Below are 57,671 nucleotides of genomic sequence, written 5' to 3' on the forward strand. Positions count from 1 at the left end.
AACAGTGAAGAGTTTTTTAATCAATGAGTTCTTCTAAGCTAACTCTTTTAAATTTTATGTTAAAAGCTTCTTCTTCTATGGGATTAAAAGGGTCTTCATAAATATCATCGAAATTATAATTATAGTTTAATCCCATATTCATATTTGAACAAGGTCTCCTCATCATAGGACAAAGAAATGATGGGTTAAATATACAGTGATTATCATACATATTATTCCTCCTAAAAATAAATAGTTAGCAAATTAACCACTACTAGTATATGAAGTTAGGAGGAATAAGTTTACTAAATTAAAGATAAAGTTTTATAAATCAGAAGCGGCAGTAGATAATGGTGGAATAATTTGTTTTTTTCTAGACATAACATTAGGTAAGTAAACAGAATTATCCTTTAATTCTACTCCAAAGGCTTTATTAACTAAATATTTTTCTTTTCCTACTGCAAGGATTTTAGAACCGTCTTTTAATAGGTCAGTAACCATTAAAATAAGTAAATTAAACTTTTCTTTAGAAGTTTTATCTTCCATATAAGATATCATATCATCTTTTATGGAATTAAAACCTTCTATATCCATAGTATTTATTTGACCTACTCCTACTTTTATAGAACTTATATTAAAGATTTTAAAATCTTGATTAAATATTTCATCTATACTTTTACCTTTTAAGGAAGAGCCTTCTTTAAACATTTGTTCAGCAAAATCTTCTACATCTAATGCTGCAATTTCTGCAAGTCTTTTTAATATATATTTATCTGTATTTGTAGATGTAGGTGATTTAAGTAAAAGGGTATCTGATATTATAGCAGCACATAGTATTCCAGCTATTTGTTTTGAAGGTACTATACCATTTTCAAAATACATAGATGCTATTATAGTAGCAGTACAACCAACAGGTTCATTTCTAAAATATATAGGAGAGCCTGTTTGAATATCTGCAATTCTGTGATGGTCTATAATTGCTATTAATTCTGCATCTTCAAGTCCTGGTACAGATTGACTTCGTTCATTATGATCTACTAAAATAACTTTCTTTTTATTTTTAGATATTAAATGATATCTGGATATACTTCCTAAAACTTTTTTATCGTTATCTACTACAGGATAACTTCTGTATCTTGTTTCTAACATTATGTCTCTAATTTCATCTACTAAATCATCATGATGAAATACAACTAAATCATCTTTGGTCATTATGTAATCAACAGGTACACTTTGAGGAAGCAATCTAGAAGTTGTATATGTATCATAAGGTGTAGTTATTATAGCGCAATTAGCCTTTTTAGCTTTATCTATTATTTTTTTAGATACTTCATGTTTACCAGTTATAATCATTAAAGATGCCTTTAAATTTATGATAAGTTCTTGAGTATCTTCTCTATCACCACATATTACAATGTCACCTTCTTCTATTAGGTCACAAGCACTTTCAGGTTGCATAGCAGCAACTACTATTTTACCTTTAAAATTGCTTGATGTAATATCACCATGAATACATTTAGCTGAAAGGGTTTCTAATATGTTATTTAAAGTAGTTTTACTTTTAGATAATATGTTATTATTCCATATATCCATATATGTAGAAGTAATATTTGATAGTGAAGCAAGACCTACTAATTGATCATTATTCCCTACAACAGGTAGAGTTTTTAAATTGTTTTTTTGCATAATGGACCATGCCATTTTTAATGAAATGTCTGGAGATATAGGTGCTACATTATCTATATTTAAATCTTGTATTTGAGCCTTTATAGTTTCCATAAATTCAGGCTCTTCTACTTTAAAATAATCTAGTACAAATTTTGTTTCCCTGCTTATTTCTCCAAGTCTTATGGGGATTGCAGGAGTTTCTCCTGTTTTGTTTTTTAATTCTGCGTATGCTATAGCAGAACATATAGAATCCGTATCTGGGTTTCTGTGTCCAGAAATATAAATTATGTCTTTCAAAATAAATCCTCCTTGAAATAATTAAAGTCTTTATAATTTTTATATGCTTATTAATCATAGCAAAAAAAACAAAAAAGTTAAAGTGATAATTATTCCTTGTTCATTAAATGAAAGTTTGTGCATATATTTTAACAGTGAATAAAGTTTAGGGGGTGTTAATTTGTCTATTGAAAAAGAAATATTAGAAATAGGATTAAGTACGAGAGAGGCCAATAGTAGGCTTAAGAAATATGGCTTAAATACCTTGAAGGAAAAAGAAAAAATATCTCCTGTTAAAATTTTTTTAGAACAATTTAATGATGTGATAATTTGGGTCCTCATAGTAGCAACTATACTATCAGGGCTCATGGGAGAAAAGGCAGATGCAATAACTATTTTTGTCATAATAGTTATAAATGGAAGCTTAGGCTTTATACAGGAGTATAAAACTGAAAAATCATTAGAATCTTTAAAGAATATGGCTGCACCTACAGCTAAAGTAATGAGAGATGGAAAAATAAAAGTTATAAATGCTATGGAACTGGTTATTGGAGATGTAATCTTAATAGAAAGTGGAGATAGGGTTCCAGCAGATTCTATTATATTAGATAATTATTCTCTTATGCTAGATGAATCTTTACTAACTGGAGAATCTGTAGGTGTTAATAAAAATGGAAAGGGCAAAAATAAAGATATTTACATGGGAACCATAGTTTTAAAAGGAAAAGCTATGGCAAAAATTATGGCAACAGGTATGAATACTGAAATGGGTAAAATAGCAGGTATGTTAGATAACATAGAAAAGGATAAATCTCCACTTAAAGAAAAACTAAATTCTCTTGGGAAGGTACTAGTTGTAATATGCCTAATTATTTGTATAGTAGTAACTGTAGTTGGCATAATGAGAGGGAATAATAAATATGAAATGTTACTTTTAGGAGTAAGTTTAGCAGTGGCAGCAATTCCAGAAGGACTACCTGCTATTGTTACAGTGTCTTTAGCACTAGGAGTATTTAGAATGCTAAAGAAGAATGCATTGGTTAGAAGATTGCCAGCCGTAGAGACCTTAGGATGTACTTCTATAATATGTAGCGATAAAACTGGAACATTAACAGAAAATAAAATGAAGGTAAAGGAAGTTTTTTATAATAATAGCTTAAAAGCTTTAGAGGAAGACAAGACTATTGAAGATAAGCTTTTTAAAAAGATTGTTACATATTGTAATGATTGTAATTTAGATTTTACTCAAAAGGATATAAATAAAGGTATTTTTGGAGACCCAACAGAAGTAGCTTTAATAAAAGCCTGCTTTAAAAATACAAAGGATGTAAAATCTATATTAGATATAGGGAAGAAAGTGTATGAGGAACCCTTTGATTCTAATAGGAAGATTATGTCCGTAGTGGTAAGAGAACAAGGAAATAATACATTATATATAAAAGGGGCTCCAGAGAGAATAATAGAAAGATGCAAATACATTCACATTAATGGAAGAATAGAGCCTTTAAAAGAAACTTACAAAAAAAATATATTAAAGGCAGTAGAAGATATGTCATTAAAAGCTTTAAGATGTATAGCAGTAGGTTATAAACTTATTGAAGGATCTAATTTTAAGGGGTCTAATTTAGAAAAAGATATTGTTTTTGTAGGAATTGGTGGAATGATAGACCCACCTAGAAAAGAAGTAGAGGACGCAGTTTATAAATGTAGAATGGCTGGAATAATGCCTGTTATGATAACTGGAGACCATAAAAATACAGCCTATGCTATAGGTAAGGAACTGGGCATAGCCAATTCTTATAAACAAGTAATAACAGGAGAAGAATTAGATAAGCTTAGTGATAAAAAACTTGAAGATATAATTGATAATATAAAAATATTTGCAAGAGTTAGTCCAAATCATAAGCTGAGAATAGTTGAAACCTTCAAAAGGGGAAATAGAGTAGTAGCAATGACTGGAGACGGCGTAAATGATGCTCCAGCAGTTAAGGAAGCAGATATTGGTATATCCATGGGAATGACTGGCACAGATGTTACAAAGGAAGCATCTTCTATGATACTTTTGGATGATAATTTTAAAACTATTGTAGACGCAGTAGAAGAGGGAAGAGTTATATATGATAATATAAGAAAGTTTATAAGATATTTACTATCCTGCAATTTGGGTGAAGTTCTAACAGTATTTTTAGCTTCTATAATGAATCTTCCAACACCGCTACTTCCTATACAAATTTTATTTGTAAATTTAGCCACAGATGGTTTACCTGCTATGGCTTTAGGAGTAGATCCTGCAGATATAGATATTATGAAACAAAAACCAAGAGGAAAGGATGAGAGTATATTTTCCAGAGGGTTAAAGGAAAAGATATTAATAAGGGGAAGTTTAATAGGTATATGTACGGTTCTTTCCTTTTACATGGCATATGCTTATAATATGGATTTAAGAACATGTAGAACCATTGCCCTAAGTACCTTAATACTATCTCAATTAATACATGTATTTGAATGTAGATCGGAAAGACATTCTATATTTGAAATAAAGTATTTAACCAATATTTATTTAATAATGGCAGTAGCTGTATCCATAGTGATGCTATTTTGCGTTATATATATTCCATTTTTTCAAAAAACCTTTCATACTTCAAGTATAAGTTTAAGTCAGTGGTTTATAGTAATATTTTTCTCAGGAATCATATCACTTATAAACAGTATATATCTTTTAATTAGAAATAGAAAAAGATAAAATAAAAAGTGCGTACATTTTTTATTGATGTACGCACTTTTTATAATGAACAAGGAACAATGAATAATTATGGTTGATTTTCTTACTTAGGTCAGAAAATCTTTACGTTTAGCTATGGCTAAACTCTTAACTCTTCACTAAAACAAGTGATGTTAACGAGTCTACAAAATAAAATTAAAGTTCTTCCGATGATAGGAGGAAGAACCTCATTAATTATTCATTTGTAACTACTTGTATCTAGTTTGTTTAACCCTTTGAACTTTTGGTTCTTCTTCAAGAGGAATTAAATCTCTTTTAGTTGTAAGATTTCTTATGTTCATTATTTCTATTTCTTCTCTATTTTCTTTTCCTTTTTTCCCTTTAAGTCCTTGTACTAACACAAAATTTCCTTGAGATAGTGGTATAAAATCTATTTTTTTAAACCATCTTTTCTTTTTATACACGCATCTTACAATATTTTTACTTCTTTCTGGTTTAACTAATAAAACCGCTGTTATTTTATGAAAAATCCAGAGAATAGTTTTTTCTTCAACTTTTACGGAAACGATGTTTCCTTGTACTTGAGATAATCTATCTCCATATTTCTTAATATAGTTTTCAGCATAGTATTTATTTAACTTATCAGTAAATCCCATATAAATAACTCCTTTGCAATATATTTATTTATGATTCCACATTGAATAAAAATTATTATATAAATTAATACATATTAATACTATGGTAATATTTAGTTTTATTATACCATAGTATCTTTATTTTTAAAATATATGAACATTAAACATTATAAGATAAAAGATTATAAAAAAGCAATAAAATTTCATAAACTTCATAAATCCGTTCCTAAAAACATATACAAAGAATATTAATATATTAATGGCTATAAAGGAGGGATCAATATGGAAGGATTTAGATTAAATAAGATTAAGTATGAGATAGATTTTAATGATGTAGATTTTCAAGAAGAAGATTGTATAGCAGAATACTACGAAACATATAAAGAAATTAAGAAAGCCTTGTCCATAGATAAAGAAGGATATAATTTGTATTTAATAGATGATTTTTCTAAGGATAAATTGAAAAATATTATCTATTTTATAAATAAAGAATTCAAAAATGTAAATCTTGAAGATATTTGTTATGTTATAAAAGAGAATATAAAAAAGCCCACACCCATAATATTATCATGGGGTAATGGAATTATTTTAAAAAAGGCTCTAAAAGATATTCAAGATAAGTATTGGAATCTAGCTAGTGAGTTTTATAATTCTTCTAAAAATGAAAAAAAAGAACAGTTTCTAGAAGAAATAGAGGATATGAAAAGTGATTTATTAGAAAAAATTATTGAAACATCTAAGGATAAAGGATTCGATATAAAGCTTTCAAAATCAGGAATTGTATTTGAGCCTTTAAAAGAAGATGGGGAGCCAATGACAGAAAAAGAATTTGAGCTTCTATCTAGAGAAAAGAGAGGGAAGATATTAGTTAAAATATCTGAATTGAAAAAAGAAGCAGAGCATTTGTTAGAGGTTCTACATGATAAAGAGGAAAAACTTTTAGAGGGCATAAAAAAGATATTTAAAGAATATTTAAATGAAAACATGAAAGATATAAAAGCTTATTATGATAACTTACTAAAAGAAGAAAGACAGGCTACTGAGTATTTGAATTATGTTTATAGCAAAATAGAAATGGATTTGGTAGAAAGTTATTCCGAAGATTATGATTTTGAAGAAGAGGATACAGCAGAAATTATATATAAATATGGAGTAAGCATAATATTAGATAATAAAGATACTGAATGTATGCCTTGCATTTATGAAGAAGATCCAAATTTAGAAAATCTTTTAGGCGCTATTGAATATGAAAACAAGAATGGAAACTATGTAACAGATATAAATATGATTAAACCAGGATCTATGCTAAGAGCAAATGGAGGATGTCTTATATTAAGAGCTAATAAACTACTAACCAATGCAGCATCCTATTATTATTTTAAAAAGACCATTATGAGTGGAAAAATAGATATGAATTACAGCAAAGGATATTTAGAAGTATTGGCTTTAAGTGGAATGCAACCAGAACCTATAAAAATTAAAGAAAAAGTAATTTTAATTGGAGACTTTGAAACCTATGATATATTATATAATCACGATGAAGATTTTAGGAAAATATTCAAAATAAGAGGACAATATGACCCTATTGTAAATATCAACAAAAAAAGTAAGTCTTCTTTAATAAGTAGTATAGATGATATCTGCAAAAAAAATAATTTAAAGCCTGTAAAAGAGGGTGGTATTTTTGAAATAGCTAAAGCTCTTTCTAGAAAGGCTGAAGATAGAAGAAAGTTTTATTTTAAATTAGAAGAGTTAGAGAAGATCTTAGTAATGGCAAATAATAGAGCTGTAGAAGAAAATAAGGATTTTATAGATGGAGAAGAAGTTGTATCAGGATTTTATAAGGAAGATATGTTAGAAGATAAAATAATTGAAGAATTTAAGGATGGGAAAATTTATATGAATCTAAAAGGGAATGCCATAGGAGAGATAAATGGACTTACAGTTTTAGATGCAGGATATTTAAGTTTTGGCAAGCCTGTTAAAATAACCTGTAATTGCTATAATGGTAGCGGTAATATTATAGATGTACAAAAGGATAGTAATTTGAGTGGGAAAATTCATAATAAAGCTATTAATATATTAAAAGGATATATTAATGATACTTTTGGAAGATATTCAAGATTACCTGTAGATTTTCATATAAGCTTTGAACAGGTTTACGGAAAAATAGATGGAGATAGTGCATCCGTTGCCGAGGTAATATCCATAATTTCTGCTATAAGTAGAATAGGCATAAAAAGAAATATTGCAGTAACAGGCTCTATAAATCAAAAGGGAGAAGTTCAGCCCATAGGTGGAGTTAATGAAAAAATAGAAGGTTTTTTTAATGTTTGCAAAAATCTAGATACTGTAAAAAATAAAGGAGTGGCAATTCCCTATTCCAATAGAGACAATTTAGTATTAAATAGAGAAGTAGAAGAAGAAGTGGAAAATGGTAATTTTAGGATATATCTTATGAAAACAGTAGAAGATGCAGTGGAAATTTTTATGTGTAATGAAAAAGTTACTTGTAAAGATGTATTTGAAGAAGCGAATAGAGAACTTAAAAAATATTATAGAAGAAAGTAGTTCTTGATTAAAAATTTAAAAAGGAATGCTTTTGGCATTCCTTTTGTACTATCTAAAAAAAGGATTACTCCTTTTTCATTGAAAAAAAATTAGGAGTAGAGTATAATTTTAGAAGGAATTAACTAAAGTTTATGAAAGGATTGTGTACATATATGAAACTAGGAATTGTTGGACTACCTAATGTAGGTAAAAGTACTCTATTTAATGCAATTACAAGTGCAGGAGCTGAAGCGGCAAACTATCCATTTTGTACCATAGAACCTAATGTAGGTGTGGTTACTGTGCCAGATAAAAGGTTAGATGTTTTAGAAAAAATGTATAATACGAAAAGAAAGCTTTATGCAACTATAGAGTTTTATGATATAGCAGGTCTTGTAAAAGGGGCGAGTAAAGGTGAAGGACTAGGAAATAAGTTTCTTTCTCATATAAGAGAAGTTGAATCCATAGTTCATGTGGTTAGATGTTTTGATGATGGAAATGTAGTTCATGTAGAAGGTAATGTAGACCCTGTTAGGGATATAGAAACTATAAATCTTGAACTTATACTATCCGATATTGAGGCACTACAAAGAAGAATGGAAAGAACAACTAAAGCTTTTAGAAGTGGAGATAAAAATGCTAAATTAGAAATGGAGCTAATGGAAAAATTAAAAGCCCATTTAGAAGCAGAAAAGCCAGTTAGAACTTTTGATGCTACAGAAGACGAAAAAGAGATAATAAAAGGACTATTTCTTATTACTTCTAAACCAGTTTTATATGTTTGTAATTTATCAGAAGAAGACTTAATTTCTGGTAATTTAGAAAATGAATATGTAAAAAAGGTAAAGGAATATGCTAAGGGCGAAGAAGCTGAAGTAGTAGCTATAAGTGCAAAAATTGAAGAAGAACTATCTACTTTAGAAGAAGAAGAAAAGCTTGAAATGCTTAAAGAATACGGCATAGAAGAACCAGGGCTTTATAAATTAATACAAGCAAGTTATAAATTATTGGGTTTAATAAGCTATTTAACAGCAGGAGTTCAAGAAGTAAGAGCTTGGACGATAAAAGAAGGAACTAAAGCACCAGGAGCAGCAGGGAAAATCCATACAGATTTTGAAAGAGGATTTATAAGAGCAGAAGTAGTTTCTTATGATGAATTAGTAGAGTGTGGTTCAGAAGCTGCAGCAAAGGAAAAAGGATGCTATAGATTAGAAGGAAAAGAATATGTAGTAAAAGATGGAGACGTTATATTATTTAGATTCAACGTTTAGAATAAAAGTGCTCTGCACTTTTATTCAGTGAATAACTAAGGAGGTTCTTCCTCCTAACGTCAGAAGAACTTTAATTTTATTAGATAAGATAGATAGTTGTTCATTGTTTACTTAAGATGACTCTCGGGGGTCATAAATAAATTGTAAATAGAAATCAGGTGTTAAAATGATTAATACCTGATTTTATTTAGTTAATTTAAAAATGTTTAGCCTTGGCTAAACATAAAGATTTTCTGACTTAAGGAAGAAAAACAACCATAATTGCTCATTATTCATTATTAATTATTCATTAACCTATTGCCCATTACCTTGCGTCATGGTATATAATCAAAATAGAGGTGGAAAATATGGGGAAAGGAAAAGATTTTTTTACCATAGGAGAATTTGCAAAGAAGGCAGGAGTCACTCTTAGAACTTTAAGATACTACGATAAAATAGATCTTTTAAAACCTACTGCTTACAATGAATTAGGTCATAGGCTTTATACAAAAGAGGATTTTGGTAATTTACAAAAAATACTTACTTTAAAATTTATCGGTTTATCCTTAGAGGAAATTGGAGATATTATGAAATATGATTTAATTTCCAATGGGTTTAAGAAATCTTTAGAAATTCAAAAGGAAATCATAGAAGAAAAAGCTAAACAAATGAAAAATATAGTAAAGGCAATAGATGAAACATTAAACATGGTAGAGGAAGAGGAAAAGGTCAATTGGGATAAATTTATAAATATTATAAGTTTAATAAATGAAGATAAAAAGTGGATTGAACAATATAAAAATTCATCAAACCTAAGAGCTAGAATAAATTTACACCAAAGGTTTAGCACTAATACAGAGGGATGGATGCCTTGGTTTTTTAAAAATCTACCACTAAATGAAGAGTGTAAAGTTTTAGAGTTAGGTTGCGGTGATGGAAGCCTTTGGAGAATCAATTACAATTATATACCTAAAAGTTGGGATATTTATCTTACAGATTTTTCAAAGGGGATGTTGGAGGATGCTAAAAAGAATTTAGTTAAACAAAAAGAAAGATTTAAATTCCAAATTGTGGATGTAGAGAAAATTCCCTATGAAGATGAAAGCTTTGATTTGGTAATTGCAAATCACATGCTATATCATGTAGAAAACATAGATAGGGCTATGAGTGAAATTAAGAGGGTTCTTAAAAAAGATGGAGTATTTTACGCCTCTACAGTGGGAAAAGAGCATATGAAAGAAATGAGAGAAATTATATCCAAAGTAGATAAAAACATACTTCAAGTGGAAAGCTTTAATTTAACTGAAAAATTCCAATTGGAAAATGGAAAAAAAATCTTGAATAATTGGTTTCCCTATGTGGATATAAAAAAATATGAGGATAGTCTAACCATAAAAGAAGAAGATGCTCTTTTGGATTATATATTTTCTATGCCAGGAAATATAAGAGAAAAGTTTGATGGAGAAAGATTAAAAAAAATTCAAACTATATTAAAAAAGGAAAAAGTGCAAAAAGGATATATCTATATAACTAAAGATACAGGCTTTTTTAAAAGTAAAAAATATAGAGGAGTGTAATAAAATGAATAAAAAGATACCATTTTCACCACCAGATATAACTAGAGAGGAAATAGATGAAGTAGTTAAAGTTCTAGAGTCAGGATGGATTACTTCAGGGCCAAAGGTTACAGAATTTGAAAATATTATGGCAAATTACTGCAATACAAACCATTCTGTAGCTATAGCTAGTGCTACTTCAGGAATGGAACTTATATTAAAAGTTTTTGATATAAAAAAAGGAGATGAAGTAATAACAACACCGTATACCTATACTTCAACATCTAATATAATTTTACACAGAGGAATTAAACCTACCTTTGTAGATGTTAAAAAGGATAGTTTTTTAATTGATATAGATAAATTAGAAAAAGCAATTAACTCTAAAACTAAGGCTATAATAACTGTAGATTTTGCAGGAGTACCTGTAGATTATGATAAAGTTCGTGAAGTTTTGAAAAAATTAGGAAGAGAGGATATAATATTAATATCTGATTCAGCTCATTCCTATGGAGCATCTTATAAAGGAAAGAAAGTAGGAGGTCAATTTGATTTTCATGTATTCTCTTTCCATGCTGTTAAAAATCTAACTACGGCAGAGGGTGGAGGAATAACATATAATAATAACAATTTCAAAGGTAGAGAAGATTTAACAAAGGAATTTAAATATACTTCTCTTAATGGTCAATCTAAAGATGCTCTTTCAAAAATGAAAGCAGGAGCTTGGAGATATGATGTATTAACAGATGGACTTAAATGTAATATGACAGATATGCAAGCAGCCATTGGAGTAGTCCAAATGAAAAGATATGAGAGTCTTTTAGAAAAAAGAAAAGCTATATTTAATGTATATTCAAATAAATTAAAGGATAAGGATTGGGCAATAACTCCTTTTGATAAAAATGAAGAAATGGAAACTTCTTATCACTTATATCCTTTAAGAATAAAAGGTTTTGAAGAAGAAGATAGAGGTGCTGTTATTGAGGAGTTAGCAAATAAGAATATAGCAACCAATGTTCACTTTATACCTTTACCTATGCTTACAGTTTATAAAAACTTAGGATATAAAATAGAGGACTATCCTAATGCTTATAATCAATATAAAAATGAAATAAGTGTACCAGTATATTCCACCTTAACCCTAGAGGATGCAGAATACGTTATAGATGAGCTTATTAAATCAGTAGAAAAAAGATTATAAAATATTATCTTTTAAAGGAGAGATTAATATGAAAGTTGGCTTTTACACATCACAAAGAGAATATAATGAAAAGAAGGAAGAATTTCAACAGGCTATAAATAGTGTTGTAGAAAATGGTATTAGCACCCTAGGGCCAGAAGTTAAAAAATTTGAAGGAGAAGTGGCAAATTATACAGGAGCGAAGCATGCTATAGGGGTAGCTTCTGGAACAGATGCTTTAGTTATAGGCTCTGATATATTAGGATATAAAAAAGGAAAAGAAATTATAACTTCCCCATTTACATTCCTTGCTTCAACTTCTTGTATAGCTAAGCATGAAGGGAAACCTGTATTTGTAGACATTGACGAAGAAACTTTCAATATGGATACTACTAAAATAGAAGAAAAAATAACTAAGAATACAGCAGGAATACTTCCTATACATTTATTTTGTCAAATGGTAAATATGGACGATGTGATGGATATATCAAAAAGGCATAACCTAACAGTATTTGAAGATGCTGCAGAAGCTTTTGGTATGAAATGGAAAGGTAAAGGAGAGACTTATAGACATGCTGGAACTATAGGAGATATGGGTATATTTTCTTTCTTCCCAACTAAAACATTAGGTGGTTATGGAGACGGAGGAATGGTTATAACTAATGATGATAAACTAGCTGAACTTATGAGAATTTATAGAGTTCATGGTGCTGGAGTCAAATATCATTATGATTATATAGGATATAATTCAAGACTTGATACTATGCAAGCAGCTATTTTATCAGTAAAATTAAAATATATAGATGAGTCCATAGCGAAAAGAGAAACTATAAATGGTTGGTATAGAGAAAGGTTAAAGGGTGTTGAGCAAATTAAATTTACAAAGATAAAAGGGGAACAAAAACCAGTATACTATGTATTTAACATTCTTTGCGAAAAGAGAGATGAATTAAATCAATACTTAAGAGAAAATGAAATAGGAACTAGTATATATTATCCAATTCCATTACATTTACAAAAATGTTTTAGTTATTTAGGACACAAAGAAGGAGACTTCCCAGTAGCGGAAAGGGTAAGTAAAGAAATATTAGCCCTTCCAATATATCCAGAAATAACTGAAGATGAAGTAGATTACGTATGTGAAAAAATAAAAGAGTTTTATAAGAAATAGTAAAAAATGTGGTTCGAACTTTTCGAACCACATTTTTATTTGAGAATTTTTTAGTTAATTAAAAGGCTTTCTAGGAGTAAATGTTTACTACTCTAAGCATTTCTTCTTCATGTTCGTGCATACCTGCAAGAATTAATATATCTCCTTCTAGTAAAATAGTATTGCCGCTTGGAACTATTTCTAATTCATCCCTAATTAGCAAAAACACTATACAATTCTTTGGAAAGGGTATTTCTTTTAAAGGCTTATTAAATACTTCTTCATTTGTTACCACAGTTTCTCTTATACATACTTTATCTATCAAAGGTTTTTTCTTTCTTTCTATATCATCATAGTTAAAGCTTCTATCAAAGATTACTGGGAACAATAAGCAAGATATTATAGTGGTTATTATAAATAGAGAATAGGTAGATGAATCTATTAAATCCAGACTATAGGCTATTTGAGAACCAACTATAATAAGGCTTAACTGTGTAGATAATATAAAAGAAGAAGATATGGCTTTTTTTATTCCAAAATACTTACTTAATAATAAAGAGGGGATAAGTTTTACTAAGTAAAATATCAAAAGTAAAACTGGTATCATAAATAATGTTTTAGGATTTTGAAACATAGAGGATATATCTAAATTTACGCCTACTCCAATAAAAAATATAGGTATTAAAAATCCATATCCTATTATATCTAATTTATATTTTAAGTCCTCTCTTTCTCTTTGGAAAAGAAAAGAGAATATAAGGCCTGCCAAAAACGAACCTAAAACTATTTCAGAATGTACTACTTGAGATAAAGTAACAAGAAGTAATATCAAGGCAAAAGCAGCTCTTACTTCTATGTGTAAATTTCTAAAAGCAGCTATAGAAAAATCAAAATGTTTAAATAGTTTTCTAGTTATTATATAAAGTAAAAAAGAAACTAATATTACTATTATAAATAGGAAATTCTTATAGCTAAAACCTCGAGTTGCAGTGGAAGATATTATAGTAATTCCTATTAAACATATAAATTCTGCTATAAGGTTAAAAATTAATATTATTTGACCGTATTCTGTATTTAATAGATCTCGTTCCTTTAGGAAAGGAACAATAAATCCTGGTGCAGAGGATGCAAATAGGAAAGTAAAGAAAGTTACATTTCTTATTAAATTTATAGATACTAAAAATTTAGAAATTAAAAAAGAAATAACTAAAGAAATTAAAAACATAGAAAAACATAGTATTAAATTTTTAAAACCTTTATTATTTCCATCACTTATTTTTAGATCCTCCACTTCTACCTCTAAACCACTTAAAAACATTAGATAGGCTAAACCTAAATTGGATAAAAATATTATCCAAATATCATCTTGAACTATATTAAAAAGACTTTTTCCTACTACAATTCCAACCAGAATCTCCCCTACTACATAGGGAATTTTTACCCTTTTAAAGCTGCTGACTATTATTGGAGTTACAAAAGCTAAAAGAGAAATTATAAGGATGGATTGAAAACTTATAGCTTGTTCCATTTATCACACTCCCTTGTATTTTTTTATTATGTCAATAAAGTGATTATATTATAAGTTTCATGTATAAATCAATGAATAGTTGTAACTGTATAAAAGATTTATAAATACAAAAGATATTATGGTGAAAATGAATAATTATTTTAAACAAAAAAAAGGAATTGTTCAATTAATATAGAACTTAACTTTAGGTGGGTTGAAGTGGATTAAAGTGGAGTAAAATAGATTTTAGAGGTGGGAAAATGTTTATTGGGGAGTATAACCACGGAGTAGATAGTAAAAATAGAATAATAATCCCTTCAAAATTTAGAGAAGAGTTAGGTGAAAGCTTCATACTTACCAAAGGATTAGATAATTGTTTGTATATATATCCTATGGAAGAATGGAGAATACTAGAAGAAAAGTTAAAAAAATTACCACTAACTAACAAAGATGCTAGAGCCTTTGTAAGATTCTTTTTTTCCGGGGCTAATGAGATTTCCATAGATAAACAGGGAAGAGCTTTAATACCTCAAAATCTAATGAAATATGCCAATATAAATAAAGATATAGTAAGTATAGGTGTGGCTACTAGAATAGAAATTTGGAGTAGGGAAAAATGGGAAGAATATAATGATGCTAATATAGACTACGAACAGATAGCAGAAAAAATGAGCGAACTAGGAATCTAAGCAAATAAAATATGTAGTAAAGGAATGATAGAATATGGAATTTAAACACATATCTGTTCTTTTAGATGAATGTATAGAAGGACTTAATATTAAAGAAAATGGAATATATGTAGATTGCACATTAGGTGGAGCAGGTCATTCATCAGAAATATTAAAAAATTTATCAAAAGAAGGGAAGCTTATAGGAATTGATCAAGATGAGGAGGCATTAAAGGCTGCTTCTGAAAAATTAAAAGAATATGAAAACGTACTATATAAACATAGTAATTTTTATCATATAAAAGATATTTTAGAAGAACTTGAAGTAGGAAAAGTAGATGGTATTCTGATGGATTTAGGGGTGTCTTCTTATCAATTAGATGAAAAAAGTAGGGGGTTTAGCTATATGCAAAATGCTCCTTTAGATATGAGAATGAATAAGAAAAGCTCCCTAGATGCTTATGAAGTAGTAAATTTTTATGATGAAAGTAAACTAGCAAGGATAATAAAGGATTATGGGGAAGAAAGGTTTGCTAAAAGAATATCAAATTTTATAGTGGAAAGTAGAGAAAACAAAAAAATAGAAACTACTGGAGAATTAGTAGATATAATAAAAAGAGCAATCCCAGCTAAATTTAGAAGGGAAGGTCCTCACCCAGCAAAGAGAACCTTTCAGGCTATTAGAATAGAAGTAAATGGAGAACTTGAAATATTAAATAAAGCTATTGAAGATTCCGTAAAAAGTTTAAAAAGTGGAGGAAGAATAGCCATAATTACTTTCCATTCACTAGAAGATAGAATAGTAAAAAATAAATTTAAAGAATTAGAAGATCCTTGTATATGTCCCAAAGATTTTCCCATTTGTACCTGTGGAAAAGAACCACTGGTAAAAATAATAACTAGAAAGCCTATAGATCCTTCCAAAGAAGAGGTTGAAATAAACCCAAGAAGTAGAAGTGCAAAGCTTAGAATAGCTGAGAAACTTTAAGGCTTGTTCTAAAAATAAGGGAGAGTGAATAAAATTGATAATAACAGATAAGAAAGATTACTATGTTGACGGAAATACTGTTATTGCTCCTGAGGTTCATATAGAAGAAAAAAGCTATAAGAAAAAAGAAAGAAAAGTATTTAGGAAGAAAAATCCTAATAATTCTAGAAAAAAGTTAAGTATAATGCGGAAAATATTAATGGTGTTTATAGTTGGAACTATTATAATTGGAAGGTACAGTAAAATATATAATATGCAAAAACAGCTTAACAATATAAATAATAGCATTGTGAAGTTAAGTAAAGAAAATGAAAATTTAAAAGTAGAACTAGTGAAAATGAATAATATAAAATCTATTGAAGATACTGCTATAGGAAAACTTAAAATGTCAACACCTACAAAAGAAAATATGATTTATTGCGATATGAGCAAAGAAATATTTAAGCTTAATAAGAATACAGATGAGGAAAATAATAAAAATAAAGGAGTATTTTCAAATTTTTTCAATAAGTTATTTTAACGGAGGTATTTAGTTTGAGCAAAAAAAATTATAGGGATAAAGTACTATTAAAGAAAAGAATGTTTGTCATACTTATGGGACTGACTGTATTATTCATTGCTTTAATAGGAAGACTTACCTTTGTTATGATTCATAAGTCACCAGATTATAAAAGTAGAGCTATAGCTCAGTGGACTAGCGAGGTAGAAATAGCAGCTAAAAGAGGAAGAATATTAGATAGGAAGGGAAATGAATTAGCAGTAAGTGCAAATGTTTATAGAGTAGACTTGGATTTAAACGCTTTAAGAGATACTATGAAAACTAAGAAACTTACTTCAGAGGAAACAGCAGCAAAACTTGCAGAAGCTTTAGAAATGGAAAAAGAAGATGTAGTAAAAATTATAGAAAAAAAATTGCCTAATGGATTGCCCTATGGTTCTGCCACCTTAAAAAGAAGAATAGAAAAATCTATGGCAGATAAAGTAAAGGCATTAGATTTATGGGGAGTTATAGTATCTCCAGATACAAAAAGATATTATCCAAATGAAAATTATTTAGCTCATGTTTTAGGACATACTAATTCAGATGGAGATGGGCTTGTAGGAATAGAAATGCAGTATAATAGTATACTATCAGGAAAACCTGGTAAAAAAATAGCAGAGCTAGATGCGTCAAAGTCAAAACAGCTTCCCTATGTTATATCAGAATTTACAAAGCCAGAGGATGGTAAAGATGTGGTTTTGACAATAGATGAAATGATACAACATTTTTGTGAAAAAGCAGCATCTCAAGCTTTAAGTGACAATAAAGCAAAAGCTGTAACTATTATGGCTATGAATCCTAACAACGGAGAGGTTTTAGCCTTGGTAAACAAACCAGATTACAACCCAAATAACCCTTGGGCAGAGAACAAAACCTCAGAAGAATTACAAAAGATGTGGAGAAATAGAGCTATTAGTGATACCTTTGAACCAGGATCTATTTTCAAAGTAATAACATCCATTGCAGCTTTAGAAGAAAATTTAGTATCAGCAGAAGACAAATTTTATTGTAAGGGCTCAGCAGTAATAGGTAAGAGAATCGTAAAGTGCTGGAAAGCAGGTGGGCATGGAAGTCAAAGCTTTATAGAAATATTAAAAAATTCTTGTAACATGGGATTTACACAATTGGGTAAGAAAATTGGAAAAGAGAATTTATATAAATATATAAGAAAATTTGGTTTTGGAGAGAAAACAGGAATAGATGCTCCAGGAGAAGCATTAGGAATTATTAAAAATCCATCCAATATTTCTGAGTTGGATTTAGCTACTATATCATTTGGACAAACAAATACAGTTTCAATTGTTCAGTATTTAACCGCTTTTAATGCTGTGGCTAATGGAGGAAAACTTATTAAGCCTCACTTCTTGAAAGAAATCCAATCTTTTAATGAAGAAACAGGTGTGAAAAAAACTGAGAAAAAATTTGAGGATTATAATGAAAGAAAAATATTAAGTGAGGAAAAAACTGCCCAATTAAGAAATTATCTTGAGAAGGTAATTTCTGAAGGGGGAGGAAAAAAAGCTTTCATAGAGGGGTATACCATTGGAGGTAAAACTGGAACAGCTCAAAAGGTTATAGATGGTAAGTATGGACAACAAAAATATATATCCTCCTTTGCAGGAATGGCCCCAGCTGAAAAACCTCAAATAACATTATTTGTGTCTATAGATGAACCAGATCCATCAAATTATTATGCAGGGCAAATAGCGGCTCCTGTAGCTCAACAGGTATTTAATGATATATTTAATTATCTTTCAATAAAGGGAAATGCATCTGATTCAGAAATTGCTGAAAGCTTAAAGAAAGATATAGTAATACCTGAGATTAGAGGACTTAAAAAGTCAGAAGCATTAAAAATATTAAAGGAACAAAAATTAGATTATAATGTCAATGAGAAAGGCGACTACATTACAGATATGAATCCAAAGCCTGGATATACTGTTAAAGAAGGAAGTAAAATAATACTTTACACTGGAAATACATCCAATTATAATAGAGTAGTAGCAGTTCCAGATATAAGAGGATATACTATAGAAAATGCATCTAAACTGCTTAACAGTCTTGGATTAAAAATAACCTATAGTGGAAGTGGACTAATTTATGAACAAAGTGTTAAAGAAGATGAGGAAGTTCCAAAGGGAACTACAATACATGTTAAATTAGAAGAAGTTATAGATTAAAAATATAACAGTGAACGGCTATGCCGTTCACTGTTATACTGTAAAATAGACTTAATCTGAAGGAGTGTAGTATTTATGAAGTTAAAAGAAGTGTTAAAAAAATTAGAGTATAATATTCTAAATGGAAATATAGAAATAGACATAGAAAATATTCAGTATGATTCTAGAAATATTAAAAAGAATGATATTTTCTTTGCAATACAAGGATATAGTACAGATGGACATAAGTTTATAGAATCTGCTATAGAGAAAGGTGCCAAAGTTATAGTTTTTGATAAGGGATTTGAAAATGAAAATATGTATAAAGATATTACTTTTATAAAAGTTAAAAATAGTAGAAAAGCATTAGCAGTGGCGGCTTCAAATTATTATGGTAATCCTAAGGATAAATTAAAACTAATAGGAGTTACAGGCACTAATGGTAAAACAACAAGTACTTTCATGATAAAATCCATATTAGAAGAAGCAGGTTTTAAGGTTGGGCTTATGGGAACTATATTAAATTATATAGGTGATAGAAAAATTTATGCTCAAAGAACTACACCAGAGTCTTTAGAAATACATAAGCTTTTTAAGGATATGGTAGATAGTGGAGTAGATTACTGCGTAATGGAAGTATCCTCTCATTCACTGTATTTAGATAGAGTATATGGAATAGAATTTAATGAAGGTATATTTACAAATTTAACCCAGGATCATTTAGACTTTCATAAAACCTTTGAAAACTATTATAATTCAAAACTAATGCTTTTTAAAAATAGTATTAATTCTGTAATAAATATAGATGATAATTATGGAGAAAGAATTTTAAAAGAAATAGAAGAAAAAACTTTTACCTATTCTATAAAAAAATATTCGGATTTAAAGGCAGAAAGCGTAAGGTTGCATTCTAGAGGGGGAGAATTTACTGTAGACTTTAAAGGAAATAAAGAGAAAATTAACATACATATACCAGGAGAATATAATGTATCAAATGCATTAGGAAGTATTTTAGCTTGTGTAAATGAAGGAATTAGTCTGAAAGTTATAAAAAGGGGTTTAGAAAAGCTTTCAGGGGTTCCAGGTAGATGTGAAATAGTTACAATGGGATATAATTTAGGGTACGATGTTATTGTAGATTATGCTCATACTCCAGATGGTTTAGACAATGTATTAAGAACTGCACGAGATTTTACCAAGGGTAAGCTTATAAGTGTTTATGGGTGTGGAGGAGATAGAGATAGAGCTAAAAGACCTATAATGGGAAGAATAGGTACAGAACTTAGTGATTTAGCTATATTAACTTCAGACAATCCAAGAACAGAAGAGCCTTTTAGTATAATAGATGATATAGTAAAAGGTGTAACTAAGGATAATTATATTATTGTACAAAGTAGAAGGGAAGCCATTAAAAAAGCTATGACTATAGCGAAAAAAGATGATGTTATAGTAGTGGCAGGAAAAGGCCATGAAGATTATCAAATTTTAAAGGATAAAACTATACATTTTGATGAAAGAGAAGTAATAAAGGAGATAATTGAAGAATTATATTAGGAGGAGTATTTTATGGAGTATTTGTCACTAGAAGAGATTGTAAAAGCTGTATCAGGAGAAATCTTAATAAAAGGTAATGAATTAGGTTGGGAATATATATCAACAGATACTAGAAAAATAGAAGAAAAAGCTATATTTATAGCACTTAAAGGTGAAAGATTCAATGGCAATGAATATACAGCTTCAGCTAGCCAAAAAGGAGCTTTTATTTGCATAGTAGATGAAGTTCATTTTAAAAAAGAAGAAATAAAAGATTACACAACTGTTATAAAAGTAAAAGATACAAGTGAAGCTTTATTGGATTTAGCTAAATATTACAAAAGTAAATTAGAGGTTAAAGTAGTTGCCATTACGGGATCCACAGGGAAAACTTCAACTAAGGATTTAACAGCATCAGTTTTAGGTGCTAAATATAAAGTATTTAAAACAGAGGGAAATTTTAATAATGAAATAGGTCTTCCGCTAATGATATTTAAATTAGATAAAACCTATGATATTGCTGTATTAGAAATGGGTATGAGTAACTTTGGTGAAATACACAAAATGGCAAAAACAGCTTTGCCAGATATAGCTATAATAACTAATATAGGTATATCTCATATAGAGAACCTAAAGAGCCGAGATAATATTTTAAAAGCTAAATTAGAGATAATAGACTTTTTTGGTGAGGATAATATACTCATAGTAAATGGAGAAGATGATTTATTAGGAAATTTAAAAGAAGAGAAATATAAATTAATAAAAACAGGACTTGGAAAAAATCATAATATATATGCTTATGACATAAATTTAAATGAAAAGAGTGTGTCCTTTAAAATTTTTGAAGATGGGGATGAATTACAAATAGACATACCCGTACCAGGAAAACATAATGTATTAAATTCACTGCTGGCCATTGCCTGTGGAAGGATTTTCAAAATGAGTTTTGAAGAGATAAAAAATGGTATTTTAGATTTGCAAACTACATCTATGAGATTAGATATGGTAGAAGGTAAAAAATTTAATATAGTAGATGATAGCTATAATGCAAGCCCAGATTCTATGAAGGCGGCAATAGAGGTATTATGCAATATTAAAAGTAAAAGAAAGTTTGCAGTACTTGGTACTATGAAGGAATTAGGAGAAGAGGCCTATAGGGCACATAGAGAAATAGGGAAATATGCTGGAGAAAAATCCGTAAATTTGATAGTATTGGGAAGTTTTTCAAAAGCTTATATAGAAGGATATTTAGAAGGAAGTGAGAATAAAAATAATAGAGGAAATATTTTAGAAGCAAAGGATAAAGAAGAAGTAATAAACTATCTAGATATTAATTTAAACAGTGAAGATGTAGTATTGTTTAAGGCATCTAGATCAGAACACTTTGAAGAAATGGTTGAAAGCTTTAAATAGCAAGACTTTAGGAGGTGTAATATAAATAATATGAATAGCAAAATAATTTATTCTGTACTTGTAGCATTTTTTATATCAATAATAACAGGACCAATTTTAATACCTTTGTTACATAAATTGAAATTTGGACAAAATATTAGAGAAGAAGGTCCTAAAAGTCATCAAAAGAAAGCTGGAACACCTACAATGGGAGGTATTATATTTATATTAGCAACTATAATATCTATGTTTATATTAATTAAAAATCCAAGTGATGAGGCCATGTTTGCCATGTATGCCTTTATAGCTTTTGGAGTTATTGGATTTATAGATGACTACTTAAAAATTGCTAGAAAAAATAATTTAGGACTTAAAGCAAAGCAAAAAATGGTTTTACTACTAATAGTTTCATTCGCATTCGCATATTATGGAGCAAATAATCCAGAAATAGGAACTTCTATAATAATTCCATTTTCTGAAAAAACCTTAGATTTTGGAATATTTTACATTCCATTTATAATACTATATTTTGCAGCTACTACTAATGCAGTAAACTTAACAGATGGGCTAGATGGTTTAGCGACATCTATTACAATATTAGTTATGACTTTTTTTGTTATAGTAAGTTTTAATATGGGACATTATACTCTATCCGTATTTTGTGCAGTAACAGCAGGAGCACTTTTAGGATTTTTAAAATATAATGCTTTTCCAGCTCAAATATTTATGGGAGATACAGGATCTCTTGCTTTAGGTGGAGCAGTAGCAGCGGTGGCTATGATACTAAAGCTTCCTCTTGTAGTTATAATAGTAGGTGGAATATATGTTTTAGAAACTCTTTCCGTTATAATACAGGTAATTTCTTTTAAATTAACAGGAAAAAGAGTATTCAAAATGAGTCCTTTACATCACCATTTTGAACTTTGTGGATGGCATGAGACAAAGGTGGTTTCTGTATTCTCTATAGTTACTGTGATACTTTGTATGATAGCATTTTTATCTTTTAAATAAGTTTAATAAGGAGGTTCTTATGAAAAAGCTCCAAGATAATAAAATGGGAAGTATTGACTTTCTTATGTTTTGTGTAATTATGTTGTTAGTTGCCATTGGAGTTGTAATGGTGTATAGTGCTAGCTCATATTTTGCTTTTTATAAACATGAAGATAGTATGTATTTTTTAAAAAGACAGGGTTTATGGGCTATTTTAGGCATATTTTGTATGTTTGCTACTATAAATATTGATTATCATAAATATAAAAGGCATACCAAAATGCTTATGTTAATAACCACTGTATTATTATTAGTAGTATTTGCTTTTACTGAGGTAAATGGAGCTAGAAGATGGATACGATTAGGTCCTGCAAGTTTTCAACCCTCGGAAATAGCTAAATACATGGTAGTTATTTATCTTGCAAAAAGTATTGAAAGCAAAGGAGAAAGAATAAGAACTTTTACCTATGGAGTTATACCTTATTTATTAGTTGCAGGATTTTATGCAGGACTTGTATATGCGGAAAAAAATCTAAGTATTGCTACAGTAATTATGATGGTTACTTTTATTATACTGTTTGTAGCAGGGGCAAGATTTTCCCATTTAATAGCAATTGTTATTCCTGTTATTTCAGCAGGGGTTGCAGCTATTCTATTAACACCATTTAGACTGGGAAGACTTCTTAGTTTTAGGAATCCATGGGTGGATCCTAAAGGGAAAGGATATCAGTTAATACAATCCTTTTTAGCTTTAGGATCAGGAGGAATTTGGGGTGTTGGATTAGGACAGTCAAGGCAAAAGTGTTATTATATTCCTGAACCTCATAATGATTTTATATTTGCAGTTATAGGAGAAGAGTTAGGTCTTATAGGATGTACTTTTATAATATTGCTTTTTGTAATTTTTGCATGGAGAGGTATAGTTACAGCAGTCAAGGCAAAAGATACTTTTGGAACATTAACAGCAATAGGGATAACCTCAGTTATAGGTGTGCAGGCTTTAATCAATATTGCCGTTGTAACAGGTTCTATACCAGTAACAGGAGTTCCATTACCCTTTATAAGCTATGGAGGATCTTCTTTAGTTCTTAATATGATGGCTATGGGAATTCTTTTAAATATATCAAGGCAAAAAAGTAATATATAAATTATAGCATTGCGAAAATCCCGCAATGCTATAATTTATATAATGAATAAGTAACAATGAATAATTGCTGAACGAAATATAGAATAATTATCCATAATTATTTATTATTTACTATTAGTTATTCATTGAAAAAAGTGTTATTATTATAATAGTTAGGAATTTTATATATTTTGAGAATGGAGTTAAAAATGATGGGGAATGTTAATAAATCTAATAAAACCAATGAGTATATACTGAGAAGACATAAAAAAAAGAGAAAGAAAAAATTGATAATTTTTAGTATTTTACTTATTTCTATACTCGTAACTCTTTGCTTTAAACATCCTTTTTTTAATGTTAAGATAGTAGAGGTAAAAGATAATAAAAGTATAAAAAAAGAGTCAATAATTAAGTCATCTCAGATAAGTAATGAGAATAATATTTTTTATCTTAATTTAAATAATGTAAAAAATAATATAATGAGTAATCCTTATATTTTAGATGCTCAGATTAAAAGAAAACTACCAAACAAAATTGTAATACATATAAAAGAAAGAGTGGCATTATATTATATAGAAAAGGATAAAAAATTTTATATTATAGACAATAATGGGTATGTATTAGAAAAAAAAGATAATATAAAAAATATGAAATTAGTTAGGGTAGATGGTATAAAGAAAAAAGATTATAATGTAGGAGAGCCTATATTTGAACAGGGAAATATAAGGAAGAATTTTATGAAAAATTTAGCCAGTTTAATTGATAAAAAAGATAATAACTATGAAATAGCTATAGTAAATATAGAAAATATGAATAATATTCAACTTAAGTATAGAAATATACAAATAATAATAGGAGATGATGAAGACTTAGATAAAAAATTAAATAAAGCTTTTAGTATATTACTGCAAAAAGAGGAAATAAGGGGAGCTAAAGAAGGATATATAAATGTGAGTTTTAAAGGTAACCCTGTAGTATTTATAAAATAGTGGTATAGTATTAAACTTGTAAATGTAAATAGAAAAAAACAGGAGGAAAATCTATATGAGGAAAATTAGTTCTCAAGTAAGTGTGGCAATTGTCTGTGCTATTTTAGGATTTATGGTAGCCTATCAATTTAAGGTTATATTTAAACAGGAAAGTTTGACTGTTAATCCGTACAACAGTGCTGATATAGTGAAAGAAATTGAACAATACAAAAAAGAAAAAGAAAGATTGAATATCAAGATAAATGATTTACAAGGTAAAGTTACAGAATATGAAGAAGCAGCGGCAAATATAGATGATACAAATAAAAGTTTATTAAAAGAATTAGAAAAAACTCGTCTACTTACAGGAACTACAGATGTAGAAGGACCAGGTATAACAATATATTTAGTTCCAAGTTCGGGTATATTTGGAAATGGGAATATGAAAATATCAGATAGACAATTAGTTTATTTAGTAAATGAGCTAAAATTTGCAGGAGCGGAGGCTATATCCATAAATGATATAAGAATAACTGGAAGAACGGGTATTAGAATATCTGGAGATATGATATCTATAAATGGTGAAGATAGAGTTTCACCTTCTAAAAGGATAACTATAAAAGCTGTAGGAAATAAAACTAATTTAGAAACTATTTTTAGTTTTCCAGAAGTACTAATCAATTTTAAGGGAATCGATGTTAAATATGAAACTTCAGATAATATAAAAATTGAAAAGTGTAATAAAACTTATAAATTTGAATATGCAAAACCAGTTAAGGTGAAGCAAGAGTAATTTCGGGGAGGGATCTAGGTTGATAGCATTTTTAGGATTAATAATAGGTGTTATAATTGGTGCAGTTTGGAATGTAAGTATTCCTGAAAAATTTTCTCCATATATGTCAGTAGCAATACTCGCTTGTCTAGACTCGGTGTTTGGTGCTATAAGAGCTACTATGTCAAAAAACTTTCAAGCAGATATATTTATCTCAGGTTTTTTTGGTAATGCTGTGTTAGCAGCAGCATTAGCTTATCTTGGAGATAAATTAGGTGTTCCAATATACATTGCAGCAGTTATTGTTTTTGGAGGAAGGATATTCGATAATTTTGCTATTATAAGGCGTTTGTTGATAGAAAAAGCTAGGTCACGATAATGAGGTGAACATAGATGAGATATAATGAAGCTAAGATATTTGTATTTATAGCCTCTATAATAATAGGTATACTGGTAGCTTTAAATATTAGTTTTTCAAGAGAAGAAAAATCTATATTTTTAAATAGTAAAGACTATCAAGAGGCTTATGTTTATAGAAGTCAGTTAATAAACGACATTAGCAATTTAAATGAAATTAAGGCAAATTATAATAGAAAGTTTTCAAATTATAATGTTAATGAAAAAGATAAAAAAAAGATAATAGAAGAAGTTAAAATGCAAATAGAGGAAAATAACATTAATATAGGTCTTGTAGATATGGAAGGACCTGGTATAGAGCTCACAATGGAGGATGCTAGTAGAGACTTTGAAGATAGCGATGAATTTTATGAGGATAGGAATTCAAAATTAATACATAATACTGACATGATACAGGTAGTAAATGACCTTTTAAATGGTGGAGCTGAAGCTATATCTATAAATGGTCATAGAGTAATTAGTAGTAGCAGCATATTTTGTAATGGACTTTTTTTAAGAATAAATGGAGTACAGATAGGAACTCCATTTTATATAAAAGCTATAGGTAACAAAGATGCTATGAAAAATTATATCCTTTCAGAAGAAAGTTATGTAAAATCTTTAATGCTTCGAGGAATACAAATTGAAATAGAAGAAGAAGATAATTTAATAGTACCAGCTTTTTATGGTAAAACAGAAAATAAATTCATAAAAATAATAAAAGAATAAAGTTTTGAAGGAATTTTAAGGTTTATGAAGAATATTTAACATAAGTGGAATTATAGTTAAGAGGTGACCAAAATGTCAATTTCTGAAAACTTACATGCTATTAAAAAAGAAATAGGAAATAATGTGAATTTAATAGCAGTATCAAAAACAAAACCCATAGAAGATATAGATAAGGCCTATAATTTAGGAATAAGGGACTTTGGAGAGAATAAAGTTCAAGAATTAGTAGAAAAAATAGACAAATTTCAAAAAGAAGATATAAGGTGGCATCTTATAGGACATCTTCAAAGAAATAAAGTTAAGTATATAGTAGGTAAAGTTTATTTAATACATTCTTTAGATAGTATTAGGTTACTAAAGGAAATAGAAAGAAAATATAAAGATGAAGATAAAGTAGCTAAAGTACTTATACAAATTAACATAGGTGAAGATGAAAATAAATATGGTATAAAAGTAGAAGAGCTAGAAGATATGATAAAAGCCTGTGAAGAATGTAGTAATGTAAAAATTGAAGGGTTAATGACTATTCTACCTATGGAAGATAGCGAAATTTGTAAAAGATACTTTAAACAAATGAAGAAAATCTTTGATGATTTAAAAAATAGAAGCTTTAAAAATATTGAAATGAAATATCTTTCTATGGGAATGTCTGGTGACTACAAAATAGCAATAGAGGAAGGCTCCAACATGATAAGAGTAGGTCAAGGCATATTTGGGAAAAGAGATTATAATAATTTATAAAGGAGGAAAATACTATGGCAGGAAAAGTTTTAAACAAAGTAATGGGATTTTTAGGATTAGAAGATGAATATGAATATGAAGAATATTATGAGGACACAGATGAACTTGAGAATTCCAATGAAAGTGCAGAATTTGAACCTATTATTCATTCTAATAAAAAACAAGGGAAAGTTGTAAGCATACATTCAACATCAACACCAAAAGTTTCAATTGTAAAACCAAAGACCTATGATGAGGTGGTAGATATTTGCGATGACTTAAAAGATGGAAAAATTGTCATAGTAAATTCTATAGAATTAGATCCTAAAGTAGGTCAAAGATTAGTGGACTTTGTAAGTGGAGCTACATACTCATTAAATGGAACTTTGGAAGAAATAGAAAAAGGAATATACATACTATCACCATCTAATGTTGAGGTGGATAGTGAGTTAAAAAACCAATTATCAAGCAAGGGAATGTTTAGTTGGAACAGATAGATGAAAGTTGGATGATGAAATGAGAATTGTTTTATTTAAAATGTTTAGTATAATTTTTAATATAATGGAAGCAGCAATTTTAATAGATATTTTATTATCTTTTTTAGGAAGAGGAATGAGAAATTCCTTTACTGAACTTGTTAGAACCATAACAGAACCACTATTAGCACCAGGAAGAAAAATACAAGAAATGATAGCACCTGGACTTATGCTTGATTTTTCTCCAATTTTTGCTTTCTTTATAATATCTATAATGAGAAAAATAGTGTTTTTATTAATATGATAATAAGCAAAAAGGATTTTGTAGATAAAGTAGATTTGGAGGATAAAAGCTTAATATCTAGTATATACGATAAGATATTATTATGTGAAAAAATAAATAGTGTAGTGTATACAGAGGAATTTTATCCTCCAAATATATGGAAAGCTATAGAGAATTTATCTCACCATTTATCTATAAAAGTTTACAGTAGTGGAGTATTCAAAGAGGCAGAAAGGAGAATGTTAGCATTTTCTCCAGATGAAGTTTGGTATTATCCCGTAGATTTACTTAAGATAGAAAACGGATCAAAATTTTTACCATTACGTCATAAGGATTACATGGGAGGAATTATGAGTCTTGGAATAAAAAGATATAAACTAGGTGACTTTATATTAAAAGATAATGTTTGCTATGTAGCTGTATGTCAAAGCTTAAGTGAATATATTGTAAATAATTTAACTTCTATTGGAAGAAATCCTTGTATAGTAAGTAAATTAGATTTATTTACAAAAGAATTACCTAATTATGAATTTGAGGACATTAATATAATAATTACTTCTCTGAGAATGGATTCTGTTGTGGCAAGTCTTGCTAATTTATCTAGAAGTAAAGGGGAAGAATTAATACAAAGTGGAAAAGTACTTTTAGATTACCTAACTGTAAAGGATAAAGCAAAAGTTGTAAAACCTAATAGTATTATAACTATAAGAGGACTTGGAAAATTTAAATTTATATGTGAGATAGGTGAAACTAATAGGGGACGAATAAAGGTTCTATTTAAGAAATTTAGCTAATTGTGAGGTGATACCCATGAAAACAACAGCTATGGACATAACTTCTAAAGAATTTAAAAAAGGTTTTAGAGGATATGATATAGATGAAGTGGATGAATTTTTAGATGAAATTGCAGAGGGGTATGAAAATATATACAAAGAAAACTCCATATTAAAAGAAAGAATACACAATATGGAGGAAAATTTAAATCACTATAATAAAATGGAAGAAACTATTCAAAATACCCTTATATTGGCACAAAATGCAGCAGAACAATCTAAAAAATCAGCTAAAAAAGAAGCGGATATGATAATAAAAAATGCTAATGAAACAGCCAAGAGAGTGCTAGATAAAGCGCATAATGACGTTGTTAAAGTAAATGATGATTTTGAAAAAACTAAACAAGAATTTGTAATGTTTAGAAATAAGTTTAAAAATTTTATGCAATCTCAATTAGAAATGTTCGAAGATATGGAAAAGGACTTCATTAAAAATTATAACATTGGAAACACCATAAATGAAATAAGATTAGAAGAAATAAATTTAGAAGCTAAAGATATAGAAAAAGAAAACATAAAAGAGAGTCTTGATGATTCCAATCTAGATATAGCAAAGGGAAATGAAATAGAAGAAGTAAAAAATTTCTTTGTAGAGTAAAAATCTCGCTCACTTTTGAGTGAGATTTTTTATAATATAGTTAGAAGAGTCAGGAGGGATACAATGAGGGAAATTGAAGTTGAAGGTGATAATAGATATAAAATATATATAGATACAAATTTAGACAAATTATATAAAGCTTTTGAAGATTACAAAATAAAGTCTAATAGTGAAATGTTTTTAATTACTGATGATAAAGTATACTCAATATATAAAGATAGAATAGAAATGTTAAAGAATATTTACAATATAAAAGAGTTTTATTTCAAAAATGGAGAGGAGAATAAAACCCTTGAAACTCTTCAAGAAATTTATTCTTTTTTAATGGAAAATAACGCTAAAAGAAATAGTATTATAATTGCATTAGGTGGAGGAGTTGTAGGAGACTTAGTGGGTTTTGTGGCATCTACTTATATGAGGGGAGTAAGATATATAAATATTCCAACTACTCTTTTATCTCAAATAGATAGTTGTGTAGGTGGAAAAGTAGGTTATAATTATAAGGGGATAAAAAATTTAATAGGAAGTTTTTATAACCCGGAATTCGTATTTATTTCCACTAACTTTTTAAAAACATTAGATTTTCAACGGTTTAAAGATGGTTTAGGGGAAGTTATTAAATATGGGTTGATATTAGATGAAGAAATAATAAGTTTTATAGAAGAAAATTACAAAGGTGTTTTAGAAAAAGAAAGTGATAAATTACTTTATATAACTAGAACCTGTTTAATATTAAAAAAACAAGTTATAGAAATGGATTATAAAGACTTAGGATTTAGAAACATTTTAAACTTTGGTCATACTATAGGACATGCCATTGAAATGACCTCTAAAAATAAAATAACTCATGGTGAAGCGGTAGCACTGGGAATGCTTGTATCACTAAAACTTTCTGAACATATTTATGGTTTAGATAAAAATTTATATTATAGAATGGAAAAATTATATAAGAAATTAGGATTACCTACTAAGTATAAAGTTGACAATTATAATTTATTTATGTATGCTATTAATCATGATAAAAAAAATAAGGATAATATTAGGTTTGTTTTGTTAAAGGATGTAGAAAAACCTGAAGTTAAAATAGAGGTAAATAAAGAAGAAATATTAAAGGCTATAGAAGAAAGCATTAATTAATGAATAAGTAATAATGAATAATTATGGATATTTTTCTTCGCTTTACTCTGAAAAATTTTATCCTTGATTATTCACTATTCGCTGTTAGCAAAGTATATTAAAGGAGGATACTACGTATGAAAATAGGAATTATTGGAGCAATGGATGAGGAAGTAGCACCTTTATTAGAGGAATTAAAAGTAAAGAAGAAATTAGTAAAGGCTCAAATGGAATTTAACGAAGGAACTCTATGGGAAAAAGACGTAGTTGTGGTTAGAAGTGGAATAGGTAAGGTAAATGCAGCGGTTTGTGCTCAAATACTAGTAGATGATTTTCAAGTGGATGTCCTTATAAATGTAGGAGTAGCAGGTGGTGTTGGAGAAGAAGTATACCCTGGAGATGTGGTAATAGGAGATAGTTTAATACAACATGATATTGATGCTTCAGCATTTGGAGAAAAGTTAGGTCAAATTCCTAGAATGGATGTATTTGATTTTGAATGTGATAAGACTTTAGTTGAAAAGGCAAAAGATGCTTGTAATAAAATGAATGAATGTAAATCTTTTGTGGGAAGAATAGTAACAGGAGATCAATTTATAGCAGATCCTGAAAAAATAAGATGGTTAAATAAAGAATTTTCTGCCCTTACATGTGAAATGGAGGGAGGAAGTATTGCTCAAGTATGTCATCTAAATAATATACCTTTTGTAGTTATAAGATCTGCTTCTGACAATGCAAATAATGGTGCTCATATAGAATATGAGAAGTTCAAACCTATTGCTGTGAAAAACTCTGTAAACATACTAAAGAATATGCTAGAAACTATGTAGGTGATAAAATAATGGAAAATCTATTAGTAGATTTAAAAACAGGAGAAAAAATAAAAGTAAAAGTAGGGGAACTAACTTTTGGAGGAGAGGAAAAGATAATTATATCCGGCCCTTGCTCCGTAGAAAAGTTTGAAACTATGGAAAAAATTGCTAAAACTTTAAAAGAAAAAGGTACACATATGTTAAGAGGAGGGGCTTTTAAACCAAGAACCTCTCCCTATGATTTTCAAGGTTTAGGTTTTGAAGGATTTAAAATATTAAAAGCCTTAAGAGAGAAATTTAATATGCCTGTAGTATCCGAAGTCTTAGATACTAGGCATGTGGAGAAAGCGTTAGATTATATTGATATGATCCAAATAGGCTCTAGAAATATGTACAATTATAGTTTATTAAAAGAAGTGGGAAAAACCAATAAGCCAGTTCTTTTAAAAAGAGGTATGAGTGCTACTTTAAAAGAATGGTTAAATGCAGCGGAATACATAATGGCAGAAGGAAATAACAACGTAGTGCTTTGTGAAAGAGGGATTAGAACCTTTGAAAACTATACTAGAAATACTTTGGATTTAAATAGTGTTGCTGTAATAAAGGAAAAATACAGATTACCTGTTATAGTAGACCCTAGCCATGGAACAGGTATTAGACAGATAGTTCCAATTATGAGTATGGCCGCTATTGCAGCAGGAGCAGATGGTATTATGGTGGAGAGTCATATTAATCCAGAACACTCTATATCTGACTCTAAAGAAACGGTGTCCTTAGAGGTTATTGGAAATATAGTAGAGAATATAAGAAAAGGAAGATTGTTTTAATGCATAAGGAAGAAACTTTTAACCAGTGTGCACTTACTATTAATGGATACAAGTCCGAGGTTAAAAAGACCTATGAACTTCCAGGTGATAAATCTGTAGGTCATAGGTCTCTTTTAATTGGAGCCTTGCCAAAAGGAGAATATAAAATAAGAAATTTTCCTCAAAGTAGAGATTGTTTAACTACTTTGAAAATAATGGAAGAGCTAGGTGTGAAAGTTAAAGTTCTTAAAGATTATATATTAGTAAACTCACCGGGGTATGAAAATTTTAAAAAGAAAATTGATTATATAGACTGTGGAAATTCTGGAACTACTTCAAGGCTTATAGCAGGTATATTAGCAGGTGTAGGAGTGGAAACTAATTTAGTAGGTGATAAATCCCTCTCTATAAGACCTATGAAAAGAATAGTAGACCCTCTAAATTCTATGGGAGCTAATATAGAGATGGAAAAAGATCATATGCCCTTAATTTTTAAAGGTAATGGAGAACTAAAGGGTATTGATTATACTATGGAAATTGCCTCTGCCCAGGTGAAATCCTGCATTTTATTAGCTGGATTTTTATCAGAAGGTGTTACAAAGGTAAGAGAATTAAGTCCTACAAGAGATCACACAGAAAGAATGTTAAAATACATAGAAGGGAATATAAAAATAGAAAATAAAGAAATAGAAATCGAAAATTCTACCATAAAGAGTAAAGATATTTATGTTCCAGGAGATATATCTTCAGCAGCATATATTATAGCCTGTGCCATATTAGGAGAAGACTGTGAAATTATTTTAGAAAATGTATTGTTGAATGAGAATAGAAGAAAATACTTGGACTTATTAAAGAAAATGGGAGCTAACTTAAAGTACTTAGAGAAAAATCAGTGTAATGGAGAACATGTAGGTAATATTTTAGTTAAGAGTAGTTTTTTAAAGGGTATAAGTATAGGAAAAGAAATTACGCCTTATATAATAGATGAAATACCTATAATATCCCTTATAGCCTCCTTTGCAGAAGGAAAGACCATATTTGAAAATGTAGAGGAGTTAAAGTACAAAGAAAGTGATAGAATAAAGGCAATTATGGTGAATTTAAAGTCACTTGGGGTAAAAACAGAATTAGTAGAAAATAATTTAATTATCTATGGAGGACTTTCTAAGATAAATAAAGAAATTAATATTAGAACCTTTAATGATCACAGAATAGCATTAACTTTTTTGTGTTCAGCTATGAGAAATAGTGAAAAAACTTATATAGATAATTGGGATTGTGTAGCCATATCCTTTCCAAATTCTTTGAATTATTTTAAGGATTTTTTCAGAATAAATTAATCCTTTAAAGACATAATAATTATACAAGTCTTAAAAGGAAAGGAGATAAAACATGGATAAAGAGAGGCTACAACACTTTAAAAATAGGCTCTTAAAAGAGAAAAGAGAAGTTATGGAAACTATAGATTTAATGAAAAAAGCAGACACCATAAATTCTAATGAAGAATTTTCTCAAGAATTATCTTCTTATGATAATCATCCTTCAGATACGGCTTCAGAATTATTTGATAAGGAAAGAGGATTGGCTTTTAAAGGTAACGAGATTAATATATTAAATAAAATAGAATCTTCACTAGAGAGTATTGAAAAAGGTCAATATGGAAATTGTAAAAATTGTGGTAAGAGAATAAACGAAGATAGATTGGAATTTATTCCTTATGCTGAAAACTGTATAGAATGTCAAAAGGAACTTAATTCATCAGTGAATTTTAATAAAGATAAAAGAGGTTTCCATCCTAAAAATAGATCAATAGAAGAAGAGGCATTACTTTCAAATTGGAGAAGATACAGAAATAATAGATACTCCTTTGATAGAGAAGAGGCCTATGAAAGTGTAAGTATGATTAATAAAAGAGATTATATGCAAGATGACCTTTTATTAGATGGAGATGAAGATGAAGAAGAAGGATTTGTAGAGAAAGTAGAAAAAATAAGCAATGAACAATATAAAAATAGCATGGAGTAGTTAGAAAAGAGCTAGCTCTTTTCTAAATCTTTTTGCTAGCATAGGGGGTTCTTATGGAGATTATTATAATAGTTTTAGGTATAATTTTAGATAGAGTAACTAAATTGTGGGCAATAAAAAGACTTTCTATAGGAGAGGATATAGTAGTCATAAAAGATTTTTTTAGTTTTTCTTATTTAGAAAATAGAGGAGCAGCCTTTGGTATTTTTAAAGATAAACAGTTGTTCTTAATATCTATTACAATGGTGGCTATTTTACTTATGATGTTTTATCTATTTATTAATAAAACCAATCCTAAGATACTGAAAATAAGTCTTTCTTTAATAATAAGCGGAGCCATTGGGAATTTAATAGATAGAATTAAATATAGATACGTAGTAGATTTTATATTTTTCCATTATAAAGATAAATACCATTTCCCTATTTTTAACATAGCAGATGTATTAGTAAGTTTAGGTACAATATTATTAATTATTTTCATTATAAAGGAAGATGGATATGAAGATAGAAAAATTTTTAGTTAAAGAAGAATTTGAAAATGAAAGATTGGATTTATTTATTGTAGAAAATCTTAAAGATAAATCTAGATCTTTTATAAAGAAGTTATCAGATGACAAAGGGATAATGGTAAATGATGAAATAAAAAAAGTAAATTATAAGGTTAAATGTGGAGATATAGTAAAAGTATTATTACCAAAAGAAGAAGGTATTTACTTAGAAAAAGAGAATATGGATTTAAATATATTATATGAAGATGAAGATATAATAGTTATAAATAAGCCACAAGGAATGGTTGTTCATCCTGGAGTAGGTAATACAAAAGGAACCCTAGTAAATGGACTGTTAGCTCACTGCAAAAGTTTATCAAATATAAACGGAGAAGAAAGACCAGGTATAGTACATAGAATAGATAAGGATACTTCAGGAATTCTAGTTATAGCAAAAACAAATAGAGCTCATGAACATTTGGCAAATCAGTTAAAGGATCATTCAATGCTTAGGGTGTATATGGCATTGACAGAAGGTGTAATTAAAGAGGATATGGGAACCATAGATAAAGACTTAGGCAGAAATCCATCAGATAGAATAAAGTTTGCAGTAGTTGATGAGGGTAAAAGAGCTGTAACTCACTACAAGGTTATAAACAGATATAATAATAATTCTCTAATTGAGTGTAGACTTGAAACAGGAAGAACTCATCAAATAAGAGTGCATATGAGCTACATTGGACATCCCATTGTAGGAGACCCAACATATGGATATAAAAGACAAAAGTTTAAGCTAAAGGGACAAATGCTTCATGCAAAAAAATTGGGTTTTATTCACCCAACTAATGGAGAATATATGGAATTTGATAGTGAAATACCAGAGGAATTTAAAAAAATACTAGAAATTTTAGAAAAACAGTTGAAATAGTTACAATAAAGTGATACTATAATTAAAAGTAAATCCTTTAAAGTGATCCAGAGAGGTCAGAAGGCGTTTTAAAAGAGAACTAATGTAATTATTTGTAGATAAAAGCGTCTTCACACATAGTTGAGATGCTTTTTTTATGTAATTTTATCCTTGGAGGTGAAAGATTTGAAATTAAAAGCTTTTGTACTGGATGATAAGTCTATGAAAAGGGCTTTGGTCCGTATAGCACATGAGATAATAGAAAAAAACAAAGATGTAGAGGATTTAGTTATAGTAGGAGTAAAAAGAAGAGGGTATCCACTTGCTAAAAGAATAGCCGAAAATATCCAAAATATTGAAGGGCAATTAGTACCAGTAGGTAGTGTAGATATAACCTTATACAGAGACGATTTAAGTAAAAAATATGATCAACCTAAAATTAAAGATGAAAATATAGATGTAGATGTAGAAAATAAAAAAGTTATAATAGTAGATGATGTTATATATACAGGAAGAACAGTAAGGGCAGCAATAGATGCCATATTCCACAATGGAAGACCTAGAATGATACAATTAGCAGTAGTGGTAGATAGAGGACATAGAGAACTTCCAATAAGGGCAGATTATGTTGGAAAAAATATACCTACATCTAAAAATGAATTAGTTTCTGTAGAAGTAGAAGAATTTGATGGAGTAGATTCAGTTAAGATATTTGAATAAACTCTGGTTATTAACTAGAGAATTACTTTATATATACTTTTAAATTAGTCCGGTGAGACTAAAAAAGGAGGAATTATTAATGAAAAATTATGTAGACATTGACGAAAAATTACCTATTTACAAAACCATCCCTTTAAGCTTACAACATTTATTTGCCATGGTAGGAGCTACAATTTTAGTACCTATGTTAACAGGTATGAGTCCATCTATAGCATTATTTTGTAGTGGAATAGGAACTCTATTGTATATACTATGTACTAAGGCTAAGTTACCAGCATATATAGGATCATCCTTTGCCTTTATAGGACCAATGACAGTAGCATCTTCAGCCTATGGCACAAGTGCTATGTTATCTGGAGTCATTGCAGCAGGAATTGTATATGCACTAGTATCAGTTATAATAAGTTTTACAGGAACAGAATGGCTAAATAAATTACTTCCACCAATAGTAGTAGGTTCTGTTGTAATAGTTATAGGTCTAGGGCTAGCATCTGTTGCTATAAACTGGGCAGGATTAAATACTACATTTACAGTAGATTCTATGAATCATGTTTCAAGAGGAGCTTGGATAGCAGTATCAATGATAACTTTAGGAACTGGAGTTTTAGGAACTATGTATTTTAAAGGTTTCTTAGGGGTAATACCTATATTAATTGCAATGATTACAGGTTATATATCTGCTTTAATTTTGGGAGTAATACCACAAGAAGTTTTAAATAGAATAACAGAAGCAACTTTCTTTCAGCTACCAGCCTTTACAAAACCAAGTTTTAATATAAATGCAGTTATACTTATGGCACCAGTAGCCTTTGTAACTTTAGCTGAACATATAGGACATGTTTATGTAACTAATAATGTAGTAGCAAAAGACTTTACTAAAGATCCAGGACTCCATAGATCTATACTTGGAGATGGTGTAGCTACAATATTTGCAGGTCTTGTAGGAGGACCTCCAAATACAACTTATGGTGAAAATGTAGGGGTTATGGCTATAACAAAAGTGTATAGTGTATGGGTAATAGGAGGAGCTGCAATAATTGCTATAATGTTATCCTTTATAGGACCTGTAGCCACAATAATTGAAACTATGCCAATGCCGGTAATGGGAGGAGTAAGTATACTTTTGTTTGGAATAATAGCTTCCTCAGGCTTTAGGGTTTTTGTAGAAGATAAAGTTGATTTTAGTAAAAAGAGAAATTTAGTTATAGCTTCAGTTATAATAGTTTTGGGTATAGGAGGAGCTGCTATAAAACTAAGCCTAAACGGTTCAGAAATAGAAATTGCAGGAGTTGCATTGGCAACCTTAGCAGGAATAGTATTAAATCTAATACTACCAGCTAAAAGTAGCACAGAAGAAGAGGAAACAGAAGATACAAAAGATAAAAAAGATTTAGAAAAAGCAATTTAAAAAAATCAGCCTTTAGGGCTGATTTTTTTTAGTAGCAAAGGACAATTTTATCAATGCACATTAAATGAAATCTCTATGTTTTTTATTTTGTATTTTCAATTAATACTGTATAATAGTATATATAGTAAAATTTTAAGGAGGAGGAAAATGTTAGAATTAGCTAAGATACTAGCTATAGTGGATCCTGTGATTACTATAATGACTAAAATGGCATTTATTTTCTTTGCATACAAAGGAATACAAGTAATGAATGTTTATATAAATAAAAATAATAAAGGTGATTAAAATGAGAATATTTTCGTGGAATGTAAATGGATTAAGAGCAATAGCTAAAAAGAATTTTTTTAAATGGGTAGAAGAAGAAAAACCAGATGTATTTTGCTTACAAGAAACTAAAATTCAAGACCATCAGTTAGAGGATAATTTAAAAAATATAGAAGGATACAAGTCTTATTTTAGCTTTGCAGAGAAAAAAGGATATAGTGGAGTTGCAACTTATACAAAAACAGAACCTAAGAGTGTTTTAAATGGAATAGGTATTGAGGAATTTGACAATGAGGGAAGAGTACTTATAAGTGAATTTGAGGAATTTACTCTTCTAAATATTTATTTTCCTAATGGACAAATGAATGATGAAAGACTTGATTATAAATTAAGATTTTATGATGCCATTTTAGACTATTGTAATGATCTAGTAAGTAAAGGTAAAAAATTAATAATTTGTGGAGATTATAATACAGCACATAGAGAAATAGATTTAAAAAATCCTAAAAATAATGAAAAGTATTCAGGATTTTTGCCTATTGAAAGAGAATGGATAGATAAATTTATAAATAATGGATATGTTGATGTATATAGGAATTTTTATCCTGAAAAAGTTGAGTATTCTTGGTGGAGCTACAGATTTAAAGCTAGAGAAAGAAATGCAGGCTGGAGGATAGATTACTTCTTTGTATCTGATAATGTGCTTCCTTTAATAAAAGATACAAAAATACATACAGAGGTGCTCGGATCAGATCATTGTCCAATTGAATTAATATTAGATATACAAAAAGCTTGAAATAATTCAAGCTTTTTTACAATGTTTAAAACTTTATCGTATTTTTAATGGCAATAGTTTTCTTCCAATCACTCCATTTAACATCGAAATTATCACTATTTTCTTTACAGTACCTATAGAAGTTTTTTAGAAAAGCAATTCTTTTGTTATTGCTAAAGGATTTAATTTTATCTTCATTAAAGCCTGCTAGCAATAATTGTCTTCGTACAATATCATCAAATGAAACTTCTTTTGAATTTTTAATCATATCATACATAATCATAAATGTAGAAGTTCTACCGATGCCTTGTTTACAATGAAAATGGAACCATGTATCTTTAGGTGTTGATTTTATTGAATCAACAAAATAATTAACCATATCATCTGTAGGTAGTTTAGTATCGGTAACGGGAACACGAAGATAAGATAATGAGTTAGAAGTAACAAGTGTATCTTCATTTTCTACATTTGTTGGAATTATAGTTATATTTTTGTGATTATAAAAAGTAATAGGCACATTTAATTTAATGCTATTTAATAGATTAATTTCTTTTGAGATAATTTCATCTCTAGTTAAACCCATATTAGCATTATTTTTTTCGCTAACCCAACTAACAGGCATACCATTAATAAAACCATGAGATTCTTCTCTTAAGTCAACAACTGTTATAGGTAAAGAAGTTTCTATGCTTTTTATTATAAGAGGTAAATTATACGCAGAAAATTGCTGGCTACCAGAAATATTTAGTTTATCAAGCCCATTAAGATTTATATTATTGTTTTTTATATTTTCTAAATTAGATGTTTTACGAAATCTCTTTGGCATGTCAGTATACTTTGATGTATCTAAAACAAGATTTAAATTAGTGGTATCTGAAGTGTATGCCAATGTAGATTCCATAGATAAGGATAAAAAAATACTTAAAAATATTAAAAAAGAAGATATATAAATTTTAAATTTTCTATTCAATTATTTTCACCTCATTTACATTAACTAATAGTATTTTAATTTAAGTATAGGATATGTTAACTATATACTTTGTATACAGGTAAGAATATGTATAATTAATTTACATATGGTAACTAATGTTACATCAAAATTTACAAAAGTAGTATACAATGTAATTGTAAATAAGACAAAAGAGGAGGTATAAAAATGAGTTTATTTTTAGGAAAAATACATTACTGGCTATTTGATAAAATAAAATGGTTTGAAAATTTAGAAGAGGTAATAATAAATTGGGCACAAGGAAAAAATGATTTAAAGGTAGAAGAATGGAAGGAAGAAATATATAGAAAATATGATTCACCATTAGAGGAAAAACCACTAGAAGAATTAATAGACGTATCAAATATACATGGCTGGCTACAAGATAGAATATCTAAAGCAGAAGGAAGACAGGCAGCTTTAATAACAAAAATATTAGAAGTTAACCCAGAATATATAGAGGATTTAAAGAAATTATTTATAAAAGAAGGATATGACATGGCAGAGAAATGTAAGGAAGTTACTAATGTAGAAGCTCCTAACGAAATGTTCAACACTTTAAATAATTTTATATTAGAGGGTATGCCTTGTGATAGAGTAAATGAAGAAGTAGAAAATACTGAAGTAAGTTATGTATGGAGAAATAGAATTTGTCTACATACACCTTATTGGAAAGAGGAAAATGGAGTTGTAGAGAATTTTTACATTTTAAGAAATGAATGGATTAAGTCTTTTATAGAAAATTTAAATGATAAATTTAAATTCACAAGTTTTATAGATGAAGAAAAAAGAAATTATAGAATAGAGGTGATTTAAATGAAGGCTATAGACTTAATGATGGAAGAACATAAAAATATTAAAAGAATGTTAAAAGTTGTTAGAGCATATTCTTATAAGATATTAAAAGGAGAAGAAGTTGATTACAATGATTTCTATAAAATGATAGATTTTATTAGAAACTATGCAGATAAACATCATCATTGCAAAGAGGAAGATGTTTTATTTCAAATAATTGATAGACAATTTAATATGAAAAATGGTCCTATAATGGGTATGTTAATAGAACATGATCAAGGAAGGCTTTTTATACAAAATTTAGAAACAGCATTAAAAGAGTTTGAAAATGGTGATGAGGAAAGTAAGTTAGATATAATAGCCAACGCTGTAAGTTATGCTGATTTACTAAATAGACATATAGATAAAGAAGATAGTACCATATACATGTTTGCCAATAGATCTTTATCTGAAGAAAATAAAGAAGAATTAAATAATATATCTTCCGAATTAGAAGCTAAAGCAAAAGAAAGTGGAACTCAAGATAAATATCTAAATATGTTAAAAGAATTAGAAGCAAAGATAATATAAAAAACAGACTAAAAAGTCTGTTTTTTTATATGTATTCATTTAATTATGAAAGCTTTTCTAGGGAAGGTTTTTCAGGGTCTATAAATATGGTTTTATTTGTTTCATATATAACCATACCAGGCTTTGCACCATTTGGTTTATGAACATTTCTAACTTCTGTATAATCCACTGGAACCTTAGAAGAATCTCGTCCTTTACTATAGAAGGCTGCTAAATTAGCTGCTTCTTCTATAGTTTTTTCAGTAAATTTTCCAAGGGTTTTTAAAATTACATGAGAGCCTGGAATATTCTTAGTATGAAACCATAAATCTCTTTTATCTGCAAATTTTAAAGTAAGATAGTCATTCTCAATGTTATTTTTACCTACATATATATGAATTCCTTCTGAAGATATAAAATGTATTGGCTTACTTTTAGTTTCTTTTTTTCTAATATTCTTTTTAAATTTTAAATAACGTGCATCCATTAGTTCTTTTTTTATTTCTTCAATACCAGCATAATTCTCTGTATTTTTTATATTAGTTAAAACAGAATTTAAATATATTATTTCATCTTCTGTGATTTTAATCTGTTCTAAAGAGTACTCTTTAGATTTTTTTAGTTTAGAATATCTTTTAAAATAGTTTTGAATATTAGTAGAAGGTGTCTTTGTAGGATCTAGCTTTATATTTATAACCTGGGAATCCTCACTATAATAATTTACAACGTCTATTGATTCATCTCCTTGCTTTATACTATATATATTAGCAGTGAGAAGTTCACCATAAATTCTATATTTATCTGCTTTTTCACATTTTTTAAGATTATCATTAAGTATTTCCATTTTTTTGTGACAACGATCTAAATTATTATTTACAAGCTTTAAAAGGCTATGACTTTTGTTATTTAATCTATCTCTTTTATCCTTTTCACTATAATAATATTCTAAAGTTTTAGAAGGGGAAGAAAAATGCAATTTATCCTTTTGTTCTAAACTGGATAAATCTATAGGGAAAAAATCTTGAAAAATATCATTTTCCAAGGTAATAAAAAATGAAAAATTATCTTGAGTTACTTTATTGAAGAATAGCTCTATTTCCTTATGTATATCTTTTAAGTTTTCTAAGGATAATTCACTATTAAGAGAGTTTATTATTTCCTTAGAAAGCTGATTACCTACACCCATAAAAACTTTAGATACAAAAGTATTATTTAATTTTATATTATTTTCTAAAATAAATTTTTCCAAGTCATCATAAGTATAATCTAGAGGGTTTAATTTATTAGATTTAGGTGGAAGTACAAATTTAAGTCCAGGAAGTAAAGTTCTTACACTATTTATTTCTGGGGTTATATGTTTTATACTGTCCAAAATGATAGAACTGCTTTTTTCTACAAGAGAGATATTGCTATGTCGTCCCATTATTTCTATAATAAGAGTATAGGTTTTTTCAAATCCTAATTCATCTTTACCTTGAAGATCTATAAAAACTACTCTATCTAACTGGAGTTGATATATTGACGTTATTTTAGAATTGCTTAAATATTTTCTTAAAATCATACAAAACATAGGGGGGGTCATTGGATTTTTCTTGTTTATATCTGTACAATGTATTCTAGGATACATTGTACTTGCACTTATAAGTAATTTATATGAATTTTTATCTTTTTTTAAAGAAAAAACAATTTCATCTTTTTCAGGTTGATTTATTTTGTAAATTTTACTGTTTAATATTGAATCTTTTAATTCTTCTAGGGTAGCGTATAAAAAAAGTCCATCTAAAGCCAAAAGTATCATCCTTTCAAAATAAATATAAGTATCAATTATATATTATTTAGTATATCACAAAAACTTACTTAGTGAACAACCAATATGAATAGTGAATAACTTTAAGTTATAATTAAACATAATTATCCATTAATTAAAGAGTTTTCATAGGAGGAGAAAATAGATGACTCGCATAGGAAAAGTAATATTTTATGTATTGATAATAATAATAAATTTAAATCTAATAGGTTGCAATAGAGGTACTACAAAGGAAGAGGTTCATAATAAAAAATATTCTGATGTTATTATATTAGAGAAAAAAGAGGATAATACCATATCCATTTACAATGCAGAAAAAGATATGTTAAGAGAAGTGGATAAAATTGAATTGAGCTCAGAGGTTGTTTATAATAATTCAGAAAAAAAATATGTATATCTCCGCCACCATAAAGAAGATATAGAAAAGAATTATATAGAAATTTTAAACCAAAAAGGACGGAGGAAAATAGATGATTTTTACTTTGCCAAGGATTTAAAAATATCTCCTCAAGGTAGCAAATTAGCTTATAGAAGTTTTAAAGGATCCTCCATAGATACTGCAAAAGGTATGGGAATTATAGATGTGGATAAAGGCAAAGAAATAAAGCTTAAAAGCCCTAGCATAGTATCAGGAAACTTATATAATTGGATAGGAGAAGATGCTATTTTATACTATGGGATACGAGAAAATAAAGAAAATAGAGAAGTGGGTATATTTAAATACGATTTTAAAGATGAAAAAGAAGAGATTTATGTAAAGGATATAGATGGATTTTGTACTTATTTTTTTCCAATAGAAGATAATTTGCTTATACAGGCAACATTGGGGGATAAAACTCATTTATATCTAAAAGGAAGAGAAAAAGAAGAAGTTATAACTGAGAAAATTGAAAATATATATGACTCTGTTTATGATAAAGAAAATAAAAAAATATATTTAATAGCATCAGAAAAGTATATTAACATACCTTCAATGTATGAAATAGATTTAAAAGATTACTCTTTAGAAAAAATAAATTATGACTTTCCCAAGGAAGTAGATATGTATGGAGGACTAAAATTAGATTCAAATGGATTACTTTATTATTGCGGTATAAGTGAAGAATATGGTAAAAATGATGTGTATGTTTTTAATGCTAAAGATAGATCAAATTCTATAATAACTATTCATTCATCTGAGTACAATATATCAGGAAAATAAAAGTGTATTAAAAAATAATTTGAAATTATTTTTTAATACACTTTTTTAATGATTATAAAAAGGTTATTTGGATATAATTACAAAAAATACATATAGAAGGGAATAAAGTATATGAGTGAATTAAAATATAATTTTACTGTAAATACAGATGCAATAGAGTCAATACCTATTAATATTGCAGAAAAATATCTTATTTTCCCATATGATATAGATCATAAATTTATTTATATTATGTCAAGTAAAAAACTTTTAACCTACGAAGAAGAAGAAATAAAGTTTATGGCAGGAAAGGATTTAAAGAGTTATACAGAGGATTCAAACTATATAAGAGAATGCATAAATAAATTTTATTATAAAAAAGAAGCGATTTATATAACTAATATATCAAAAGAAAATAAAAGTAAATATACTAAACAAGATTATGAATATTTGGAAGATGAAAACTCTCCAGGGGTAAAAATGTTAAATTATTTTTTAAAAGAAGCTATATTTAAAAAAGCTAGTGATATTCATATAGAACCCTTTGAAGGTAAAGCAATAGTAAGATTTAGAATAGATGGAGTATTACATGAGTTTTGGAAATTATCACAAGAACTATATAGGCAAATAAAAGGAAGAATAAAAATACTTTCTAACATGGATATAGCAGAGAAAAGATATCCTCAGGATGGTAAGTTTAAATTCAATTTTTATAAAAAAGATTTAGATATAAGAGTATCTACTATGCCTACACTATATGATGAAAAGATAGTGATGAGACTTTTATATAAATCAGAGGTTTTAATAAAATTAAAGGATTTGGGGTTTTATGGAGAATCTTTTCATGAAATCAAAAAAATATCCAAGTATTCTAGCGGAATGATATTAGTTACAGGACCTACAGGAAGTGGGAAAACCACTACACTATATTCCATAATAAATGAGATGGATAAAAAACATAGAAATATTATAACCATTGAAGAACCAGTGGAATATAGCATGGACGGAGTAAATCAAATTAATATAAGAGAAAAAATAGGTATGACCTTTAGTAATGTATTAAAATACACACTAAGACAGGATCCAGACGTAATAATGATTGGAGAAATAAGAGATAAGGAGACTGCAAAAATAGCTATAAGAGCGTCGCTAACAGGACATTTAGTATTAGCTTCTCTGCATACAAAAGATCCTTTGTCTTCAATTATAAGGTTAATAGATATGGGAGTGCCGGATTATCTTTTAATGGAAGCATTAAATGCAATAATATCTCAAAGACTTGTAAGAAAATTATGCCCCTTTTGTAAGGAAAAATTTTTTTATGAAGCCATGAATAGTGAGATTTATAAAAAAGTTGGGTGTGAAAAATGTAATGACACGGGATATCTTGGCAGAGTATTAATCTATGAAAAAGTTATTCTAGATGAAGATATAAAAGAAATGGTTCTAAAGGGTTGTAACATGAACGAAATTAGAAAGTATACCTTGGAAAAGAATAAAACTAATTTAGAAGAAAATGCTCTAAATTTAATAAAGAAAGGAAAGACTTCTATAGAAGAGTTAGAAAAACTTAATTTTTAAGAGGGTGATATAAATTTTTCTTTATAAAGCTAAAAATTTAAAAGGACAACATATTAAGGGATTATATAAGGGAGAAGATTTAAAGAAACTAAGAAAAGAATTAAGAGAAAAGAATTTTTATTTAGTTTGGAGAAAAAATATACAAGTATTAAAAATTGTGGAAAATAATAGGTTAAATTTGAAAGAAAGATGGTTGTTTTGTAAACAATTAAAATTACTTATGGCATCTGGTATGAATGTAACAGATGCTTTGGAAATAACAGGAGATTTTTTTACTAGAAAAAGTGTAAAAAGTAGTATAGAAGAAATAAGGAAAAAGGTGTATTTAGGAGAAAATATAAGCGAAGCCATGAGTTATTTTAGGGGGATATATCCAAGTTTTCTTATAAATATGATAAAGCTCGGAGAAGATAATGGAATTTTAACAGAGGTTTTAGAAAAATTAGAATTGTATTATGAAAATCAATGCAAGATAAGTAATAAAATAAAAGAAATTATAATATACCCATTGTTTTTAATTTTCTTTTCTATAATTATTAGTCTGTTTTTATCTGGGTTTATATTGCCACAATTTGAAAGTATATTAAGAGATTTTAATGGAGAAGTACCAATCTTTACTAAATCTATCTTAAACCTATTTAAATTTTTAAAAGATAATAGACCTTTAATACTAATTTTTCTAAGTACAACCGCAATGATAGTTATATATAAACTGAAGAAAAATTCTATAAATATAAAATATGAAGTATTAAGAAGAGTAGCATTTTTGAAAAATATATACTACAAATTACAAATTTATAAGATTTTAATGTGTCTATGGATGACATTAAAGTGTGGAATGAATATAGATAAGGCATTAGAAGAAGCTTGTTTAATTGTAGAAGATGATAAAATTGTAAAAGATTTAAAGAGGGTTAATTTTAAGATAACCCAAGGGGTAACTATTGGAGAAGCCTTTGAAGAAGGTTCAGATAAATTAATGGGAAAGGATATAGTTGCTTTGATAAAAATAGGAGAGGAAAGTGGAAATTTAGAAAATATATTAAAGGACATATGTGATATGACAAGAGAAGAAATCATTATAAAAATAAATTCCATGGTTAAATTAATAGAGCCTATAATTATTCTATTAATATCCATAAATATAGGCATATTAATCATAGCACTATTTTTACCTATATTAGGTATTATGGATGGAATTACAAATATATAGTTAAGAAAAAGAATTAAAGGAGATGAGGTATATGAAGGGTTTATTTAAAGAAAAAAAGAGGGGATTTACACTAGTGGAATTACTAGTAGTTATGACTATAATTCTTATATTAATTGGATTTTTGGTTCCTAAAATAGGAGGATATAGAACTAAGGCTAATAAATTAAAAGCTGAAAATTGTGCTAAGCAAATTTATACTGCAGCTATGTGTAGCTATGGAGAAACTAATGGCAAATTTAAAGAAGATAATTTAAAGGAAACTATAAAGCTATTGGTAGGAGTAGATACAGAAGCAGATAGTGAAGAAACGATAAAAATAGAGGATGTAAGAGATGATGAGGCTATAGTAACTTTTGTAATAGAAGATAAAAACTACTCTATAGGCATTAATAAAGATGGCTATGAACTAAAGGATAAATAATTTATATATGTTATTTAATAAAAGGAAACCAGGATTTACATTAATAGAGCTTATTATTGTTATGGCTATTATTAGTAGTGTAGCTATTGTTATTAATATAAATAGAAAAGGATTTTCCACTCTAACTAATAGTATAGATTGTAAAATGTGTAATAATGAAATAACAAATTTTATAAATATTTCTAAACAACGCTCTCGAGAATCTAATACTTTAGGAAATATACTGTTTAGTAAAAGTAATAATAGTTTAATTTTATATTCAAATTCTAAGAAAATAAAAGAATATAATTTACCAAAAGGTTTTAAGATGAGGAATGTAAATGCACAAAATAATAGAATATACATAACTTCTAGAGGACTTATTCAAGACGCATGCACATTTACTTATGAAGATAGGAAAGGAGAAACACATGCAATTACTATATGTGTAGGTACTGGTCATGTTCAAGTTAAATAAAAGAGGATTTACTTTAATAGAGGTTTTATGTGCTGTAAGTGTATTTTTAATATTTACTACGCTAGCATTGAGTATATTTAATAAAAGTATAAAGGTTAAGAAATATAATAATTACTACAAAGAATCCATATATTTTATAGAAGCCATTAAGAACACATTAGTTTATAATAGTTCTTCAGAAGAAATAAATAAAATTAAAGATAAAGGTTCTATAGTTATATTAGAAAAAGATATGAATATTGATAATGTAAGAAATAAAAGTTTTTTAAATACAAGGGATACCTCTCATTTAAATTATCCTTATATAGTTTTAAATATTGAGGAAAGAGAAGAGGATTTTTTAATAAATATAAAAAATCATTTTAATAAAAATAAAGAAATAAGTATGGGATTTTATAAGGAAAAAGAAAGATGAAAAGAGGATTTACTTTAATAGAAACTATTATAGCGGTGTCTATAAGTTTTATTGTCTTATTATGTGGAATAAAATTTTTAGGTATTTATACAAGAATTTATAAGGATACAGGCTATAGGTGTTTACAAGAATTTTACATAAATGAGGCTTTTATCTTTATAGAAGAAAAAGTGAAAGAAGCAGAAGAAGTTCAGATTTATACAGATAATAAAGGTGAAAAAAGTATACAATTAAAATTTGAAAGGGAAAACAATTATATAAGAAAAAAAGAGGGTAAACTTGTAATATCATATTATAAATTTAATTCTCCTCATAACAATAATATAATATTAGAACTAGAGGAATTTAAATTAGAACAGGTAGATAACTTAATGTATGTTACTATAAAAAATAAAAGAGGAAAGGGCTATACCAGATGTTTTTGTTTAAAAGAAAAAAAGGTTATATAGTTTTATATACTCTAATAGTGGGACTTATACTTGTTACTATCTCAACCTATTTATTTTCACTAGAGGCTATGCGATTATCAAATAACAATTATGAAATGAAAATTTTAATAAAAAGTGAAGAAAATCAGTAGACTTAACCAGGAGGTGAGAACGTGTTTAAAAAGCACAATCTTATAGAGATAAATAATGAGGATATACTATTAACTAGTTTTTATAAAATGGATACTTTTAAGAAAGTCATAAATTTAAGGAATTCTATTAAAGATCAGTGCATTTATAGAGCATTTAAAGATAAAAAGCTATGTGTAGATTTGAAAAATAAGAATATACATTTTTTAATAAAGGGTAAAAAAGTATTTATAAAAATGATAACAGTACCTAAGGTACATAAAAAGCATTTAAAGGATATAATAAAAGGAGAATTAGATTTTTACTTTGAAAATATTGAAAATTTAGTATATTGTTATAGTGTTTTTAAAGAAGAAAAAGATACCTTAGAAATAGTCGTATTTTGCTCAAATTTAAAGGAACTAGATATGTTTAACAATTTAAAAGAAAAAAATAATATAGAGGGAATATGGTTCTTACAATTTTGTTTTTTAGAGTATTTTTATGAGAGTATAAAGGAAGAGAATTTTATATTAGCGTCTATATATGAAAAAGATCTTTATTTATTAGCCTGTAAAAATAAAAAACTAGTTCATAATCATGTGGTAAATAATTACGAAAATAATTTTAAAGAAGAGTTAAATAAATTTCTATACAAATGCAAAGAATTAGAAAAAGAAGAATATAAGGTTCTATATTTGATTAATTTTGAGGATATGGAATTTGTAAAAGAAATGGAGAAAAGATATAAAATTATAAAATTAGGCCCCTTAGGTAGGCATGAACTAATAAAAAAATTTAGTTAAGGAAGATTAACATGAAAGAATTTAATTTTATACCTGAAGAGTATTTGAATGAGAAGAATTTAAAAATAGATAGTTTACTGAGGAATATAATAAAGGTTTTATTTGTTTTTATAGTTTCAACACTTTTTATATTAAATAAAAATAGCAAAAAGCTAAATCTATTGAAAAGAGAAGAAATGGACCTAAAAAGCAAGATGGTTTTTGAAAAGTATGAATTAGAAGAACATACATTTTATTTATGGAAGTATTCTATGAATACTTTGAAAGACCATATGAGTCTAGAAAAAATCGAACTAAGTAAAGATAATTTAATATTAAATGGTATAGGAAACATTAAAACTTATGAAAACCTGTTAGAAGTATTAGAAGATAATAAAAATATAAGATTATTAGAGTTTAAATCTCCTAATAATGAAAATGAATTTAAATATACTGTGACTGTAGAGGTAGGAAAAAATGAAAAATAAAAAGGCTGTATTTTTACTCATTATTTTAACAAGTATATTATTTGTAACAATATATTTAAATATAAATATATTTAGAGAAAAAAGTGCTATTAAAAGTAGTAATATTGAATTAAAAAAAACTATAGAAAAGAAAGATATGAAAGAAACATTAAGTTACAACAAAATTATGGAGAATTTTAATAGTAATGATTTAGTTATAAGAAACTTTGAAAAAAGCAAAGAAGAAGAGATGATTTTTGATATAATATATAGAGGAAATAGTGAAAAATTTAAGGATATACTTGATAATATAAGAAGTAGCGGATATAAATATGAAATTATAAAGATAAATATGAATTTTAAAGAAAATAAAGGAGAAAGCCTTATAAAACTTAAAATTCATCCTTAATTATTTATTGTTAGTTGTTCATTAATTAAAGGGGGGTATATAAATTATTATTTTTTTAATAGGTATGCCAGGGGCAGGGAAGTCTACCTTTGGAAAAGAGCTTAGCAAGATAATACAGTATGATTTTATAGATACAGATTATGAAATAGAAAAAATAGAAAGAAGTGCTATTAAACATATTTTTAAAGAAAAGGGAGAAAACTACTTTAGAAAATTGGAAAGAGATTTATTAAATGATATAATAAAATTTGATAAAAAAGTAGTTGCTACAGGTGGAGGATTGCCCATATTTTTCAACAATATGGACATATTAAATAAAAATGGTATTACTATTTTTTTAGATGTGCCATTGGAAGAACTTTTAAAACGAAATGAAAAAAATGACAATAGGCCTTTATTGGATAAAGAAAATAAATATGATAAATTAAAAGAAATATATAATTCTAGAATCCATATATATAATAAATGTAAAATTAAAGTGGAAAATTATAATATATCTGCCTATGAATTAAGCTATAAAATATTAGAAGAGATGAGAAATAAATACCACCATATTATTTGCAAATGACCTTAGATTCTGATAAAATATCATTGTTAAGTAAATGGTTATTTGCCATATTAACTCCATGGAAGATAAGTTTCACTTGATTGGAGATGTATAGTAATATTGCGTAAATTAAACATATTAATAATAAATGGACCAAATTTGAATTTATTGGGAATTAGGGAAAAAAATATATATGGGTCTACCACATTAGAAGATATGAATTCCACTATAATGAAGAATTTTGATGAGGATTTAGTTAAAATAAATTTTTATCAAAGCAATATAGAAGGGGAAATAGTTTCTAAAATAGGTGATGCCCCAAAAGAATATAATGGAATAGTGATAAATCCAGCGGCGTATTCTCACTATAGTATAGCTATTTTAGATGCTATAAAGAGTATTAATATACCTGTAGTAGAAGTGCACATTTCTAATATCTATAAAAGAGAAGAATACAGAAGAAAAAGTGTTACAGGAGAAGGGTGCATTGGTGTTATCAGTGGATTTGGATATTATGGTTATATTATGGCTATTAACTACCTTTTAAAAAATATAAAGTAGGTGAACCTATCTATGTATTTAAAGAGATTGGAAAAATTAAGAGAAAAAATGCAAGAAAATTTAATAGACGGAATTTTACTTGTAGGAGATAGTAATAGAAACTATATTACTGGTTTCACAGGAGAGGAAAGCTTTGCATTAATTACAAAAAAAGAAGCTATATTTATTACAGATTCAAGATACGTATCTCAAGCTAAAACAGAAGTGGAGAACTTTGAGATCATGGAGTATAAAATAGATATACATGAATTTGTAGCAAATCTAGCTGAAAAGTTATGTGTGAAAATGCTAGGATTTGAAGAAGATATAATAACTTATGGAGAGTATGAAAAATACAGAAAAAAGTTTAAAGGTGAATTAAAGCCTTTAAATGGAATCGTAGAAGAATTGAGAAGTATAAAAGACGAATTTGAAATTAAATGTATTAAAGAAGCAGCAAGTATTGCTGATAAAGCCTTTGAAAATATTTTAAAAATTATTAAACCAAAGATTACAGAGAAGGATATAGCTTTAGAATTAGAGTATTTTATGAAGAAAATGGGTGCTAGTGATCTATCCTTTGACACTATAGTAGCATCAGGAAAGAGATCCTCTCTACCTCATGGTAGAGCAAGTTCTAAAGTTATTGAAGAAGGAGAATTTGTAACTTTAGATTTTGGTTGTATTTATAATGGCTATTGTTCAGATATGACTAGAACAATAGCAGTTGGAAGTATTTCAGAAGAAATGAAGAAAGTGTATGACATAGTTTTAACTGCACAAAAAATGGCTATAGAAAAAATAAAACCTGGCGCAGTAGCTTCACACATAGATAAATATGCAAGAAATTATATAATTGAAATGGGATATGGAAGATATTTTGGTCATGGTCTCGGTCACGGAGTTGGAAGAGATATTCATGAAGAACCAAGGCTTAGTCCAAAAGGAAATAAGACACTAAAACCCGGCATGGTAGTAACTGATGAACCAGGTATATATATAGAAAATTCCTTTGGTGTAAGAATAGAAGATTTAATTCTTGTTACAGAAAATAGCTGTGAAATAATAAGTAAATCACCAAAAGATTTAATTATTATTTAAAAAATAAATGGTATTAACTTACCTAATTAGGTTATAATATATAATGAATTTTATAAGTTTTGGAGGGATACATAAAAATGATATCAGCAGGAGATTTAAGAAAAGGAAATACTTTTGAATTAGATGGACAAGTTTATACAGTTGTAGATTTTTTACATGTTAAACCTGGGAAAGGTGCGGCATTTGTAAGAACAAAACTAAGAAATGTTTTAAATGGAGGGCTTAAAGAAACTACTTTTAACCCTACAGAAAAATTTCAAGAAGCTGTTATAGAAAGAAAAGAAATGCAGTATCTATATACAGATGGTGAATTATATTATTTCATGGATCAACAAACTTTTGAACAAATTCCGCTAAACTTTGAACAAGTTGAAGGAGCTATAAAGTTTTTAAAAGAAAATATGTTTGCTATAATAAAATTCTACAAAGGAGAAGCTTTTTCAGTAGAAGCACCAAACTTTGTTGAATTACAAATTACTCATACAGATCCAGGGGCAAAAGGAAATACTGCTACAAATGTTATGAAACCAGCAACAGTAGAAACTGGAGCAGTAGTTCACGTTCCTCTATTTATAAATGAAGGGGATTCAATAAGAATAGATACAAGAACAGGGGAATATATGGAAAGAGTTTAGGCAATAATATAGATAAACTTAAAAGTAATAAAGGCATACATTTTATGTATGTCTTTATTACTAATAAAAATAGTGGAGGGTGATTAAATGAGTTCTATTAAATCAAGAGTAGCTTATCTAAGTGGATTAATTGATGGATTAGAAATCGAAAAGGGAAGTAAAGAAGGGAAGATAATAAGAGAAATAGTAGATATTTTAGAAGATATAGGAGAGGAGTTTGAGGATATTCAAGAATCTCAAAGAGAAATTCAAGAATATGTAGATGCATTAGATGAAGATTTATCTTTGATGGAAGATGAAATATATGATGAAGATGATGACGATGATTTTGATGAAGAGGACATAGAGAATTTTATAAATTTAAAATGCCCAAACTGTGATGAAACATTGTACATAGATACTGCAATAATTCACAGTAAGGATAAAATACTTTGTCCAAATTGCCGTAAGAATATAGATATAGACGTAGATTGTAATTGTGATTGTTGTGAGTAATTAAAATTAAAGTATCTTAAAAGAGAGTTGATTTTTATTATGGCATTGAAAGACCATAGGTTTTTCAATGTCATAATTTTTATCAGCTCTCTTTTTTTATTTTTTAGTCATATTTTTCCTATTTTATAAATAACTTTTATATAAGAAAGGAGGGATAGGATGATGGAGGAAAAAGAAATTTTGGAGATATTACCAAGTGAAATAAAAAAACAATTAAATGCACTTAATTTTAAGAACCTTCAAGAAATAAGAATTAGATCTCAAAAGCCAATAATAGTTAAAGATGGGGCTTGTGAGATTGTAACAGATTATATTGCAACATTAGAAGAAGTGGGAAGCATTGTTAAAAGAATGAGTAGCTATTCTATATATGCCTATGATGATGAAATTAAACAGGGATATATAACTATTAATGGAGGTCATAGAGTAGGGATATGTGGCAAATGTGTTGTGGAAGGAGAAAAAGTTAAAACTATTAAGTACCCTGCATCATTGAATATAAGAATATGCAGAGAGGTTGCGGGATGCTCTGATAAAATATTACCCTATATTTTAAAAAGTTCTATGGTGGAAAATACCATAATAATCTCACCTCCAAATTGTGGGAAGACTACTCTTTTAAGAGATATTGCAAAAAAATTATCTAATGGAATAAGCAAATTAGATTTAAAGGGAATGAAGGTATGTGTAATAGATGAAAGAAGTGAAATAGCTTCTTGTGTCAATGGAGTACCTCAATTAAATTTAGGACTTAGAACAGATGTATTAGATAGTTGCCCTAAAAGTCAGGGAATAATGATGGCTATAAGAAGTATGTCTCCAGATGTAATTGTATGTGATGAAATAGGAAGTACAGAGGATATAGAAAGCATAATAAAGGCTATGAACTCAGGAGTAAAACTTATTACAACAGTACATGGATATGATGTCAAAGACATATATGAAAGAGAAGTTTTTAAAGGAGCAATAGAAAACAAAGTATTTCAAAAGGCTATAGTTTTAAGTAGTAGAAAAGGTGTAGGCACAGTTGAGTACATATATAGTTTCGAAGAAAAAAATATAATATATTAGGGTTAATAGGGTTAAAATGTATTATAAATTATTAGGAGCGTTATTAACTATAGCCTCTTCTACTGCTATAGGATTTTTGTATAGTAATAAGTTTAAAAAAAGAGTTTATCAACTTAAAAGCATAGAAAGAGCTGTATATGAAATTAAAAATGAAATTTTATATACCTATACTCCATTACCAGAGCTATTTTCTAAAACCTCAGAAAAAAGTTCTTTTCCTATAAATAAGCTATTTGAATCCATAAGTAATTTACTTAAAACAAATGCTGTAAATAGTGTTTATGAAGCTTTTATTAAAGGCTTTCAAAAAGTTGAAGATAAAATGGAATTAAAAAAAGAGGATAAGGATCTAATTTTAAATTTAGCTAAAACTTTTGGTGAATCTGATGTACAAGGACATATGAACATAATTTCTTTAACACTAGAAGGATTAAAAAAGCAAATCACCGAAGGGGAGATAGCTATGAAAAAAAACATTAAAATGTACAGATATTTAGGTTTTACCATAGGAATGATGATAGTTATTACTCTGTTCTAGGGGGGAGAAAAAATGTTGGATATAAATCTTATCTTTAAAATAGGTGCTGTAAGTATATTAATAATTATATTAGATAAAATATTAAAAACTAGCGGATATGATGATTATGCAGTTATCACAAATCTTGCAGGCATTGTGATTATACTTATGATGGTAATAAATTTAATAAATAAGTTGTTTAATGCTGTAAGAACAATGTTTTGGCTTTAGGAGGAAAACATGGACATTGTAAAGGTTGTAGCTTTTGCTTTTGGAGCACTATTTATTACCTTAGTAGCAAGAGAAAGTAAAAGAGAGGATTTGGCTGTACAGATAAGTATATGTGCAGGAATACTTATTTTCTTATTTATGATGGATAAGATAACTGCAATAGTAAACTTTCTACAAAAATTATCGTTAAAAGCTAATATAGACTTTGTGTATTTAACTACGGTATTTAAGATATTAGGAATTGCATATTTGGCATCCTTTTGCAGTGAAATATGTAAAGATGCAGGGCAGGGAAGTATCGCTGCGAAAGTAGAATTTGCAGGAAAAATACTTATATTACTACTTGCAATACCAATATTAATGGCTGTTTTACAATCAATTTTCAAAATAATGTAAGGAGAGAAAGATGAGAAAATGGAAATTTATTATTTTAATTATACTGCTCTTTACGCTGATTTTTAATTCTAATGTACAAGCGTCTATGGATGAGGTTTCAGATATTAAAGAAAGTAAAGAAATAGAGGAACTTTATGATTATATAAGCAATATGAAAAGTGAATATGAAATTTTAAATGATATGAATGTTAGAAAATATATAGAGAGTTCGATGAAAACAGGTGAAGGAGATATATCCATAAAAAAAATAGGGAAAGCACTTGTAGGATTTCTATTTAAAGAATTGGCAACTTCTATAAAACTTATGTCCATAATAGTGATAATAGCAATTATATGCACCTTAATAACCAATTTAGAAATGGCTTTTAGTAATGAAAGTCTATCAAATATTGCATATTTTGCTTGCTATTCTCTACTAATCGTGATAATGGCACGAAGTTTTTATTTAGGAGTTGATTTAGCTAGAATTACTATAGAAAGAATGTCCAATTTTATGTTAATTTTAATACCGGTACTAATTATGATTTTATTTAGTGTAGGTGGGGTTGCAGAGGCGGCAGTAATGGATCCAGTTATTATAGTTTCCATAAATGTAGCTTCTAAAATATTTGCTAAAATATTAATACCTCTAATTTCAATGGTGTTTGTATTACAATTTGTAAACAATATTACAGAAGAATATAAAATAGATAAATTAACTAAATTATTAAATCAAATTGCCCTATGGGGGCAAGGTATATTGATGACTGTTTTTATAGGAATTATGACCATAAGAGGAATAACATCGAAGACCTTAGATAAAGTAGTTGCAAAAACTGCAAAATACGCTGTAGACAATTTTATTCCTGTAGTTGGTAAATGTTTATCTGATGCAGTATCAACTGTGGCAGGTTACTCTGTACTCTTAAAGGATGCTATAAGTGGACTAGGATTAATTATGTTAATTGTAATGGTGAGTTTTCCTACTATAAAGCTTTTGATAAATGCCTTTGTATATAAGCTAACAGCAGCTTTAATAGAGCCTATTGGAGATAAGAGGCTTATAAATTCTATTAGCTCAGCAGGGGATTCTCTTATTTTGATAAGTTCTTGTGTTATATGTGTATCTATAATGTTTTTTATAATGATATCTATTATAGCAGCAGCAGGGAAGGTGGCTATAGGAGGATGATTATATGTTCTTAAAGTTTTTAAGGAGTTGGATTGTAAATATAGCTACAGTAGTTTTATTTATAACAGCAGTAGAAATGTTACTACCTAATAATAATTTAAAGAAATATTCAAAATTTGTTATGGGATTAATTTTAATGGTAACTTTAATTAATCCTCTAATAAAATTAATAGATAAAGATTTTAACATAAATAAATATTCCTATGAATTTTCTAAAGGAATAGATCATGAAGAATCAAAAGAAAGTTTTTTTCAATATAAAGAAAAAAATATAGAAAGAACTAAAGAAAATTTCAATAAAAACTTACAAGAAGTAGTAGATAAAAAGCTAAAAAATAAATTTCCCAAGGGTAAGTTTAAAGTAGATACAAAAGTTG

63 protein-coding genes (1 of these 63 running past the window's edge) are annotated in these 57,671 nt (G+C 28.0%); 57 read left to right on the forward strand and 6 right to left on the reverse strand.

What is annotated here, in order from left to right; genetic code table 11:
* Window positions 1-16: 16 nt before the first annotated feature.
* Together B5D21_RS01680 and B5D21_RS01685 are read right to left on the reverse strand one after the other, a co-directional pair.
* Complete coding sequence (locus tag B5D21_RS01680) at window positions 17-211, reverse strand: hypothetical protein (protein WP_035109570.1); 195 nt, start codon at window positions 209-211, stop codon at window positions 17-19.
* Window positions 212-303: 92 nt separating this feature from the next.
* The gene (locus tag B5D21_RS01685) at window positions 304-1,944 is read right to left on the reverse strand and encodes a putative manganese-dependent inorganic diphosphatase (protein ID WP_011099849.1); all 1,641 of its coding nucleotides are present in this window, start codon (window positions 1,942-1,944) and stop codon (window positions 304-306) included.
* Between the two features lie 160 nt (window positions 1,945-2,104).
* On the opposite strand from B5D21_RS01685, the gene B5D21_RS01690 reads away from it, so the two are divergent.
* A complete protein-coding gene (locus tag B5D21_RS01690; protein WP_035125104.1) occupies window positions 2,105-4,666 on the forward strand; it encodes a calcium-translocating P-type ATPase, SERCA-type in 2,562 nt (853 codons plus the stop codon).
* A gap of 227 nt (window positions 4,667-4,893) precedes the next feature.
* Here the strand turns inward: B5D21_RS01690 and B5D21_RS01695 are convergent, their stop codons facing one another.
* Complete coding sequence (locus B5D21_RS01695) at window positions 4,894-5,301, reverse strand: hypothetical protein (protein WP_011099846.1); 408 nt, start codon at window positions 5,299-5,301, stop codon at window positions 4,894-4,896.
* A gap of 261 nt (window positions 5,302-5,562) precedes the next feature.
* Between B5D21_RS01695 and B5D21_RS01700 the strand changes: the two genes are divergently transcribed.
* The 5 genes from B5D21_RS01700 to B5D21_RS01720 all read left to right on the forward strand — a co-directional run bounded on the left by B5D21_RS01700 (window position 5,563) and on the right by B5D21_RS01720 (window position 12,987).
* A complete protein-coding gene (locus B5D21_RS01700; RefSeq protein WP_011099845.1) occupies window positions 5,563-7,851 on the forward strand; it encodes an AAA family ATPase in 2,289 nt (762 codons plus the stop codon).
* A gap of 152 nt (window positions 7,852-8,003) precedes the next feature.
* Complete coding sequence (gene ychF, locus B5D21_RS01705) at window positions 8,004-9,101, forward strand: redox-regulated ATPase YchF (RefSeq protein ID WP_035125230.1); 1,098 nt, start codon at window positions 8,004-8,006, stop codon at window positions 9,099-9,101.
* Between the two features lie 347 nt (window positions 9,102-9,448).
* Window positions 9,449-10,657 carry a MerR family transcriptional regulator gene (locus B5D21_RS01710; protein WP_035125107.1) on the forward strand — a complete coding sequence of 403 codons (1,209 nt, stop codon included), beginning with the start codon at window positions 9,449-9,451 and terminating at the stop codon, window positions 10,655-10,657.
* A 4-nt stretch (window positions 10,658-10,661) separates the two neighbouring features.
* Window positions 10,662-11,837 (forward strand): DegT/DnrJ/EryC1/StrS family aminotransferase, encoded by a 1,176-nt coding sequence (locus B5D21_RS01715; RefSeq protein ID WP_011099842.1) that lies wholly within the window; start codon window positions 10,662-10,664, stop codon window positions 11,835-11,837.
* A gap of 28 nt (window positions 11,838-11,865) precedes the next feature.
* Window positions 11,866-12,987 carry a DegT/DnrJ/EryC1/StrS family aminotransferase gene (locus B5D21_RS01720; protein ID WP_011099841.1) on the forward strand — a complete coding sequence of 374 codons (1,122 nt, stop codon included), beginning with the start codon at window positions 11,866-11,868 and terminating at the stop codon, window positions 12,985-12,987.
* A 70-nt stretch (window positions 12,988-13,057) separates the two neighbouring features.
* Here the strand turns inward: B5D21_RS01720 and B5D21_RS01725 are convergent, their stop codons facing one another.
* Entirely contained in the window at window positions 13,058-14,494 is a 1,437-nt protein-coding gene (locus B5D21_RS01725; RefSeq protein ID WP_011099840.1) for a cation:proton antiporter, read from the reverse strand.
* A 239-nt stretch (window positions 14,495-14,733) separates the two neighbouring features.
* On the opposite strand from B5D21_RS01725, the gene mraZ reads away from it, so the two are divergent.
* From mraZ to B5D21_RS01860, 28 genes are all read left to right on the forward strand, one after another.
* Entirely contained in the window at window positions 14,734-15,162 is a 429-nt protein-coding gene (mraZ, locus tag B5D21_RS01730; protein WP_011099839.1) for a division/cell wall cluster transcriptional repressor MraZ, read from the forward strand.
* A 34-nt stretch (window positions 15,163-15,196) separates the two neighbouring features.
* Entirely contained in the window at window positions 15,197-16,129 is a 933-nt protein-coding gene (gene rsmH, locus B5D21_RS01735) for a 16S rRNA (cytosine(1402)-N(4))-methyltransferase RsmH (protein ID WP_011099838.1), read from the forward strand.
* 34 nt (window positions 16,130-16,163) lie between these two features.
* Window positions 16,164-16,649 (forward strand): FtsB/FtsL family cell division protein, encoded by a 486-nt coding sequence (locus B5D21_RS01740; protein WP_011099837.1) that lies wholly within the window; start codon window positions 16,164-16,166, stop codon window positions 16,647-16,649.
* Between the two features lie 14 nt (window positions 16,650-16,663).
* Complete coding sequence (locus tag B5D21_RS01745; protein WP_011099836.1) at window positions 16,664-18,850, forward strand: stage V sporulation protein D; 2,187 nt, start codon at window positions 16,664-16,666, stop codon at window positions 18,848-18,850.
* Between the two features lie 75 nt (window positions 18,851-18,925).
* Window positions 18,926-20,383, forward strand: coding sequence for a UDP-N-acetylmuramoyl-L-alanyl-D-glutamate--2,6-diaminopimelate ligase (locus B5D21_RS01750; RefSeq protein WP_011099835.1), 1,458 nt, complete (start codon window positions 18,926-18,928; stop codon window positions 20,381-20,383).
* Window positions 20,384-20,395: 12 nt separating this feature from the next.
* Entirely contained in the window at window positions 20,396-21,775 is a 1,380-nt protein-coding gene (locus tag B5D21_RS01755; RefSeq protein ID WP_011099834.1) for a UDP-N-acetylmuramoyl-tripeptide--D-alanyl-D-alanine ligase, read from the forward strand.
* Between the two features lie 30 nt (window positions 21,776-21,805).
* Complete coding sequence (mraY, locus tag B5D21_RS01760) at window positions 21,806-22,765, forward strand: phospho-N-acetylmuramoyl-pentapeptide-transferase (RefSeq protein ID WP_011099833.1); 960 nt, start codon at window positions 21,806-21,808, stop codon at window positions 22,763-22,765.
* Between the two features lie 19 nt (window positions 22,766-22,784).
* Window positions 22,785-23,891 carry a stage V sporulation protein E gene (spoVE, locus tag B5D21_RS01765; RefSeq protein WP_011099832.1) on the forward strand — a complete coding sequence of 369 codons (1,107 nt, stop codon included), beginning with the start codon at window positions 22,785-22,787 and terminating at the stop codon, window positions 23,889-23,891.
* A 191-nt stretch (window positions 23,892-24,082) separates the two neighbouring features.
* The gene (locus B5D21_RS01770) at window positions 24,083-24,859 is read left to right on the forward strand and encodes a cell division protein FtsQ/DivIB (protein WP_052040340.1); all 777 of its coding nucleotides are present in this window, start codon (window positions 24,083-24,085) and stop codon (window positions 24,857-24,859) included.
* Window positions 24,860-24,914: 55 nt separating this feature from the next.
* Window positions 24,915-25,631 carry a DUF881 domain-containing protein gene (locus tag B5D21_RS01775; RefSeq protein ID WP_011099830.1) on the forward strand — a complete coding sequence of 239 codons (717 nt, stop codon included), beginning with the start codon at window positions 24,915-24,917 and terminating at the stop codon, window positions 25,629-25,631.
* A 19-nt stretch (window positions 25,632-25,650) separates the two neighbouring features.
* On the forward strand, window positions 25,651-25,989 hold the full coding sequence (locus B5D21_RS01780) for a small basic family protein (protein WP_011099829.1): 339 nt from the start codon (window positions 25,651-25,653) through the stop codon (window positions 25,987-25,989).
* Between the two features lie 14 nt (window positions 25,990-26,003).
* On the forward strand, window positions 26,004-26,735 hold the full coding sequence (locus B5D21_RS01785; RefSeq protein WP_035109584.1) for a DUF881 domain-containing protein: 732 nt from the start codon (window positions 26,004-26,006) through the stop codon (window positions 26,733-26,735).
* Window positions 26,736-26,807: 72 nt separating this feature from the next.
* On the forward strand, window positions 26,808-27,476 hold the full coding sequence (locus tag B5D21_RS01790) for a YggS family pyridoxal phosphate-dependent enzyme (protein WP_035109585.1): 669 nt from the start codon (window positions 26,808-26,810) through the stop codon (window positions 27,474-27,476).
* Window positions 27,477-27,490: 14 nt separating this feature from the next.
* The gene (locus B5D21_RS01795; protein WP_011099826.1) at window positions 27,491-27,952 is read left to right on the forward strand and encodes a cell division protein SepF; all 462 of its coding nucleotides are present in this window, start codon (window positions 27,491-27,493) and stop codon (window positions 27,950-27,952) included.
* A 7-nt stretch (window positions 27,953-27,959) separates the two neighbouring features.
* Complete coding sequence (locus tag B5D21_RS01800) at window positions 27,960-28,235, forward strand: YggT family protein (RefSeq protein ID WP_242651200.1); 276 nt, start codon at window positions 27,960-27,962, stop codon at window positions 28,233-28,235.
* The gene (locus B5D21_RS01805; protein WP_011099825.1) at window positions 28,232-29,008 is read left to right on the forward strand and encodes a YlmH family RNA-binding protein; all 777 of its coding nucleotides are present in this window, start codon (window positions 28,232-28,234) and stop codon (window positions 29,006-29,008) included. Before B5D21_RS01800 ends, B5D21_RS01805 begins: the two co-directional genes overlap by 4 nt.
* 16 nt (window positions 29,009-29,024) lie before the next feature.
* Window positions 29,025-29,645, forward strand: a complete 621-nt coding sequence (locus B5D21_RS01810; protein WP_035109587.1) for a DivIVA domain-containing protein — start codon at window positions 29,025-29,027, stop codon at window positions 29,643-29,645.
* A gap of 63 nt (window positions 29,646-29,708) precedes the next feature.
* Window positions 29,709-30,782 carry a 3-dehydroquinate synthase gene (gene aroB / locus B5D21_RS01815; RefSeq protein ID WP_035125111.1) on the forward strand — a complete coding sequence of 358 codons (1,074 nt, stop codon included), beginning with the start codon at window positions 29,709-29,711 and terminating at the stop codon, window positions 30,780-30,782.
* Between the two features lie 116 nt (window positions 30,783-30,898).
* Complete coding sequence (locus tag B5D21_RS01820; protein ID WP_011099822.1) at window positions 30,899-31,591, forward strand: 5'-methylthioadenosine/adenosylhomocysteine nucleosidase; 693 nt, start codon at window positions 30,899-30,901, stop codon at window positions 31,589-31,591.
* Between the two features lie 11 nt (window positions 31,592-31,602).
* Window positions 31,603-32,400 (forward strand): 3-deoxy-7-phosphoheptulonate synthase, encoded by a 798-nt coding sequence (aroF, locus tag B5D21_RS01825; protein ID WP_011099821.1) that lies wholly within the window; start codon window positions 31,603-31,605, stop codon window positions 32,398-32,400.
* Window positions 32,400-33,719 carry a 3-phosphoshikimate 1-carboxyvinyltransferase gene (gene aroA, locus B5D21_RS01830; RefSeq protein ID WP_011099820.1) on the forward strand — a complete coding sequence of 440 codons (1,320 nt, stop codon included), beginning with the start codon at window positions 32,400-32,402 and terminating at the stop codon, window positions 33,717-33,719. The genes aroF and aroA overlap by 1 nt, the downstream gene beginning before the upstream one ends.
* Window positions 33,720-33,771: 52 nt before the next feature.
* Window positions 33,772-34,404 (forward strand): TraR/DksA C4-type zinc finger protein, encoded by a 633-nt coding sequence (locus B5D21_RS01835; RefSeq protein ID WP_011099819.1) that lies wholly within the window; start codon window positions 33,772-33,774, stop codon window positions 34,402-34,404.
* A 53-nt stretch (window positions 34,405-34,457) separates the two neighbouring features.
* Window positions 34,458-34,928 carry a signal peptidase II gene (gene lspA, locus B5D21_RS01840; protein ID WP_011099818.1) on the forward strand — a complete coding sequence of 157 codons (471 nt, stop codon included), beginning with the start codon at window positions 34,458-34,460 and terminating at the stop codon, window positions 34,926-34,928.
* On the forward strand, window positions 34,903-35,820 hold the full coding sequence (locus B5D21_RS01845) for an RluA family pseudouridine synthase (protein ID WP_035109592.1): 918 nt from the start codon (window positions 34,903-34,905) through the stop codon (window positions 35,818-35,820). The genes lspA and B5D21_RS01845 overlap by 26 nt, the downstream gene beginning before the upstream one ends.
* A gap of 165 nt (window positions 35,821-35,985) precedes the next feature.
* Window positions 35,986-36,519, forward strand: a complete 534-nt coding sequence (pyrR, locus tag B5D21_RS01850; RefSeq protein ID WP_035109593.1) for a bifunctional pyr operon transcriptional regulator/uracil phosphoribosyltransferase PyrR — start codon at window positions 35,986-35,988, stop codon at window positions 36,517-36,519.
* 79 nt (window positions 36,520-36,598) lie between these two features.
* Window positions 36,599-37,927: a uracil permease gene (gene uraA, locus B5D21_RS01855; protein WP_035109594.1), complete on the forward strand. Its 1,329-nt coding sequence runs from the start codon at window positions 36,599-36,601 to the stop codon at window positions 37,925-37,927.
* A gap of 147 nt (window positions 37,928-38,074) precedes the next feature.
* Window positions 38,075-38,212 carry a hypothetical protein gene (locus tag B5D21_RS14005; protein ID WP_155274210.1) on the forward strand — a complete coding sequence of 46 codons (138 nt, stop codon included), beginning with the start codon at window positions 38,075-38,077 and terminating at the stop codon, window positions 38,210-38,212.
* A gap of 1 nt (window position 38,213) precedes the next feature.
* Window positions 38,214-38,987: an exodeoxyribonuclease III gene (locus B5D21_RS01860; protein ID WP_035109595.1), complete on the forward strand. Its 774-nt coding sequence runs from the start codon at window positions 38,214-38,216 to the stop codon at window positions 38,985-38,987.
* Between the two features lie 25 nt (window positions 38,988-39,012).
* Here B5D21_RS01860 and B5D21_RS01865 read toward each other — a convergent pair whose 3' ends face one another.
* A complete protein-coding gene (locus B5D21_RS01865; RefSeq protein WP_011099813.1) occupies window positions 39,013-39,936 on the reverse strand; it encodes a fused DSP-PTPase phosphatase/NAD kinase-like protein in 924 nt (307 codons plus the stop codon).
* A 186-nt stretch (window positions 39,937-40,122) separates the two neighbouring features.
* Between B5D21_RS01865 and B5D21_RS01870 the strand changes: the two genes are divergently transcribed.
* Window positions 40,123-40,770, forward strand: a complete 648-nt coding sequence (locus tag B5D21_RS01870) for a hypothetical protein (RefSeq protein ID WP_011099812.1) — start codon at window positions 40,123-40,125, stop codon at window positions 40,768-40,770.
* Window positions 40,771-41,319 carry a hemerythrin domain-containing protein gene (locus B5D21_RS01875; protein ID WP_011099811.1) on the forward strand — a complete coding sequence of 183 codons (549 nt, stop codon included), beginning with the start codon at window positions 40,771-40,773 and terminating at the stop codon, window positions 41,317-41,319. It begins immediately after the preceding gene.
* Between the two features lie 43 nt (window positions 41,320-41,362).
* On the opposite strand, the gene B5D21_RS01880 is transcribed toward B5D21_RS01875, so the two are convergent.
* The gene (locus B5D21_RS01880) at window positions 41,363-43,087 is read right to left on the reverse strand and encodes an Rqc2 family fibronectin-binding protein (protein ID WP_035109596.1); all 1,725 of its coding nucleotides are present in this window, start codon (window positions 43,085-43,087) and stop codon (window positions 41,363-41,365) included.
* A 163-nt stretch (window positions 43,088-43,250) separates the two neighbouring features.
* On the opposite strand from B5D21_RS01880, the gene B5D21_RS01885 reads away from it, so the two are divergent.
* From B5D21_RS01885 to spoIIIAF, 21 genes are all read left to right on the forward strand, one after another.
* Window positions 43,251-44,306 (forward strand): hypothetical protein, encoded by a 1,056-nt coding sequence (locus B5D21_RS01885; protein WP_011099809.1) that lies wholly within the window; start codon window positions 43,251-43,253, stop codon window positions 44,304-44,306.
* A 111-nt stretch (window positions 44,307-44,417) separates the two neighbouring features.
* Window positions 44,418-45,866, forward strand: coding sequence for a GspE/PulE family protein (locus B5D21_RS01890; protein WP_011099808.1), 1,449 nt, complete (start codon window positions 44,418-44,420; stop codon window positions 45,864-45,866).
* Window positions 45,867-46,023: 157 nt separating this feature from the next.
* Window positions 46,024-47,079: a type II secretion system F family protein gene (locus B5D21_RS01895; protein ID WP_011099807.1), complete on the forward strand. Its 1,056-nt coding sequence runs from the start codon at window positions 46,024-46,026 to the stop codon at window positions 47,077-47,079.
* A gap of 31 nt (window positions 47,080-47,110) precedes the next feature.
* Entirely contained in the window at window positions 47,111-47,500 is a 390-nt protein-coding gene (locus B5D21_RS01900) for a type II secretion system protein (protein WP_035109599.1), read from the forward strand.
* Window positions 47,501-47,507: 7 nt separating this feature from the next.
* Complete coding sequence (locus tag B5D21_RS01905) at window positions 47,508-47,957, forward strand: type II secretion system protein (RefSeq protein ID WP_011099805.1); 450 nt, start codon at window positions 47,508-47,510, stop codon at window positions 47,955-47,957.
* The gene (locus B5D21_RS01910) at window positions 47,941-48,372 is read left to right on the forward strand and encodes a prepilin-type N-terminal cleavage/methylation domain-containing protein (RefSeq protein WP_011099804.1); all 432 of its coding nucleotides are present in this window, start codon (window positions 47,941-47,943) and stop codon (window positions 48,370-48,372) included. Before B5D21_RS01905 ends, B5D21_RS01910 begins: the two co-directional genes overlap by 17 nt.
* Window positions 48,369-48,821: a PulJ/GspJ family protein gene (locus B5D21_RS01915; protein ID WP_011099803.1), complete on the forward strand. Its 453-nt coding sequence runs from the start codon at window positions 48,369-48,371 to the stop codon at window positions 48,819-48,821. Before B5D21_RS01910 ends, B5D21_RS01915 begins: the two co-directional genes overlap by 4 nt.
* A gap of 152 nt (window positions 48,822-48,973) precedes the next feature.
* Window positions 48,974-49,735 carry a hypothetical protein gene (locus B5D21_RS01920; protein WP_011099802.1) on the forward strand — a complete coding sequence of 254 codons (762 nt, stop codon included), beginning with the start codon at window positions 48,974-48,976 and terminating at the stop codon, window positions 49,733-49,735.
* Between the two features lie 11 nt (window positions 49,736-49,746).
* The gene (locus B5D21_RS01925; RefSeq protein ID WP_011099801.1) at window positions 49,747-50,202 is read left to right on the forward strand and encodes a hypothetical protein; all 456 of its coding nucleotides are present in this window, start codon (window positions 49,747-49,749) and stop codon (window positions 50,200-50,202) included.
* Complete coding sequence (locus B5D21_RS01930; protein ID WP_011099800.1) at window positions 50,192-50,590, forward strand: hypothetical protein; 399 nt, start codon at window positions 50,192-50,194, stop codon at window positions 50,588-50,590. The genes B5D21_RS01925 and B5D21_RS01930 overlap by 11 nt, the downstream gene beginning before the upstream one ends.
* Window positions 50,591-50,639: 49 nt before the next feature.
* Window positions 50,640-51,158, forward strand: a complete 519-nt coding sequence (locus tag B5D21_RS01935; RefSeq protein ID WP_414646497.1) for a shikimate kinase — start codon at window positions 50,640-50,642, stop codon at window positions 51,156-51,158.
* Between the two features lie 99 nt (window positions 51,159-51,257).
* Window positions 51,258-51,698, forward strand: coding sequence for a type II 3-dehydroquinate dehydratase (gene aroQ / locus B5D21_RS01940; RefSeq protein ID WP_011099798.1), 441 nt, complete (start codon window positions 51,258-51,260; stop codon window positions 51,696-51,698).
* 12 nt (window positions 51,699-51,710) lie between these two features.
* The gene (locus B5D21_RS01945; protein ID WP_035125114.1) at window positions 51,711-52,778 is read left to right on the forward strand and encodes a M24 family metallopeptidase; all 1,068 of its coding nucleotides are present in this window, start codon (window positions 51,711-51,713) and stop codon (window positions 52,776-52,778) included.
* A gap of 77 nt (window positions 52,779-52,855) precedes the next feature.
* A complete protein-coding gene (gene efp, locus B5D21_RS01950; RefSeq protein WP_011099796.1) occupies window positions 52,856-53,413 on the forward strand; it encodes an elongation factor P in 558 nt (185 codons plus the stop codon).
* Window positions 53,414-53,500: 87 nt separating this feature from the next.
* The gene (locus tag B5D21_RS01955; protein WP_011099795.1) at window positions 53,501-53,908 is read left to right on the forward strand and encodes a CD1247 N-terminal domain-containing protein; all 408 of its coding nucleotides are present in this window, start codon (window positions 53,501-53,503) and stop codon (window positions 53,906-53,908) included.
* A 159-nt stretch (window positions 53,909-54,067) separates the two neighbouring features.
* A complete protein-coding gene (gene spoIIIAA, locus B5D21_RS01960) occupies window positions 54,068-54,979 on the forward strand; it encodes a stage III sporulation protein AA (protein WP_011099794.1) in 912 nt (303 codons plus the stop codon).
* 16 nt (window positions 54,980-54,995) lie between these two features.
* Window positions 54,996-55,517 (forward strand): stage III sporulation protein SpoIIIAB, encoded by a 522-nt coding sequence (gene spoIIIAB / locus B5D21_RS01965; protein WP_011099793.1) that lies wholly within the window; start codon window positions 54,996-54,998, stop codon window positions 55,515-55,517.
* 12 nt (window positions 55,518-55,529) lie between these two features.
* Window positions 55,530-55,727, forward strand: a complete 198-nt coding sequence (spoIIIAC, locus tag B5D21_RS01970) for a stage III sporulation protein AC (RefSeq protein WP_023438505.1) — start codon at window positions 55,530-55,532, stop codon at window positions 55,725-55,727.
* 9 nt (window positions 55,728-55,736) lie between these two features.
* A complete protein-coding gene (gene spoIIIAD, locus B5D21_RS01975; protein ID WP_023438504.1) occupies window positions 55,737-56,123 on the forward strand; it encodes a stage III sporulation protein AD in 387 nt (128 codons plus the stop codon).
* A gap of 10 nt (window positions 56,124-56,133) precedes the next feature.
* Complete coding sequence (gene spoIIIAE / locus B5D21_RS01980; RefSeq protein ID WP_011099792.1) at window positions 56,134-57,294, forward strand: stage III sporulation protein AE; 1,161 nt, start codon at window positions 56,134-56,136, stop codon at window positions 57,292-57,294.
* A 4-nt stretch (window positions 57,295-57,298) separates the two neighbouring features.
* On the forward strand, window positions 57,299-57,671 hold the 5' portion of the coding sequence (spoIIIAF, locus tag B5D21_RS01985) for a stage III sporulation protein AF (RefSeq protein ID WP_011099791.1). It continues 209 nt past the right edge of the window; the window shows 373 of its 582 coding nt (coding positions 1-373); its start codon is at window positions 57,299-57,301; its stop codon lies off the right edge, out of view.

Origin of the sequence: Clostridium tetani (genome assembly GCF_900167265.1) — a bacterium.
Lineage (GTDB): Bacteria > Bacillota > Clostridia > Clostridiales > Clostridiaceae > Clostridium_G > Clostridium_G tetani.

What these genes read in the sequence shown, in the direction of transcription:
- B5D21_RS01680 (WP_035109570.1), bottom strand. Translation starts at nt 211, where the DNA reads ATGTATGATAATCACTGTATATTTAACCCATCATTTCTTTGTCCTATG.
- B5D21_RS01695 (WP_011099846.1), bottom strand. Translation starts at nt 5,301, where the DNA reads ATGGGATTTACTGATAAGTTAAATAAATACTATGCTGAAAACTATATT.
- B5D21_RS01700 (WP_011099845.1), top strand. Translation starts at nt 5,563, where the DNA reads ATGGAAGGATTTAGATTAAATAAGATTAAGTATGAGATAGATTTTAAT.
- ychF (WP_035125230.1), top strand. Translation starts at nt 8,004, where the DNA reads ATGAAACTAGGAATTGTTGGACTACCTAATGTAGGTAAAAGTACTCTA.
- B5D21_RS01710 (WP_035125107.1), top strand. Translation starts at nt 9,449, where the DNA reads ATGGGGAAAGGAAAAGATTTTTTTACCATAGGAGAATTTGCAAAGAAG.
- B5D21_RS01715 (WP_011099842.1), top strand. Translation starts at nt 10,662, where the DNA reads ATGAATAAAAAGATACCATTTTCACCACCAGATATAACTAGAGAGGAA.
- B5D21_RS01720 (WP_011099841.1), top strand. Translation starts at nt 11,866, where the DNA reads ATGAAAGTTGGCTTTTACACATCACAAAGAGAATATAATGAAAAGAAG.
- B5D21_RS01725 (WP_011099840.1), bottom strand. Translation starts at nt 14,494, where the DNA reads ATGGAACAAGCTATAAGTTTTCAATCCATCCTTATAATTTCTCTTTTA.
- mraZ (WP_011099839.1), top strand. Translation starts at nt 14,734, where the DNA reads ATGTTTATTGGGGAGTATAACCACGGAGTAGATAGTAAAAATAGAATA.
- rsmH (WP_011099838.1), top strand. Translation starts at nt 15,197, where the DNA reads ATGGAATTTAAACACATATCTGTTCTTTTAGATGAATGTATAGAAGGA.
- B5D21_RS01750 (WP_011099835.1), top strand. Translation starts at nt 18,926, where the DNA reads ATGAAGTTAAAAGAAGTGTTAAAAAAATTAGAGTATAATATTCTAAAT.
- B5D21_RS01755 (WP_011099834.1), top strand. Translation starts at nt 20,396, where the DNA reads ATGGAGTATTTGTCACTAGAAGAGATTGTAAAAGCTGTATCAGGAGAA.
- mraY (WP_011099833.1), top strand. Translation starts at nt 21,806, where the DNA reads ATGAATAGCAAAATAATTTATTCTGTACTTGTAGCATTTTTTATATCA.
- spoVE (WP_011099832.1), top strand. Translation starts at nt 22,785, where the DNA reads ATGAAAAAGCTCCAAGATAATAAAATGGGAAGTATTGACTTTCTTATG.
- B5D21_RS01770 (WP_052040340.1), top strand. Translation starts at nt 24,083, where the DNA reads ATGGGGAATGTTAATAAATCTAATAAAACCAATGAGTATATACTGAGA.
- B5D21_RS01775 (WP_011099830.1), top strand. Translation starts at nt 24,915, where the DNA reads ATGAGGAAAATTAGTTCTCAAGTAAGTGTGGCAATTGTCTGTGCTATT.
- B5D21_RS01785 (WP_035109584.1), top strand. Translation starts at nt 26,004, where the DNA reads ATGAGATATAATGAAGCTAAGATATTTGTATTTATAGCCTCTATAATA.
- B5D21_RS01790 (WP_035109585.1), top strand. Translation starts at nt 26,808, where the DNA reads ATGTCAATTTCTGAAAACTTACATGCTATTAAAAAAGAAATAGGAAAT.
- B5D21_RS01795 (WP_011099826.1), top strand. Translation starts at nt 27,491, where the DNA reads ATGGCAGGAAAAGTTTTAAACAAAGTAATGGGATTTTTAGGATTAGAA.
- B5D21_RS01805 (WP_011099825.1), top strand. Translation starts at nt 28,232, where the DNA reads ATGATAATAAGCAAAAAGGATTTTGTAGATAAAGTAGATTTGGAGGAT.
- B5D21_RS01810 (WP_035109587.1), top strand. Translation starts at nt 29,025, where the DNA reads ATGAAAACAACAGCTATGGACATAACTTCTAAAGAATTTAAAAAAGGT.
- aroB (WP_035125111.1), top strand. Translation starts at nt 29,709, where the DNA reads ATGAGGGAAATTGAAGTTGAAGGTGATAATAGATATAAAATATATATA.
- B5D21_RS01820 (WP_011099822.1), top strand. Translation starts at nt 30,899, where the DNA reads ATGAAAATAGGAATTATTGGAGCAATGGATGAGGAAGTAGCACCTTTA.
- aroF (WP_011099821.1), top strand. Translation starts at nt 31,603, where the DNA reads ATGGAAAATCTATTAGTAGATTTAAAAACAGGAGAAAAAATAAAAGTA.
- aroA (WP_011099820.1), top strand. Translation starts at nt 32,400, where the DNA reads ATGCATAAGGAAGAAACTTTTAACCAGTGTGCACTTACTATTAATGGA.
- B5D21_RS01835 (WP_011099819.1), top strand. Translation starts at nt 33,772, where the DNA reads ATGGATAAAGAGAGGCTACAACACTTTAAAAATAGGCTCTTAAAAGAG.
- lspA (WP_011099818.1), top strand. Translation starts at nt 34,458, where the DNA reads ATGGAGATTATTATAATAGTTTTAGGTATAATTTTAGATAGAGTAACT.
- B5D21_RS01845 (WP_035109592.1), top strand. Translation starts at nt 34,903, where the DNA reads ATGAAGATAGAAAAATTTTTAGTTAAAGAAGAATTTGAAAATGAAAGA.
- uraA (WP_035109594.1), top strand. Translation starts at nt 36,599, where the DNA reads ATGAAAAATTATGTAGACATTGACGAAAAATTACCTATTTACAAAACC.
- B5D21_RS14005 (WP_155274210.1), top strand. Translation starts at nt 38,075, where the DNA reads ATGTTAGAATTAGCTAAGATACTAGCTATAGTGGATCCTGTGATTACT.
- B5D21_RS01860 (WP_035109595.1), top strand. Translation starts at nt 38,214, where the DNA reads ATGAGAATATTTTCGTGGAATGTAAATGGATTAAGAGCAATAGCTAAA.
- B5D21_RS01870 (WP_011099812.1), top strand. Translation starts at nt 40,123, where the DNA reads ATGAGTTTATTTTTAGGAAAAATACATTACTGGCTATTTGATAAAATA.
- B5D21_RS01875 (WP_011099811.1), top strand. Translation starts at nt 40,771, where the DNA reads ATGAAGGCTATAGACTTAATGATGGAAGAACATAAAAATATTAAAAGA.
- B5D21_RS01885 (WP_011099809.1), top strand. Translation starts at nt 43,251, where the DNA reads ATGACTCGCATAGGAAAAGTAATATTTTATGTATTGATAATAATAATA.
- B5D21_RS01890 (WP_011099808.1), top strand. Translation starts at nt 44,418, where the DNA reads ATGAGTGAATTAAAATATAATTTTACTGTAAATACAGATGCAATAGAG.
- B5D21_RS01900 (WP_035109599.1), top strand. Translation starts at nt 47,111, where the DNA reads ATGAAGGGTTTATTTAAAGAAAAAAAGAGGGGATTTACACTAGTGGAA.
- B5D21_RS01905 (WP_011099805.1), top strand. Translation starts at nt 47,508, where the DNA reads ATGTTATTTAATAAAAGGAAACCAGGATTTACATTAATAGAGCTTATT.
- B5D21_RS01910 (WP_011099804.1), top strand. Translation starts at nt 47,941, where the DNA reads ATGTTCAAGTTAAATAAAAGAGGATTTACTTTAATAGAGGTTTTATGT.
- B5D21_RS01915 (WP_011099803.1), top strand. Translation starts at nt 48,369, where the DNA reads ATGAAAAGAGGATTTACTTTAATAGAAACTATTATAGCGGTGTCTATA.
- B5D21_RS01925 (WP_011099801.1), top strand. Translation starts at nt 49,747, where the DNA reads ATGAAAGAATTTAATTTTATACCTGAAGAGTATTTGAATGAGAAGAAT.
- B5D21_RS01930 (WP_011099800.1), top strand. Translation starts at nt 50,192, where the DNA reads ATGAAAAATAAAAAGGCTGTATTTTTACTCATTATTTTAACAAGTATA.
- B5D21_RS01945 (WP_035125114.1), top strand. Translation starts at nt 51,711, where the DNA reads ATGTATTTAAAGAGATTGGAAAAATTAAGAGAAAAAATGCAAGAAAAT.
- efp (WP_011099796.1), top strand. Translation starts at nt 52,856, where the DNA reads ATGATATCAGCAGGAGATTTAAGAAAAGGAAATACTTTTGAATTAGAT.
- B5D21_RS01955 (WP_011099795.1), top strand. Translation starts at nt 53,501, where the DNA reads ATGAGTTCTATTAAATCAAGAGTAGCTTATCTAAGTGGATTAATTGAT.
- spoIIIAA (WP_011099794.1), top strand. Translation starts at nt 54,068, where the DNA reads ATGATGGAGGAAAAAGAAATTTTGGAGATATTACCAAGTGAAATAAAA.
- spoIIIAB (WP_011099793.1), top strand. Translation starts at nt 54,996, where the DNA reads ATGTATTATAAATTATTAGGAGCGTTATTAACTATAGCCTCTTCTACT.
- spoIIIAC (WP_023438505.1), top strand. Translation starts at nt 55,530, where the DNA reads ATGTTGGATATAAATCTTATCTTTAAAATAGGTGCTGTAAGTATATTA.
- spoIIIAD (WP_023438504.1), top strand. Translation starts at nt 55,737, where the DNA reads ATGGACATTGTAAAGGTTGTAGCTTTTGCTTTTGGAGCACTATTTATT.
- spoIIIAE (WP_011099792.1), top strand. Translation starts at nt 56,134, where the DNA reads ATGAGAAAATGGAAATTTATTATTTTAATTATACTGCTCTTTACGCTG.